Source organism: Sporosarcina sp. ACRSL, from assembly GCF_022346605.1.
GTDB lineage: Bacteria > Bacillota > Bacilli > Bacillales_A > Planococcaceae > Sporosarcina.
Genome location: NZ_JAKRNT010000009.1, coordinates 171,673 through 227,452 on the forward strand (window position 1 = coordinate 171,673; position 55,780 = coordinate 227,452).

Here is a 55,780-nt window from a genome sequence, read left to right on the forward strand (position 1 = left end):
CCGTAGCTTCGGAGCAGTAATCCGGATCGGTTCGCCCGGCTTCATAGGCGCGCCGTACTTGGCCGTCAAATAGTCCGCCACGTCTTCGGTTGTCTCGCCGCGCAGTTCCGCCAGTAGCGCGAGTAAGCCGCCCTTCTGTCCGCTTCCTGAATCGCCCCACGTTCCGGCGTGTTCGCCCGCAAGGTGGACGTAGAATGACGGCGTCTTGTCGTCGCGGAAAGGTGAGCGCGCGATTAGCTTGTCCGCCGACCATCGCGCGCCATAACCGAAGTCATATTCGGCCAGTTCCTCGGTAATGTCGATATTGAGCGTTTGTCCGCGTACCTTTACGAGTGCCATTCGCGCGCCTCCTATCTAGTATTCTACGACTAATCGCCGTGAGCGTTAACGCCTTGTATATAATATTCCCTAAGGCGCGTAGTTCTGAAACACTAAGTTGCTAACTAATTTCTGTACCGCAGTTTGGTCGTACTGTTGATTAAACATCACCGACAACTAGCGTGTAATCGAACCATTCATCATCACAATTACACTCAACTACATTGGTTTCTCCTCTTGGCAACATGTCGCAATTACACTTCGACATTTCTTCAACAATGTCTATTTCATTGCTTTCTAAGAGTTGACGAGCTGTATATGAGCTTTTGATAACTCTCCCCGTTACATTGCTTGTCAATGTTAATTGAATCATCTGTTTGTCCCTCCATTACTCAACATTATTTGTCTATTGCGTTAGAAATCGAAATCCGCTACCGCCGCTTCTCCCGTTTCCATTTCGCGCACGACGCCAAACTGTGGCATGTACAGCACTTCCGACGTATTCCCTTCGCCACCATCGCGCCCTTTAAATACTCCGACTAACGCGCGTCCTTGTTTATATGCGCTATCTACGCCGATCAATAGCGCAGCGTCCTCTAGCAATGCCTTCGTTTTTTTAACGTCCTTACGTTCCGGCAAGGAGAGTTCGCGCTCGCCCTCGTCGTCTTCGTTTTCCGTCGTTTCTTCCGCTTGCGTAATCGCAATAGTCACTACAGACTTGCGCCCGGTCAGCCGGCGCAGTTTAATAGAAGTATTCTCCGCGTCGCCACCAGTCTTTTTAGACGTGTTCGCTTCGTAGTCTAAATAATAAAAAGGATCGATTACGACGAAATCCGCCTCTGTAGCGACAATGTCCGCTTCCAATGCGCGCAAGGAACGGTCATCAAAGCCCTCGTCGTCTACCGCGCGCACTACGATATTACCTTCCAGCCGCTCATTTAGCGTATCTACAAAGAATCGGAACGCCGTTTCAAATTCGTGCGATAACTTACCGAGTCTTACGTCGCGGGAATCGAAGCCTGCCGACATATCGATACCGTTAAATTGCGCAGTCGTAACGCCCATTTCTCCGCTCATAGATACGTAGATACGGACTAGTACCTCGTACCATCCCATTTCGAGGCAGTACAGCAAGACCTTCGCCCCTTGACGCGCCGCATATATCGCATCCTCTAGGACAATAACGGACTTACCGCGCCCTGACTTGCCGAACACCGTATATAAGTTACCGCTGACATATTCGCCGATTGCGGAGTATTTCGATTTCCATATGCGGAAGGATTCGCCTGCCTTGCGACGCTCATATTCCGCAAGGAACTTCTCGCTATCCGCCTTAATATCCGTTCCCACTGTTTCCCGAACGCTTGTTCTAAGTTTAACCGATTCTACCGTCGGAAGCAACCACTCGGAAATAAACTTTTCCCCGCCCAATTCGTTCAGCTTGCGTTCGAATTCGCCCTTGCGGAACCAATCGACGACCTCCTGCTGCGCCGTATACGCCTTCAAGTGGCGCGCGAGGTACGTGTACGTATCGCTGACCCCCGGAACAAATTCGTATCCTGCGACCTCTGCCGCGACTAATGCGTATGACGGCGCCTTACCTCCGCTCTGTTCAGCGTAGTCCATAACGAAGCGATAGGTCGCGCGATCAACTTCCGAGTGCATATCGGCGAGCGTTACGTTATGGCGCGTTAGTCCGTTAATGTTGCCGTCCTCTATCGCTTTATTGAGCAGTAGCTTTGCGTATTCCACCGACTACCTCCTCCCTTCTTCCGAATGGCGCTTCCAATACCCCTCGCGATATCCGATGCTATGTCCGTCTTGCTTCCCTACCTCGTATGCAAACCGCAATAGGACGAGATATACGCCAGTGCCGATGATTAATCCCCAAATCATTCCGCAGTCAACTCCTTTATTTGCGCATCTATTTCGTCATATCTGCGTTGCTTATACGCTTCCATATCCGCAACTGTTACGAATTCATCGGAAGAACCCACCGTATTCCTCTCGTCGAGTAGTGCGTCGATCTTCTGCTGCTTCGTCGGCTCCTTCGGTTTCACAACCGGCTTTACTGGCGCCTTATTGTACTGACTGAACGGATTCATACCGAACATATCGTCATCCCCTTCCGTATATATTGATTGTCCGAAAATTAGCGTCGTGAATGCGGGCATTTCGTAGTTGCGTAAGTAAGCCTCGGCGTTAGGCGCCTTGCATACGACTTCGATATCGTCCTGCCCGCCGATCATGTATTCCGCCGTGATTACGCAATGGCAGTCGTAGAATATGTCCTCCTCGGCGTAGTCGCGTCCGTATACGACTTCGTGCGTAAAGCCGTCAACGCGGAATACGCGGTCGCCGTAGCCTTCGATCGTTACTAGGTCGTCAATTTGCGCGATTGGTTCGAGCATGTGCGCCCTCCTTTCGTTGCATATGCGCCCGATACTCCGCCTCCAATTCTTCCGTTGTCTGTCCGAGTTTGTCCGCCAAGAATTCGAAGAACGCCGTTTTATCTATTACAGTTCCGTCGCATTTATCGCAGTAGTTAGGCGAGTATTCGCCGTACCAACTGGCTTTTTCGTGGTCCTCTCCGAGTTCACCGTTTTTGGCGCGCATACTATCGTAGCAATCTCCGCACAGCATCGATTCGCAATTTCCGCAATTACCGTAATGTCCATGGTCATTAAATATTTCATCGCATATTTCACAGTTATAATAATCGACTCCCATTTTACCCGTCCCCTTTTTCGATGTATTATCGTCGTCCGCGTTTAGACGCGCCCTTGAAAAGCATAACTCCGCAATTGTGCCTGATTCGATCGTACAGCCTCGCGTCAAATACTTTTACCAGTTCCTCGATAGGCAAGTTGGAAGTGTAGACGGAGGGCAATCCGTTCGTAACGCGGTAATTAACGACGCTGTGCAAGTCCTGCCTAAAGCCATCCGTAACGTCACGCACACCTAAATCGTCAAATACCGTAAATGGCGCAGTCCTTGCGTATTCCATCTGCTTGTAATAAAGTCGGCTATTCTTCTCCGCAGTAGCTTCCGGTATTCCGCGCCGAGTAAATCCGGTATACAACTCCTGCCACGAATTTACTTCGAGGAAGTATGCGAGTATTTGCGCAGGCTGTTCGCCCTTCTTTAACGCCGCAATATACTGACGGACTATCCACTCGTTAGCGAGCGCCGCCGCCGTCGTCGTCTTGCCGGTGCCGGGCGATTCCGACCAAAGATACGCAGACTTGTCGGTGCCTGTCGCGAATGATTCCGCGTAGCGTTCCAGCGCTGCGTAATTGTCCGCTTGATCCTTGCGCGCTGGCGAGTTGGCAAGCGTTAGATTGCGGTAGTTTGCGGGCAGATTCGCCGCTGCGATTCTTCCGCCACTTCCGTTCACCCCTTCGAGCATTACGCGGTGTTGACAGTGTTGAGCGCAAGAACCACATCCGCCGCGTTTAAAGCCGTCTAATATGCATGTTTGTTTCGCTTGCGTCAATTACACCGCCTCCGTTCCGTCATAGTTGCGTACGCTTACTATCTTTATCTTCGCGTGACAGCAAAGAGTAACGCGAAATGGAAACACGGTTAGTAAACGCCTTCCGCGCTCTATACTTTGCCTTCCGCAATTACTGCACGAATATAAAACGTGCGGACCTACGATATTAGTTTCCGTAGAACTTACGCCGTGCCGCTTTAACTCCGCTTCGAAATGTGGATGCCCATCATCGTTAGGCTCGCCTAAAACATTTAGCGCGTAATGTACGCATTCGTGTAGTAGAGTATCGATTACAGTCGTTCGCGCGCCGTACTTAATTACGAAACTAGCTATTTCAATGCGGATAGGCTTATCCTCCCACGTTGATATATACCGCCCTTGTGTGGTTCTTAATCGACTGTTTCGTACGATCGGTATTGCGAGTTCCATTCCGTAGTTCATACGCAGAAAGTCGTCCGCTATCTGCGTTAGTTCTTCGATTGTAATTTCCGCCATTTCCCGCCCTCCTTTATTCCGCGAACCAATTCGCAAGCTCGTCCGTCGATGGCGTGTTATCCACGCTTTCTTTGCGTCGTTGTTGCGCAAGTTCTTCCGCCTGCAGCCGTTGCCAGTCCGTCTTTCGATAGCTCCACATAAAGCCGAAGCTCGTCCCCGGCCATTGCGCAGTCGGCGTATATGACGCAAAGGTTTCGTCGATGAAGCGTTTGACAAGCGCATTACTTACCGTCCGCGGCCTCGGCGCCGTCCGCGACTGTGTGCCGATCAATCCGCCGAGTATGCCTTGCTCCGTCCGCCAGCCGCGCATAGGTACGTAGTCGATTCCGAACATTTCGCGGTGCTTGTCCGTTAGATAAGCCGTGAAAGTTGCGACATTCCACGTATCGAGCGGACGGTTGCGCCAGTCTTTCTCAGGTGCGAGTTTAGTCATTCGAACGTATCTCCTTTCATTTCGCGTTTGAAGCGCCACATCTCGTAATTGTACGACTGAATCTTTCGGGTGTGTCCGCATTTAACGCAACCGTACTCGTCTTTGTGGGCGAATAAATAGCGCTTTATCGTTTTCCATTCGTGCTTGCAGAATAACCGTTTAATCATATCCGTCCAACCTTCCGTCCTAAATTACGCTCGATTGCGTCATACGCGAAGTCTTTATGTTCCTCGAAGCGCAAACGTCGTGTAGACCATAGCGCAATCGACGTCATATCTTCGTAAGCCGCCTGCAACCGTTCAACCTCCGCCAGTAGCGCCGGAATATCTTCGCGTGCGTGGGCGATGAATTCTCCGTCTGCTTCTCGACTGATTTCTTTCGCGATACTACGTCCGTCTATATCTCCGCTTTTGACGATACTATGCGAGTAGAGTCGAGGATTAAAGTATTCCCATTCGCCGACAGTAGCCGCCTCCGCCCGTTTGCGGATTGCTTCGAGTTGTTCCGTTGTTAATCGTTCAGTCATTCCGATTCCTCCTTTTCGTTTACTACGTAGCCGACCGCCAACGCCCTTGTCGCGCCAGCTTCGTAAAGTCCTGCGTCGTTCAGCGCGACAATTGCGAGCAAATAAGCGTTAAAATCGTTGCCTGCGCTTGCATTGCGATATTGTTCGATTGCTGCGGCTTGTGGGCGAGTTACGTGTAGCTTCGATACTAGCGTCATAATTGCGTCATCCCTTCGTCTGTTTTAAGCGTGCTACCGCCGTGTAGAATCGTTTCTGCGTCCGTTGCCTAGTGTTCGCACCCTGACGCGTTAGAAGCGCTGTTAGGACGGCGCAAACTACGTTAGTTGTTGAACCTCCGGTGAAATGCGATGCGGCCGCCTACCTTTCTTTTATTTTAATTTTCTTTGGTAGTCTTTTAAAAGACTTGGCGCGCCCTTCTATCTATTAAATAGATTAATATCGCGCAAAAGGATACATAGCGAGAAAACTTGTTTTCGAGCAACGGTCTTGAACTTCTCTTTTATCTTTCAATTTCTTGCGCGGTATGTTTAGTTTAGTTAACTGTAAGTATAGATAACTATAAGTATAGTTCGTCTATCCTTTCTGACACCCCGAGGCTGTCAAATACGACAGTGCCGGACTGTCAATTACGACAGGGCTACGTCTAGTAAGATGTACTGATTGGACGTTTGGAACCCGCGCGCATCCGCCCTTTTGCGAATATCGATATAGCCCGCATCCTTCAACGCTTGCAACGATCTTCGCGCAACCCTTTCGCTACATCTCGCCTTCTGTGCAATTGTCTCTACGCTCGGATACGATGTTTTTGCGTCATTATCCGCGAACATGCAAAGCACCGCGTACACCGCAATATCTACCGGCTTTTCGAGCTTCGTATCCTTGTCGACAATATCGCGCGTCATTAAGAAGAATGGACGCTTACGAAAGTCGATGACGGTTTGTTGCGTGTTATCTTCGCTCATTCCTCGCCCACACTACGCCACATCGCGCAAACCAACGGCACTAATATTACGATCATGTACGCAATCCATAACGCCTTACCGAACTCTGTCATGCGGTTTTCGCCTCCCCTCTTACTAGCAATATCGTTTGCGCGGAGAGAGTGCGGAGTGATTCGTAATAAATAATGCGAAAGTCCTACGTAGTAAACGCAAAAAAAGACCCCACGCAATTAAGCGCAGAGCCTTCGTATAATACCGCTATTATCGTTTTATCTTATATCCGCCGAGCAACTTGCCGGACGCAACCACGTCGTCATTTTGCGCCGACCGGAAATCGACAAGCGTCGTGTCGGGTAAACTCTTTTGCATCGCGATCCCTATCGTAGTCACAAACGATTGTTTCTCGCTTTCGGTGGACGCCGCCCAAGTCGCTTCATCTACGTAGACGTCTACGCGATAATGATTTATGTTATATTCAATAGTTGCGTCGGTAATGACTCCGCCCGAATCTTCGATTAAAACTAATTTAGCTTCGTTGAAACGGTTGATAGTGTCGTCAATTAGCGCCTGTTCCTCGGCTCTTGCGTCAGCTTTAGCCTGCTTCTTCGCTTCTCTATCGGCTTTCTCCCGCTCCACCGCTTCCGCTTTCGCCGCATTTTCCGCAAGTCTTTCTTCTTTGGCTTCGTCCGATTCGAATACCGTCGCTAAGAATCCTATAACTAAAAACGCCATTACAGCGATAAACCATGCTCGCTTATAAAACGGCTTCTTCGTTTTGACTTCGCTCATTATATACACGCTCCAATTTCGTAATATATTCGTATTATTTTAATTATATCAACCGGTAAAATTTACCGCAAGCCTACCTACGATTAAAAAGCCGTCGCACAGGCGAATATTTATTGTGCTGTTGGCGCACATGCTCGTCGTCCATCTGTACGTATTTGCGCGTCGTATCGATGTCCGCATGGTCTACGATCTTTTGCAGCGTAAATAGGTCGCCGCCATTCAGCAGGTAATTCCGGCAGAACGTATGACGGAACATGTGCGGACTAAGGCGCGGGAATCCTAGTCGCTTCTTGCGCCGATTCAGTCGCGTTCGGAAAGCACCCGCCGTAAACGGTTCGCCATACGCGTTATGGAAGATATACGGTGACTCTCCGAAATAGCCGCAGGATTCTTCGTGTAGTGCCCGCAATAACTTCGCAACCTCGCGACTCATCGGCACCTCACGCATCCGACGATTCTTCGCCACCTGCGACGGGACATATACGGTATTCAATCGGTAATCTACGTTGTCTACCGTTAAACTAACCGCTTCCGTAATGCGCAGCCCCGTATCGAGCAGGAGCATGACGAGTATTTTGTCGCGCCATTCTGCGAAGTTGTTAACGTCATAGCTTGCGAGCAGACTATCGATCCCGTCGTCGGAAATGCCCGGCACTTCCTCGACTGTATCGCCCACTACGTTCTTGACCGTTTCCATTGCGTTCGTTTCCGTAATACCTTCCTTCGCCCAAAACCGGCACATCGTCCGTAGCGTCCGTAGGCGTATATTAATCGTATTCACCGATAATCCTATCCGATTGTCCTTGCGACCTTCCGCGCCTTCGTAACGCGGTTTCTCCGTGCGCAAGTATTGAATGTAACTGCGAATAACATCCGAAGTTAGGTCGTTCGCATAGACGACTTCGTAACCGAGTTTAGTTCGCAGATAATCGGATAAATAACGAATATGCTCCCGGTAGTTGTCGATTGTGCGCGGTCTTACGCCTTCCGCTTGCTTTGCGTGGATAAATGCGTCCAATGCTTCGTTTAATGTTGCGTCTGTTAACGCAGTAGATTGCGACTGTTCGCCGTTACTGCCCGCGTTACGTCGTCCGATAAAAGTACGTTTATTGCTAGTTTCCAACGCGTTTACACCTCCGTTAATGTCACACGGATTCCGCCGAAAAGTGTCACACGGCTTATACGCGAAGACGCGGCTCACTGGCGTCAAGTCAACGAGTGACGTAACGTCAATAAACCGCGTCAGTATCGGGTTTGTAACGAGTTTACGTCCCAGGCAGGAATCGAACCTGCGACCCACAGCTTAGGAGGCTGTTGCTCTATCCCCTGAGCTACTGAGACAAAAAGAAGTACGTTATCTATTATAAAGACTATGTACGTTTACGGCAATATATTTATTTCAATTCCAATCAACTGTATGACAACATGATTTGAACACATAGTAAAGGGAAGTAAATGGATTTGAGGAGGTTTTACAAAATGGAAAGAAGTTCTTCCACGGAAAGATTTCAACCATTGACATCCGGAACGAGTGGTCAAGGAATAGAAGTTGCCCCTGATTTATACTGCTTCACGGTTCAAATCGTCAATGTCATTTTTTATGGCTTACCTGGCGAAGGAAATAAGTGGGTGCTTATTGACGCTGGAATGCCAAAGTCGGCTGAAAGGATTAAAGAAGAAGCCGAAAAAAGATTTGGACAAGGTAATCCACCGCAAGCGATCATTCTGACCCATGCTCATTTCGATCATATCGGTGCATTGATCGACTTATTGGAAGTTTGGGATGTGCCGGTCTATGCACAAGAGTTGGAGTTGCCTTATCTGACAGGTCAAAAAAATTACCCTGAACCTGACACTTCCGTCGAAGGAGGGATGGTCGCAAAGTTATCATTCCTATTTCCTCATGAAAGCATTGACATTGGGACAAAGGTACATCCGCTTTCGATCGACCATACCGTACCGTTCATGCCGGATTGGAAATGGATTCATACACCTGGACATACGGAAGGTCATATTTCATTGTTCCGAAATGAGGATCACGCCATGATTGTCGGCGATGCATTTGTGACAGTCAAACAAGATTCTCTTTATAAGGTATTCACTCAAGAAAAAGAAATCGGAGGACCTCCCCGCTATTTGACGCCTGATTGGGGAATGGCGGAAGAGTCTGTCCAAATTTTAGCAGCGCTTCATCCTCATATTGCCATAACAGGTCACGGCGTCCCAGTGGATGGACAATGGCTGCATGAAAATTTGGATAGATTGGCGTCAGATTTCCAATCGATTGCTGTGCCGGATCATGGCAAGTTCGTTGACGGTTCCGAGTAACGTATAAACCATTGCCCCCTTCTCCAACTTTCTTAGTTCATTGTCATATTTACAACTATAACAGGCAAGCTAAGTAAAAGATTGGTGGAGGAGGTCAGGGTTTTGGACCGAGTTGAACGCCGAATTACAAAACGGAATGAAATTGAGCAGCAAAAACGAAAGTATGCAGAGAGATTTCATGAATTTGCAAGTCTGGGCGAGTACAAAAAAGCTATGGTCGAGACTTATCGGAAGACGATTCATGAACAGACGGAAAAAGATGAACGTACGAATCGACAATAAAAGAAGGACGTCTCTAGTCGCTTAGACTTGGAGACGTCCATTTTTCGTTTATTAAAACAATGATGTCGTTACTGCGACAATAAAAAGAACAATGACAACTAGTATGATGATCGGTAAAAAGACGACCAAGGCGGCCATCCATGCTGGAAATCGATGAACTTCTGCGAAAGTGGCAATGAGGGCTACCAATGACCAAATTCCTACAACAGAATTGACAAGTAAAGAAATGATCATCCACATGTACTGTCCAACCGAGAAATCATAGTCACTAACAAAATTGCCTTGACCTAAAATGAGCAGATCCGGTATCCAAATAAGCCCACCAATGACAATAATGATATTTGAAACTGTAAATGCCTTTCGAGATTCCTCAAATGTTCCCGAGCCGCGAAACATAAGGGAAAAAGCATGGTAGATTCCCGATATGAGATAAAGTGCAATCACGCCTATGATCGGTCCCGCAATTAAGGAAACTAATAAAATAGCTACGATATTCCATGTCTCACCTAAGTCCTTGCTTGCTGCTTGATCTAGGAAGTGGATAATTCCCGTAATCGCCGCAACGAAAAGAACAAAGCTTCCTGTTTTATAATTCATGACAAATTGGACTGTTTTTCTCGGGTGAAGCCATACGGAAGTCCATGGGTTGATTCGAGCTTCATGCACTTCGATCTCACTGTTTTGCAAAGAAACCTCACTCCCTATTATTCTTTTTCTATCACTAGTCATACATACGTATGAGATATGAATTCGTTTCAAGAATAATTGGGAGTTGTGGTTTACTTATCAAGCCCTTTTCCCATACCTTTCAGGAAATCCATGCCGTATTTCACTGCACGATTTATATTCGGGTCGTTCAATGCTGTCATCAATTGGATAATGGACACTTTATCTCCATTCCCTTTATACAGTTCGGCCTCTTCGACTCCCTTCGTTATACTATCCTTCAAATTCGCCGTAACTTCCGGGTTTAATGAAGTCAAAAGGCCGGCCCCATTCAGTAAATTATTGATAAGATTCGTCATCGGTTCCCGTGAAGCTTGTGTCACAGCGATTCCTGCAAGTTCATCTTTCGCCTTAACCATTGCCGTCAATGCATCTAACACCCCTGCATTGTCCAACTCCGATGTGATTTCAATGATTTTATTCAAAGATTGTTGCTGCTCGGCGATCAGGGTTTGCAATTCTTTCATTTTCTGTTGCTGTTGCTCTTCAGGTGTAGGTTCAATTCTCTTAATTGAAGTAATTGGCGCTGCCATCCGACTCACCCTTTCTCCACATGGTCTGTTAGATGCTCATAGCCAGGTCTTGCCCATTTGCGTTCAACTTCCACCCCGTTTTGTGGATGCCGTTTTTTATTCCGGTGGTTGTGTACCGGCAAAGGGTTCTCCCCTTCTGTTCTTAAAACTTCCATCCGAACTTTCGCTTGTTTGAACGCAGGTGTATTCGTCCGTTGATCTACCGCTGTTCCTGTTAAGAAGTTGATGGCCGATTCTTTTTCAACCGAGTTCATCGGCAGGAACAATTCGTTCCCTTTCACTCGGTCGGTGACGAGAGCTGGCAAGCGAAGAGCTCCGTGTGGTGAAACGAGTCTGACTAAAGATCCGCTTAGCACCCCTCGCTCCTTTGCAAGTTCCGGGGAAACTTCAACGAAAATTTCAGGAACTTTTGATTGGATGCCTTCGGATTTATTTGTCAAGTTCCCTTCATGGAAATGTTCGAGCATTCTTCCGTTATTTATATGCAAGTCGAATTCGTCGTCATATTTAACCGGTTCTACCCAATCAGATAAGGCGAATCTCGCTTTTCCATCAGGGAAATTGAATCCATCAACATATAGCAACGGAGTACTTTCCCCGTCCAGACTCCCCCACAAAAAGCTGTCCCAGTTTTCCATATTGCTGTAATCAGCCTTGCTAAATATTGGCGATAAGCTTGCCATTTCAGAGAAAATTTCACTTGGATGTGTAAACTTCCAATCTGCTCCTAGTCTTGTAGCGATTTCCTGAACGATCCACCAATCAGCCTTTGCATCTCCTAATTCGGGTAGTGCTTTATACAATCGCTGAACTCTTCGTTCAGTGTTCGTAAATGTCCCATCCTTTTCTAATGAAGGGACAGCCGGCAGAATCACATCTGCATATCTCGCAGTCCTCGAGAAGAAAATATCTTGGACTACTAAAAAGTCAAGCTTGGATAAGACGTCATGTACATGATTCGCATTAGAATCGACGAGTGCCATGTCTTCACCGACGATATACATCGCTTTCATAATACCTTGATCGACCGCATGCAACATTTGGATATTATCCATCCCAGGTCGATCCCCTATTTCAACGCCATAAGCAAGTTCGAACTTTTTCCGTGCTGCATCATCTGTCACATGCTGATAACCTGGCAGCCACCCCGGGAGTGTTCCCATATCACAAGCACCTTGGACATTGTTATGGCCACGAAGCGGGTACGCGCCTGCGCCTGGTCTACGATAATTACCAGTTGCAAGAAGTAAATTGGAAATTGCAGCGGAAGTGTCCGATCCACCAGTATTTTGAGTTACTCCCATCCCCCATAAAATACAAGTTCCATCTGCGTCACGGATCATTTCAGCTGTCTTGATCAGCATTTCTTTCGGTACACCTGTCACATGCTCAGCAAAATCAAGCGTATATTTTTTCAATACATTTTTGAAATCTTCAAAATGATGGACATTTTCACGAATGAAAGCCTCATCATGCCAGCCTTTGTCAATCATATATTTTGTCACTGCCATAAGCCATACTTGGTCAGTTCCCTGCTTCGGACTGATGAAAATATCTGATCGCTCCGCCATTTCATGTTTGCGTAAATCAGCAACAATTAATTTCTGACCATGTAGTTTATGTGCACGCTTTACACGTGTCGCAAGAACGGGATGTCCTTCAGCAGGGTTCGCTCCCACGATGATCACTAGGCCCGCCTTTGAAATGTCCTTGATCGTTCCTGCATCGCCACCCATTCCAACCGTCCTGAATAATCCGTCGGTCGCCGGCGATTGACAGTAACGTGAACAATTGTCGACATTATTCGTTTTAAACACTTGCCTTGCAAGCTTTTGAATTAGATAGTTCTCCTCGTTGGTGATTTTTGAGGATGATATGACACCAACACTATTTTCTCCATGTTCTTTATGAATGGATCCTAACCGTTCCGCAACTAAATCCAATGCTTCCTTCCAAGTAGCTTCAACAAAAGAATCGCCTTTTCGGATGAGCGGAGTTGTCAACCTTTCTTCACTGTTGACAAAATCCCAGCCGAACTTCCCTTTTACGCAAGTCGATATGGCATTGACAGGTGCATCGGAAACCGGTTGAATTTTAAGGATTTTACGGTCTTTCGTCCATACTTCAAATGAACATCCGACTCCACAAAACGTACAAACTGTCTTTGTTTTCTTCGTCCTCGTTTCGCGCATTGCTGCTTCCGCGTCTGAAATGGCCATGATGCTACTATATCCGGGTTCAACATCTTTTACTAAATCGATCATTGGTGTTAATAATTCTTCCTTCATGTCTGTCATGAAACCGGCTTCACCAAGCATCGACTTCTCCATTAATGCATTGCAAGGACAAACCGTCACACAATGACCACAACCAACACAGGACGACTCATTGATTTTAGCCCCGCCATCCCAAAGGACAATTGGACGATCCCGTTCCCAATCAATGCTCAAAGTTTCATTTACTTGCAGATTTTGACATGCTTCTACGCACTGACCGCAAGCGATACATTGATTCGGATCGTACCGATAAAACGGATGTGTGAAATCAACACTGTCTTTGGAGCATTTCGGTTCATATGGATATTTTTGTTCTTCGATTCCCATCATATCGACAGTGTTATGTATTTTGCAGTTGCCATTGTTGTTATCACACACTGTGCAATATAATAAGTGGTTTTCGAGGATTCGATCCATCGCTTCTGTTTGTGCCTCTTTGGCCCGATGAGAAGATAATTGTACATCCATACCTTTTACAGCTTTTGTTGAACATGATCGAACAAGACTTCCATTCACTTCGACAATACATGTATCACATGTTTCTATCGGATCCACTTCAGGCAAATAACAGATTTGAGGATGTTCAATCTGCTGTTCATTGATCACCTGTAATATAGTCATGCCTTCTACGAACGGATATGCCTTTCCATTAATCTTGATTGACATGAAATGCCTCCTTTGTAAATTAAAAAACCACCATAGACAAATACACCTGCTAGTAGGTGTACATGTCTATGGTGGAATAGTCTAGTAGCAGGGCTTGCTAAATAACCAATCCAACTGTAAAATAATGGAATGATAACACCGGTGCAGTTTCATACCCCGATGTCATACTTATTAGTATTATAGTGTAGAAGAATTTATTATACAATAGGTGTAATGAAATATTGAATGATAATTCATATAGTTTTAAAAGGAGTTTGTGCGAATGTCTAAAAAAATACATGACTTCAATGCGATTATCCGTAAGTTAAGAAAAGACCTATTTGGCAAAGGGCCTGAAAGAATTACGACAATTTTTGTCGACAATATGGCGATCTCCACACTCTACGGTAACTTGACGCCAACAGAAAAATTCATCGCAGGTACACGTGAAGGTAAAGAAATGGTTCATTCTGCCAGAACTAAAATGATTCAAGAAGTGTATAAGGAATCCCCTCCAGATGGCCTTGAAGAAGTGGTAGGTGCAAAATTTATCCATCTTTTTTCAGACATCAAAGTAGAGGATGATATTGCGGTTTCTGTTTTCTTGTTTGATAGAATCATTGAACAATGAAAGGGGAAGAATTATGAACCGGATTCAAAAACGGTCCATTTTGCGATTTGCTAATGGGAAGTTCGAACAAAAGCTGGATGAAATCGCAACCGAATACCCAATTACGGTTAAATTGAATGGAAAAGAATTATTGACGATCGTGTGTACACCCGAGTACATAGAGGATATGGTTGTCGGATTTCTTGCATCCGAGCGGATTATTGTAGACTACCAAGACATCGAGGAAATCCGGTTGGAGGAAGATTCGGGCTTTGTCCATGTACAAACAAGAAGGACATTTCCATTTTACGAACAACTACAAAACAAAAGGTATATTACCTCATGTTGCGGAATGAGCAGACAAGGATTTGTATTCGCTAATGATGCACTGACAGCCAAAAGGATGTCTGAAAAGAATATTCTGCTAGCACCCGACGACTGTTTTTCATTAATGGAGAAATTGAACAAGAAAGCTGACCTTTTTCAACAAACAGGCGGGGTCCATATTGCTGCACTTTGCGATCCGCAAAATTTCATGCTGACTAGAATGGATATAGGACGTCATAATGCATTAGATAAAATTTATGGATATTGTTTAAAAAACGATATTACAGTCAATGACAAGGTAATTGTCTTTAGCGGAAGAATATCCTCCGAGATATTATTAAAAGTTGCAAAAATCGGTTGTGAAGTCGTCTTATCGAAATCGGCACCAACCGAACTGGCATTAAATCTCGCCGATGAGTTAGGAATAACAGCTGTCGGATTCATAAGAGGCCAATCTTTTAATGTGTATACACATCCTGAAAGAATAAGAGTGTGACTCTTCCCCCTTTTTAGACAAAAAATAATATTTAGTGACAAGCCCAAATGATGGTGGTAATATGGCAGAAATGTGACAAAAATATGTCTCTTAATTTTTCAGTAGAATGAAAGGGTTTTCATTTTACAGAATTACTTATTTAACGAGAGAAAATTTCTTTGTCATATTACTTTATTATCAAGGGAGATGAAAAACGTGAAATCGAAGAAAACAAAGAACAGGTGGTTAATTGCGGCCTCCGCTGTTGGGATTCACATCTCAATTGGCTCCGTGTACGCATGGAGCAATTTTACAAACCCGCTCATCGACCAATTTGGATGGTCGACAAGCCAAGTTCAGCTGACGTTTAGTATTGCAATCTTATTTCTTGGCCTCTCTGCTGCTTTTCTTGGCCACTTCGTCGAAAAGCATGGCCCACGTAAAGCAGGGATGCTTGCAGCAATCTGTTTTGGTGTCGGTGTTATGGGTGCCGGTTTTGCTGTAAGCATGTCCTCACTTACGCTATTGTACATTTTCTATGGTGTACTAGGCGGAATTGGATTAGGTGTAGGGTACATCGCTCCAGTGTCTACACTTGTAAAATGGTTCCCCGATCGTCGTGGCCTTGCAACAGGAATGGCAATCATGGGGTTCGGCTTTGCTGCTGCCATCAGCAGTCCAATCATGGAAGCACTCATCACCTCAGTAGGTCTTCAAAACACATTTTATATCTTGGGAGCATCATATTTAATAATAATGCTCGCCTCTTCACTTTATCTTGAGAAACCTGAAGAAGGCTGGGCCCCTGCAAGTTATATTAAAAAATTAGAATCAGGTAAAGTAGAAGCGAAGGTAGATTTAGCACAATTGACAGCGAACGAAGCGGTCAAGACAAAACGATTCTATTATCTATGGATGATGCTATTCATCAACGTCACTTGCGGAATCGCAATCTTATCGGCTGCTAAACCTCTTGCAATTGAAAGTATTGGCATGACGACCGTACAGGCTGCTGCACTTGTCGGCGTTCTGGGTCTCTTTAACGGATTCGGACGACTAGGTTGGGCATCCATTTCAGACTATATCGGCAGACGTCATACGTACACAGCATTCTTTGTAATCCAAGTAGTATTGTTTGCCCTTCTGCCCTTCACAACAAATGCAATTCTCTTTCAAGTAATGCTCGCAATAATTTACACTTGCTACGGCGGCGGGTTTTCATGCATACCTGCTTATATTGGTGATATCTTCGGAACAAAACAACTTGGGGCAATACACGGATATATATTAACTGCCTGGGCGGCGGCTGGAATTGCCGGACCGATGTTTGCTGCGTGGATGAAAGACACGACGGGAAGTTATGAAAGTAGTTTGCTCTTTTTTGCCGGGCTATTTGCAGTGGCATTAGTTATTTCAATCTTAATCCAATTTGATATCAAAAAAGTAAGAGCGGAACAGCAAGGGCTGCAAAAGACGAACGTAGTGCAACCTGCTAAGAGCGTCTAATTATTTTATTATTGTATAGCAATAAACCCCGAGCCTTTTAGGTTCAGGGTTTCATTTTTACTTATGTATAAAAACCGCCATTGACAACGTTGTATCTGATGTCAATGGCGGTTTGATTATCATCATTGGACTTGCGCCTTCATTTCTTTGAATTCTTTTTCAGAGCATAGTACAAAATGACCTGGTGTCACTTCGCGGAATTCGATTTTCTCATTTTCTCCGTAATGATGTTTTTTCGGATCATAGGGCTGTCTTACTCTGGAACGTTCATATATTGGATCCGGAAGTGGAATTGCGGATAGCAATGATTTCGTATACGGATGAAGCGGATTTTTGTATAACTCATCAGCAGGAGCCAATTCAACAAGCTTTCCGAAATACATGACGCCGATCCGGTCAGAGATGTATTTTACCATCGATAAATCATGCGCAATGAATAAATACGTCAATCCTTTTTCTTTTTGCAAGTCCCTCAACAAGTTGACGACTTGTGCTTGAATGGATACGTCAAGAGCAGAAATAGGCTCATCGGCAATGATGAATTCAGGGTTAACTGCGAGTGCCCTTGCAATCCCAATCCGTTGGCGCTGGCCTCCGGAGAATTCATGTGGATAACGGTCAGCATGTTCTTTGTTCAATCCGACGGTTTCCAGCAATTCGACTACCTTTTGCTTCCGCTCTTTAGCATTTTTAACGAGCCCGTGAATATCGAGGCCTTCAGCAATAATATCAAGAACTTTCATCCGAGGATTCAATGATGCATAAGGGTCTTGGAAGATCATTTGCATCTTCTGGTTCAATTCCTTGACTTCGGATTTGGATTTATTGGCATGAACACTCACACCATCATAAAGAACCTCTCCGTCTGTCGCGTCATAAAGTCGAATGATCGTTCTTCCAGTTGTCGACTTCCCACAGCCCGATTCACCAACTAAACCGAATGTCTCCCCACGATAAATATCAAAACTGATCCCGTCAATCGCACGGACTTCAGATGATTTTCCTTCATTGAAATATTGTTTCAAGTTTTTTACTTCAAGCAATTTTTCTGCCATTACGAATCACCTCCAGTAGCTTCTTCATAGTATCTGCTCCCTCGGAATGTCTTCATGCGCTCAATGATTGTCTGAGGTGGATCGACTTTTGGAGCATTTGGATGCAGAAGCCATGTAGCCGCATAATGTGTTTCGCTCACTTTGAAAAATGGAGGGGCTTGTTCCAAATCAATTTTCAATGCATATTCACTTCTAGGCGCAAATGCATCCCCGGTAGGAGGATTTAATAGATCAGGCGGTGTACCCGGAATCGCATAAAGCTTTTCCTCCATTAAATCCATGGATGGCATTGAGCTGAGAAGTCCCCATGTATATGGATGTTGTGGGTTGTAGAAGATCTCATCGACTGTTCCCACTTCGACAATGCGCCCGCCATACATGACCGCTACTCGATCAGCAACGTTTGCGACAACACCAAGGTCATGCGTGATAAAGATGATGGACGTATCAACTTTTTTCTGAATATCTTTCATCAATTCGAGAATTTGTGCTTGAATCGTAACATCCAGTGCAGTTGTCGGTTCGTCGGCAATCAATACTTTCGGATTACATGCAAGTGCAATCGCAATGACAATCCGCTGTCTTTGTCCGCCTGAAAATTGGTGAGGATACATTTTAAAACGGTTTTCAGCATTCGGTATCCCTACCATTTTCAACAATTCGATAGCGACTTCTTTCGCTTTTGGTTTACTTACTTTTTGGTGCTTTAAGATCGGCTCCATCACTTGCTTGCCGATCGTCATCGTCGGATTCAATGATGTCATCGGATCCTGGAAAATCATCGAAATCTCTTTCCCTCTGATCTTCTGCATTTCCTTGTCGGGAAGTTTCGTCAAGTCTTTACCATTAAAAAGAATTTCACCGTTTTTAAATTCAGAGCTCGACTCTGGCAATAATCGCATAATCGATTTCGTCGTCACCGATTTCCCGGATCCCGACTCACCGACTATCGCCAACGTCTCTCCTTTGTTCAAATCAAAGCTAACTCCTCGGATTGCTTTCACTTCACCGGCAAACGTGTGGAAGGAAAGTTCCAAGTCTTTTACTTGCAATATTTTTTCCATCTTGGCTTTCCTCCAATCAATCTTTCATTTTTGGATCTAGTGCATCGCGCAGTCCGTCACCGATCAAGTTAAATGCAATCATCAAGACACTGATAACGATAGCTGGGAATGCCAGGAAATATGGCTGGTGTTCCATCACTTTGTATCCATCATTGATCAACGTACCTAAAGAAGCATCAGGCGGTTGAAGCCCAAGCCCGATAAAGCTTAAGAACGCCTCAAAGAAAATAGCAGTTGGAATCGTGAACATTGTATTAATAATGATGATCCCCATAATATTCGGCAGTAAATGTTTGCCGATGATTCGCTTGTCGCTCGCTCCCAATGTCCGCGAAGCCAATACGAATTCTTGTCCCCTATATTTCAAAATCTGAGCGCGTACGATACGCGACATACCAATCCATCCTGTGAGGGAAATAGCAATGATAATGGCGGTTAGGCCCGGCTCCATAATCAATAGCATCAAGATAACAATAATGAGTGTCGGAATACCGATTAAAATTTCGACAATCCGTTGCATTATATCATCGACACGGCCGCCAAAATAACCCGATATACCTCCGTAAAGGACACCGATGATCACATCGATTACCGCAGCAACGAATGCAATCAACAAGGAAATTTGCGTTCCTTCCCAAAGACGAGTGAACAAGTCTCTGCCTAGTCCATCAGTACCAAACCAATAATACTCATCCACTTTTTTAATTTCATAAAGATTTACTTTCTCGCCACCTAATTGACCATACCCATCAAAAATTCCTAATTGCTCGATTCCAGGAATTTTTGGAGGCAAGTTAGCGTGTCGTAAATTTTGTGCGTCGGCATCACGTCCATTTAGATGCGGCCCTATTAAAGCCATAATGATTAGTAAAACGAGAACGAACACGCTGACGATTGCCGCTTTATTTTTACGCAGTCTCAACCATGCATCTTGCCAAAAATTTAAACTCGGTTTAGAAATACGTTCAGCACTACTACTATCAATTGTAATACGCTCGAATTTTCCCGGCGGCAATTGTTGAAGTTCTTCTTTTCGCATTAACCTTTACCTCCAGACAAACGGATTCGTGGATCAATGATTCCGTATAAAAGGTCTACAATGAAGATGACGAAAATCAACAATGCAGAGAAGAATAGTGTCGTACCCATGATCGTTGCAAAATCATTCGTCATGATAGAAGACACGAACTGCTCACCAATTCCCGGAATCGCAAAGATCTGTTCCACAACGAGGGAACCGGTTACTATGCCGGCAGCTACCGGTCCTAACACTGTAACGAGAGGAATTAGCGCGTTTCGGAATGCATGTTTGAATGCTATTTCAAAACCGCTCGCGCCTTTCGCTTTTGCTAATGTAATGTAATCGGAGCTTAGCACTTCGATCATTTCGGTACGGATGAAACGTGCGGACAGTGCGAGTGGCCCCATCGCCAAAGCGATTGAAGGGAGAATACTTGATTTCCATCCATCATTCCAAAGACCAACTGGCAATAAATGCCATTGTGAAGCAACCCAATATTGTAATAATGAAGCGAATACGAAAGAAGGGATGGAAACCCCTAATATGGCTATAAATGTACTTCCATAATCCCATATCGTGTTCTGCTTTAAGGCGGCAAGCATTCCTAACAGAATCCCTATGATCGTACCGAATACCATCGCCTGCGCACCTAATATGAATGAAGGTTTCATCCTCGAAGCTAATAGGTCATTAACACTTTTACCTTTGAATACGAAAGATGTTCCCAAATCCCCTTTAGCTAAGTTTTTCATGTAAATAGCGTACTGCACTGGTTTCGGTTTATCGATTCCATATTTCTTTTCTACAATAGCTCGTTGAGTTTCGTTCAATTTGTTGTATGAAGCGATCGGTGAACCTGGCAACGTTTGCATTAAGAAAAACGTTGCAGTCGCAATCAGGAACATCGTTAGGAACATGTAAACGAGCCGTTTTCCAATATACTTAACCACGTTGCACCTCCAAAGTTGTGAATTGATTTATGTCAAATTGAGTAATCAATTTTTTTTCAAATTGAAAACACTTACAAACTTTCACTTTATTACCTTTAAGTAGAAAGAGAGTATATGGATATTCCACCATATACTCTCAATTTAATTAAATTGTCAATGCTTACTTACTCTTTACCAGAGATATAAGCCCACTTGTAGCTATAGTCAGCTCCAAAAGGATGAACTCCAAGATTTTTGAAGTACGGTTTTTCAAGTTGGATCAAACCACGTTGATAGATCGGTGCGATTGCTGCTTCATCTTCAAGAAGAATTTTCTCAGCTTTAGCGAACGCTTCGAAACGTGCTGCAGGATCAAGTGCAAGTTCGCCTTTTGTAGCTTCAATCAACTCATCGTATTCTTTGTTAGAGAAGGACATCAAGTTGTTCGTGCTATCAGTGACGAAGAGATCCATAAATGAAATCGGGTCTTGGAAGTCAGGCCCCCAACCAGAAACTTGGATATCGTAGTCTTGGTTTGTATCAAGTTCCAAACGAACTGAGAATGGAACCTCTTTCAACTTGATTGTCAAACCTTCAAGGTTTCCTTCAAGTTGCGCCTTGAAATACTCGTTCATTTTCTTGGAAAGATCAGTGTCTCCGCCTAGGATTTCAAGTTCCAATTCAGATACACCTAACTCTTCCAAGCCTTTTGCCCAGTATTCTTTAGCTTCTTCCGCATCATATACGAGGTGATCTCCACTAATGTCACGGAAGTCAGTTCCGTTTTCATCATAAGCGAATTCTTTTGGCACAATGTAGTTTGCAGGTACAGAACCATTTGCAAGAACTACATCAGCCAAGTCTTCTTTTTGGAAAGACTTAGCAATTGCTTTACGGATATTAACGTTTGCAAGTGGTGTTTTTTCACCATTGCGTTCTTGGTTAAATTTGAAATAGAAAACAGATGTTTCTGCTTCATGAACTGCTTCTTCATGTGAACCATATTGAAGAGCCAAGTCTCCAGATACGTTAGCACGGTCTTTCTTGCCGTCGTTGTAAAGTTTAACTGCAGTAGCAGAATCTTTAACAACGTCTACGTTGATTGTTTCAAGTTTCACATTTTCTGCATCCCAATAATGTTCGTTCTTTTTGTAGACCCAGCTATCTCCAGTTCCATCCCATTCAGTAAGAATGAAAGGACCGTTGTAAAGCAGGTTGTCCGAGTTCGTTGCATATGCATCGCCTTTAGCTGTGACGAATTCCTCTTTTTGAGGGTAGAATGTTCCGAACGACATGAGTGATAGGAAGTATGGTACTGGGCGTTCCAATGTTACGACCAATGTTTTGTCGTCTTCGGCAACAACGCCAAGTTCAGACACATCCATTTTCTCTTCACTAATTTCTGTTGCGTTTTTGATAACTCCAGACATCATGAATGGACCATAAGGTGATCCAGTTGCAGGATCGATTGCACGTTGCCATGCGAATACGAAATCATGCGCTGTTACAGGTGTTCCATCAGACCATTTTGCATCACGAAGTTTGAATGTGTAAGTAAGTCCATCTTCACTTACTTCCGCTTCCTCTGCTGCCATTGCTGGTTCAGCAACGTTTTCCAAGTTCAAGCGGTACAATCCTTCGTTAACGTTGTTCAATACATTAAATCCTACTGCGTCTTCCACGATTGCGGAGTCAACAGATGGGATTGCTGCAGATTCGATCAAGTTCAAAACTTGTTCTGCATCCGGTTCACCGGATTCTTCTGTTTGTGTCGCTTTGTCGCCTTCATTGCCTGTTGAAGCGTTTTTGTCTTCGTCCTTGTCCTTGCTACCACAAGCTGCAAGAACTACGCTTAGCACTAATGAAAGAGCGAGAAGCAATAGCCATTTGTTTGTCTTCAAAGCATTGACCTCCTTTTGTAATTGTCTGAAGAATTATCACTTTTTATTATACCCTCAAAACATCTTAAGTCAAAGTCTTTTTTAATGATTTTTTCTGAAACAACATAATTATAAAAGAAACAAAAGTCTAACAATTTCAATTGAATTACCACTAAACCTTATATTTACTGGCTTTATTACGAATTGCATTCTTGTCTCAAATGTTATAATATACATGAATAATCAATTATATAAATAATAAAAAAAGAGGTTAGAATATGAAGAATCTTGTAAAAAACATTATTGTAAACCAATTATTAATTTTGGTAGTTGTTTTAATTTTCTATAGAAAGTTGACTATTCTTGACTATATTAACGTTTCTTTCTATATAGGAGCTTCTTACCTTTTCTTCGGAATCCTCATTTTAATATTCCAATCTGGCTTCTTTGATTTCTTTTCGACGAGTATTAAAAAGGTTTTCTATCGTAAATATGCGCAAAGTGAAATCACTAATATGCGCGCGCCTTCTGAAGTTGTAACGTTGAAATCGTCTTTCTTTTTCCGTTCCGGACTACCGATCATTTTACTCATGTTTGTCGCATTATTCTTCTACTCAATTTAGTATTAGATGAAGTCTTTACACTGGAATATATTTTCATTGATACTTTCCGGAAATATGTGTACTATATATATAAGCTGCATTGTTCGTATACACATTAAGTTTTAACCTTTAAGCTGTAAAAGGGAGTTTTATATCGGGACAGGAATGGTAAGCCTGGTTCAGTATTAATCAGGACGGACAGGATCGTCTCTGCGAACACCCACTTTGAGGAGTGGTGGTTTAAAACTTTCATGATTAACGATACGGCAAAGGCGGCTTTTTATTATGATCATTAACAAACATCAGCGTTTTTGGCTGGTGTTTTTTTTCATTTACAGAAATACGGATATTTTTTTTGACTGGGGACATCATACATCATGTAAGTGATAGCATTTCACTTAACAAAAAATTAAAGGAGATGTCTCACACATGAATAATCGACAAGACGATCGAAACAACCGAAACAACCGCAACAACGAGAGAAACAACAACGACAACAACAGAAACAGAAACACAGAGTTTGCTGATGATTTCTTCGGACAAAACAACAACGACAATAACAACAGGAACAGAAACGACAGAAACGAGAGAAACAACAACGATAACGATCGAAACAACCGCAATAACCGTAACAACAACCGCTAACAAAAAAAACACCCGCATCGCTTCCTATAGCGATGCGGGTCAATTTATTTAACGACTTTATAGTTTCGACTTACGATTCACACCATTTTTAACAACGCCTCTTCCCCAATCATTCCAATTTTGATGCCTAGTGCCTCAGCTTCAATTGTTACCGATTCAAGTGGTGCCTTTAATAGCTGCTCGATCGTCTTCACTCCAACAGCCCTGCCGGCTATGATTTTACGATCCGCCAATACATTGTTCAATAGGCCGACATCCAAAGCACCGCACATAATATAGCCCTTTTCATTTGAAACTGTTAATAACGTCGTTTTCGGCAATCGAACAGTTACCGCCGTAAACGGATGCCCTTCGATAAGTATAGGAGTTAATGTGACCAAACCGCTCCCCCCTTTCCCCTCTATACATATGGACTTTACTTCAGAATTGTGCCCCTATATGCCTTCCGTATTTCACTGCTATAATAGGAGTACCTAACGAAAGCATAGAGGAAGTGATGCAGGATGATAGATGAAAAGAAGGAAGAACAAATACATACAGATGACAAACATTTTGAGGATTTAAGCGAAGAAGAAATAAATGAACTAGTGCTACAAGCACAGCGGGAAGCTCTATTGGAAAAACAAGAAGAATCTGCAACAGAAAAGAAAATTCCGAAATGGTTCATCTGGCTCTTATCTATAACGCTATTCCTTAGCACATTCGCTGGGCTCTTCCAAGTTTTCTCGATACCAGCCATCGATTTTCTAAGGACGTCAGCATCATTATCTAAAGAGGAACATATTTCAGCCTATAAGAAAGCGGTTGTCGTTGTCGTTACAGAAGACGGAAAAGGAACAGGTTTTTCTGTTTCAAGCGATGGAACTATAATGACCAACTATCATGTTATCGAAGACAATACATCCATTTCGATTGTCTTTCCCGATGATGGCCGTTATGAGGCAACCGTGAAAGAAACGTTCCCGACGATTGACTTGGCAGTTCTTGAGATAGATGGGGACGGTCTTCCTGCACTTGACATCGATACTTCCGCAAAATTAGAAACGGATGATCCGATTACTTTTATTGGGAATCCTCTCAGCTTTAAAGGGATTGCAAATGTTGGCTCCATTGTGGCACCGATCAAGCTTTCCGGTTGGACAGAAGAAGTAATGATGATCAAAGCCCCTGTCTACCGTGGAAATAGCGGCAGCCCTGTTCTGAATGAAGATGGAAAAGTAATTGGAATTATTTTCGCCACGCTGGACCATCAGGAACATGGCAAAGTCGGTTTATTTATCCCTGCAGCATTGCTGAATGACTTTGAATTGGAGTAAAAAGATTCGAGCATCATTCGTACTTTTTGTGGAACGATACAAGTACGGAGGTGAGAGGATGACTCAGCGAATATTATGCGAAGTTAACAACTGTACGTACTGGGGAGACGGCAATAAGTGTCATGCGGAAGTCATTTACGTTGTCAGCCAAACCGGAGATCAAGCGGGCGACAGTGAAGACACCGATTGTAAAACGTTTAAACCTGAGGAGTAAGTAACAAGGAAGAATGCAGGTCATAAGAGACCTGCATTCTTCCTTTAATTTTTTTTGCAAAGCAAACTATTATTTATTTACATTAAATTATTTTATACTATAGTAATATAGATATTAATTTAGCATACAAACGGAGGTTAACGGATTTGAAAAAAGTACTATCAGCTTTGATTGTTTTGACTATAGTCATGTCACCAATCGGCGGTTTTATACTGAACGACCAGGCAACTACTGTTGAAGCGAAAAGATACAAATCAGGGAAGAAAAGCTTTAACATGGATCAAAACAACTTCAATAAACCGAAAGTGGATAAGAAACAGGATGATAAACAGGATGAGAACACTTCATTCAGTAAATCTTCGAAAGCAGATTCCTCTAAAGGAGGTTTCTCCTCTGGCGGCCTTATGCGTGGTTTAATGGTCGGAGGGATTGCAGGACTTCTTTTCGGAAGCTTATTTGCTAATATGGGAGTGCTTGGTTCAGTGTTAGGGTTTTTAATTAATATGTTGGCGATCATTTTTATCATTATGATGATTCGAAAGATCTTTATTGTGCTTAAAACAAAGAGAGAAAAGGCTAATCCATGGCAAAATTAATGCTGTCTGAGCAAGATATTGTTAATGCGATCTGTATGGATCAAGCCAGGCAACTTAATGTTCTTCCCGAAGACATTGAGGTGGAGCTTGAATATGATGATTATGAATTTACTGCAGAAGTAGAATTCCGATATCAAAAACGAGTTCTTGGTTCATTCGACATGATTCAGGCGATTCGTTTCTATATTAAGGAAGTGTTACAGGAAGATCCTTATGCTGCAGGCATAAAATTACTTTTGGATAGAGATGAAGGGATTATTGCCTCAATTCAATGATATTAGCGATAGATCAAAGCCGTGCGGTGTTTACCGCCCGGCTTTTTTATTATCAATTATTTGCTGTTAACTAACTGCCTTTCAAACACTTCATATTTCACTTCAGAATTATTTTTCATTACAAGTTCTTCATGCACAAAATCTCCTGTCCTTTTGTTGACAATTCGCCTCCATATTTCGTTCTGCCTAAAAGTCTTTCCGCCTTTCTTATAAAATTGATGGTCTCTTTCTTCTATATGATAACTATGGGCAACTTCTTCGTTTGAATAAATAGCACCTTTTAAATGACGGTCTGTCACCCATACACGGATTTGAAAAGCATACTCCGTTGTATTCTTAAATTGTAAATCAACATAATTATAGAAAACGCTTGCGCCGCTTCCGAATGGAAGTACTCTGCCCTCATCCGGAAATGGATCAAAACTGTGATGATGTCTTTCAATAACAGTCATTGGAGTATGTAGCACCATCCAGTATAATAGGTTGGCCAACTGACAAATGCCGCCACCTATTCCTGTTTTCACTTCTCCCCTTGAAAGCTGCATTCCTTCGATATAACCTTTTCTTTTTGTCGCTCTTCCCACTAATTCCCAAAACGAAAATATTTCACCTGGCTGTATAATGATGCCGTCAATACGACTTGCTGCTATAGACAAATTTACTATTTTATTTTCCTGTAATATCGGATCACTATTCCCTAGCCTTCTACGTAATAGCGATTGATGTTTTTTGCATGTGAAAAGGAAGCTGGATTCAGCCTTTTGTTTTGCAAATTTCTTTCGATCTCTCCAATTCTTTAAATAACGGAAAAATCTCTTTTGCTCGATTCGAGCATAATAAAAAAACGGATGAATCTCTGACAATCGCATTTCTATTCTCCCCTTGTTACTAACATGCACACTCCTCTACTTTATTCACCTTTCATACATTTCTTTCCTTCTTATAAGAGAAAATTATTTTAGCTTTTACATATTTTAAATGTTCCGAATGATACAATAAGATAAATGTGAAAAAGGGCGGTAATGTTAAATGAAAAAAAGGAAGACTAAAAAGCGATTACCATTTATAGCGTGGCTCGGAGCATCGTTTATTATATTTGTTGCTGTAGTCAACACAATACCGAGTCTCGTTACGAGCACTACAAATATCCCGGTTGTTGGCAAGATCGTAAAAGCAGTTAATTTCGATGATTTTATGATGAATAAAAATGAAGATTTGCAAGAAGAAGTAAATATAGAAAGCGTAAACTTCACGCAGTATGGAAATCCGGTTCAAGAACTATCTTTTAATGAAGGTATAGCAACTGGAGGAGAAATTACTGATAACATTAACGTAAATTCCATTTCCATTTTGAATGAAAACAATGCGGAACATATCGTAATAGGCTTTGCTCTAAGGGATGAAAACAAGCCCTTACTAGCTGCCCCTTATTTTGAGATTGAATATGACGAGAATCCTTATACGATGACTTTTTCCATTTATGGCGCTAGAGCTTTCGATGCCAACGATTTTAAAAACTTGAAAAAAAGCGATTTTATAATGGATGCCTATGAGCTCTTCACGCCTGATGATTCATTAATCCGCTTTGTCATCGTTTTTAAAGGACCTGTTTTCATCGAAGGTAAAGAATATGCAGACCCAGCAAACATTATCGTCACCGTTTTTGAAGATATGCATGTAAAGGATGTGAAGCAATATGCTATCCGAACAGCTCCGTATCTATTTGGCGGAGAAATTGCCATCCTAGAGGAATACTTGCATGAAGAAGAAGGCATTCGAATTTTACGGGAAAGCGGAATCTTATTTTCAACTTGGGAAAGTGAATTTTATATCGAAGCAGGGATGTTTAACAAGCGGGAGGAGGCGGAGAAAAAAGCTAGTGAAATAAATGAAAAATTCGGGTCTGACATTCAAGTATACGTAGAGGAAAGGTGAATAAACCCCTTCGGATATCATCGCGAGAATGGAAAACGATTTGTCGTTTTTCATTCTCGTATTTTTCATCTTCGAAGCCATGAATTTCCTTTACATATCTTCTGGATCTGGCACCTGAATATGCCTTCATCGCTTTATTGCCCAATTCGTACTAAGTCGTTCATATATTCCACTGACACGATTTCCTTTTCAAAATACAAATATATGTCATCTAGCTGTACGTTTATTTCTTCCAAATCAAGTGCTTCGTTGAACAGATATTCATAATAGACCGATTCATAATCCGTTTTGATAAGGATCCGTAATACTTGGAGCGGTTGTCGACCGGCGGTATCTTCGTCCGATAATATCGGCTCCTCCAAACTATAATTTGCCTGGTTGACGTATATTTTTCCTTTAACACGTTTATCCATCATCGCCATTGCAAAATCCTTTAGTTCTTTCAAATCCGTAATTTGTTTCAAGATCATACCTCCTTTATTTCCACGCTTCTTACTCCATTCCCTATCCTTAACGTTCTATTCATGGATTATATTGGCCAAGCCTCTCAATTAGCCTTCTTTTTCGATAAAGCATATTGCCTGCTTCAGCTATATCGTTTACAGCCGAGCGATTTATGAAAGCCCCAAACACGAGACCCGCTATCGGAATCATTTGAAATAACTTTTTCCATCCGAATTGATCCCGATAAGAAAAAACAACTTCTCGCCAGCCTTGCAATTCAGACAGCACTTCACGTTTTGAAGCGGCATTAGGACCATCAAATTGAGACAATTGAGCAAGAATCGCTTGTTTACCTACAATATCGGAGGAAACGAATTGTAAGCACTTCACGACAAATAGACGCTCCTCTTTGCTATTCGGATCATAACCATAACAAATCGCAATGTCCTGCAAAGTTTTCAGTTGCAAACTGAGCAATAGCGGGATATCGACTGTTAATGTGAATACTCCCCCAATGCCGGTACTAGCTCCTTGTACTGTTGCGAGCTTTTTTCTATTGTTTGCTATTTTTTCGACAGCGGCATCCATTGTTGAAACGGGAAGCTCTTTTACCTGATCCAACGTTTGCACATCCAAAAGAGGATAATAATTTGGGATGTTGGAAACGGAACTTAAATAACGGCCTCCCGTCTGAATGTATTGGCCGAGCTCGTCCAAGAGGGTGCCTATTTTCTTTTGGATAAAATCAGGTGTCCATTTATCTAACAGTTTAAATGGCAAACGCCCAAGCTTTTCCCAAAACCATAAATCACTTTGACTCTTCTCCCAATCCTCTACTGCCTTAAGTTCTTTCAACAACCATTCTTTTGATTCATTCATTCCATTTTCCCCGCTTTCTTTACTGATAATTGTCATCTTAGAGTATAGGATGGGATCCATCCTTTTTTATAAAGCCATGCAATTCCATTTAACAAGGCGGCCGGGATTTTCTTCGGAAAGAAGCGTTTGCAATAAAATTGACGATAAGCCTTTTTCAAGTTATTCCATTGACGACAGTCTTTCTTTTGTCTAAACCGCGCAACATCAATTATCTTAATTTTACCATACGTCGTAATGATAATATTCTTTAAGTGAATATCGGAAGGATTGAGACCCCGTGCAGATGCCAATGAAAGAGCACGATCAATTTCTGTTATATGGACAGGTGTTATGAGTTTCCCTTTGTTGATACATTCAAAAAGTGTAGAGCCTTCGATGTAATCCATTACAATAAAATTAGCTCCTGAGGCAAAGATTGAAGGAAAATATTCGATATCCTTAAGTTCTTCGTAGATTTCTGCTTCCTCCTTTGCAATATACGTTAATTTAGGGAAAAACACTTTCATCGCTTTCCTTGTAGACTTTATCTGAAACACAAACGCACTCCTACCCGTCCCAATGTGTAGTAATGAATCATCATAATCCACTAAGCGGTTTTTACTATTTATCTTAACAGTCCTTGCAAGCTCTTCATAAGTATCCAAAATTCGCCCTCCAATATGAATAAAAAAAACGATATAACCAATTATTGGTCATATCGTCTCAAAAAAGACCTCACCAAATAATCGGTAAGGTCTCGCAACAACAGATGTTGTCAACAAAGCCGAGAGTGTGGACACTCCGTGATGACGACTTTGTTGTCTAGCTACTCCCCTTAATGGAAGTTAATTATAATATTGTAGACCCAGTATAAATACAATTGGTCTTAGAGTCAATTCATGCGGCTTTCTCCGGTAAAATATATTATGACTTTAGGAATATAAGCAGCCTAGCAAGGGTACTAGATGCATAAGTAGAAATTGGAAGTTTTTATTTCATCTAAAATCAAAACTTTTTACAAGATGGTACGTCTATATGTAGTGGAAGTTGTCCTTGCCCATGAAGCAATTCGGTGTTATGATACGCGTGCTAAACAATCTTGTAATAGATTTCTAAGAGTAGGTGGTGATTCAAATGAGTAGAATCGAAATTCGAAAGAAGAAAAAGAAGAAAAAGCTCGGTATTTTTATCGGTATTGCCTTAGTCTTACTAGGACTAGGCGTGTATTACTGGTTTGATCAATATAATCAAGGCTTATCACTTGCTGAAGAAGGCACATTGAAAGAGCAGAATGTGGATTTTGGGATTTTTGACGGTCCCGAACCCCAATTCGGCGAAATCAATATAATGTTGCTTGGTTCCGATGCTCGAAAAGATGAAGATGGTCGTTCGGATACATTGATGATTGCAAATTACAATCAAAAAACCGAAAAAGTGAAACTAATATCGATCATGCGTGATACGTATGTTGAAATTCCCGGATACGGAATGCATAAAATGAACTCTGCATATACTCTTGGAGGACCAGAACTCGTACGCAAGACCATCAAAGAAAACTTCAATTTGGATGTTCATTATTATGCAATGGTCGATTTCAATGGGTTTCCTAAAATTGTAGATTTAATTGCTCCGGATGGTATTGAAGTCGACATCCCCTATACGATGTCGCACGGAATTTATATGACACTTCATCCAGGAGTTCAAAGACTGCACGGAGATCAGCTTTTAGGTTATGTACGATTCCGCCACGATAGCCAGAACGACTTCGGTCGGGTGGCACGGCAACAAGAAGTGCTCTCAAAATTGAAGGACGAAGCTGTCGGTGTACACAGTATCATGAATTTGCCAAAATTGTTAGGAGCAGCTGATGCTTATATTGATACGAATCTTGACAAAATGACGATGCTTTCTATCGGTAAAGGGATTTTAGACAATAAATCCGAAAAAATCGATACCCTTCGAATTCCTGTAAACAACTCTTTCAGAGATAAAAGCACCAAAGTTGGTGATGTCCTTGAAATTGACTTCGAAAAAAATATCGAGGAATTGAACAAATTTCTAGAGGGTACAACTGAAACTGTCAATGCAATGGAAAACGAGAAACAATAAAAAAAGGTATCCCAATTTAGAAGGGATACCTTTTTTATGATGATTGTCGTTCTAGCGATTCGCCTTCCCTTCTGAAGAAACCGAAAATCCCGACAGTCTGGACGACATTTGTGAATGCTTGAGGATCAACTTCTTTAATGATTTTTTCCAGGTCATATAATTCATATCTCGTGATCACCAAATAGAGCATGTTTTTCTCTTCCTTCGAATAGGCGCCTCTCGCTGGCACAATTGTAATGCCTCGCACCATTTTCTGATGGATTGCTTGTTGCAACTCATCAGCCTTATGGGTGATGATCATTGCTGTTACTTTTTCATGGCGGGTATGGATCATATCGATGACAGCTGTCGTAACATATAGTGCAGCCATCGTATAAAGGGCATTCTCAGGCTCATATAATATTCCTGCAAAGACAATAATGATTCCATTTAATAATAAGAAATAAGTTCCAATAGGCTTGTCTTGTAGTCGTGACAATACCATAGCAACAATATCCATCCCACCTGTCGAAGCACCGAGTTTCAACGATAGACCGACCCCGATACCTCCAATCACTCCACCAAATACTGCGTTCAGAATAATATCATCGGAAATGGAGAGAACCGGCAAAATCTCCAGAAAAATTGTTGCAAAAACGACTGAGACGATGCTGTAAATGGTAAATCCTCTGCCAACTTTGAACCAACCTAATATGATTACAGGAATATTGAATATGAACAGAAGAACCCCTGTACTGATTTCAATACCCAATTGATCATGTAAGAAGCTTGAAACGAGCTGTGCCGCTCCAGCGAATCCGCTTGCATAGACATTTGCGTTGATCAGGAAAAAGTTCAATGATATCGCCAATAGGAAAGAACCGAAAATGACGACAATAATACGTTTTGCTTCAATAAAAAACATAAGTACCTCCTCAATATCACAATAGCCTTTTGATTATACTCTATTCGTAAAATAATTTCCCTGTTTGACCACTAAAAAAACACCAGTACAGTACTGGCGTTTGGTTGATCGTCTGTTTTGTGAACCACCCACCACTTAACACCCTTTCGGGTTGTTTGAAATGGGGGCTTCTCGACTTATCGTTGCTTTTACAAGCCAACAAAAACTGACCGAGCTAACCCTCTTGTTCCAAGAGTTTTTGTTTTGACTTCATGGTAATGCCAACATCAATTTCCCTTCATTTTTGATGTTGATTGCAGCGTTCCAATCCCTGTCGCGCACGAAGCCGCATTCACAGGAGTAGAGTCGTTCTGAAAGGGCAACATTTTTTACATGTCCGCAATTTGAGCAGGTTTTGGTTGAAGGGAACCACTTGTTGATTTTGACGAGGTGCTTTCCTTGTTCCAAGAGCTTATAGTGCAGGAACGTGGTGAACATTCCCCATCCATTATCCGCAACACTTTTACCAAAGTGAAGGGATTGCGACATCCCTTTCATATTAAGGTCTTCGATGACAACACAGTCGTAACGGCTTGCCAACTGACATGATTTTTTGTGTAGGAAGTCCCTTCGTTGATTCGCCACCCGTTCATGCAATGCAGCGACTTTGATTCGCTGTTTTTCGTAGCGGGCGGAGCCTTTCGTCCTGCGTGAAAGGACTTTCTGTTCCTTTGCAAGTTTTTTTTGTGTCTGCCGAAAGAAGCGAGGGTGATTGGCTTTCTCACCCTGCTCGCTTTCAACATACAGGCTGTCCATCGCAAAGTCGAGTCCAACAATGGCTTTGATTTCTTTCGGAATTGGTTTGTGTTCATATTCTGTCAGAATGGAGATATGATATTTGTCATCTTTGAATTGCTCGTAGGTTTCCTTGCGTTCAGCAAGCATCTTATTATAGACGAAACGGACACAACCAAAGGTCTTCCTTATAAGTTGCTCCTGGTCTTTTGTTGGATAGATCCGAAATTTGTATGCTTTATTTGCCACTCCAATCACCTCAATTCAGAGTTATAGGAATACCTGTTCCTATTATACCAATCAAAAGAGGTGTTGGCTATCGCCAACCGAAATTCATCTCCCTCTTACCGTGGGGCTTTGCCCTTCACACGTTTGAAGAGGGAGACTTCTTTCGGGAATCTGTTAAATTCAACATAAAATAATGATGTAATTCCAAATAAAAGAATAAGTGAAGTGAGTCCGATCAATGCCCCTTCCATGTCAAATCCTTTAAAAAAGGATATTGCTGAGATGCTTACGACAGAACCTACTAACAGTGCCAACATCATAATTCGAAGCATAGTCTTCATCCTCCCTAACTTTCCAATGAATGAGAAACGTTCTCAAATACAGTTTACATCAATTGAGAACAACTATCAATGAAAAACAATAGGCCCTTATCATATGCAAATAATATACGATATATGATTTTTTTGGCTATCAAACAGAAAAGAGTCTTGTATTTCGAGAAACGAAGTATATAATTCAGATTATGAGCTTATACAAATGAATAGAAATGTGGAGAGACTATGCGTACATACAATGAGAAAATCAGCATTTACCACGGGATGGCATCGACCATCGCATTAAATTTTTCAAACAACTTTTTTCCAATCTTTGCAATCACCATTTTAGGTGCGACGAATTACCAAGTCGGTTTGATCAGTTCACTCCCGCCTTTGATGGCATTAATTATGACGATTCCTGCAGCGATTTTATTAAATCGGGCACAAAAACAGAAGAAACTAGTTGCGATGTCCGTTCTACTGGCCCGCCTTATGTTTCTCCTCATCATCGGAATCATATACATGCCTTCCCCTTCGACGCATGCATGGCTCTTTTTAGGAATCATTGCATTCATGAGCTTACCAAATACAGTTGCTAATATTGGATGGCAGACATTAATTAGCGGACTTGTCGAGGAATCTAGACGTGGGGCATTTTTCAGCGATCGGAATAGATTGTTGACAATTGTAGGTTTGATTTCAACACTTATTATCGGAGTGTTAATGAAAGATGCTTCGGCGAGTGTAACTGCCTACCAATTTCTGTTTGGAATCGCTTTTTGTTTTGGGATGCTTGAAGTTTTCTTATTGATGAAGCACGAAGAAGAGCCTTCAAAGACGGATGGTTCACTATTGAAAAAGAAAACGATGGACTGGTCAATCTTCAAGTACAAGAACTACGTCTCATTCCTAATTGCTGCGCTATTCTTCAATTTCGCCTGGCAGATGGCTTGGGGCATATTTAATATTTATCATGTCCGATTCGTCGGGGTGACAATTTTCTGGGTAAGTATGTTCTCTGTCGGTAGCATGTTAGCACAATTCCTGTCCTTTCCTCTTTGGAAGAAATGGGCGGAAAAAAGATCGAATACATTAGTTTTTGTGTGGGCAGCAGTTGGAATGGCAACAACTCCGTTTCTGACAGTCCTCTCGACAAATGTGTATTACATCGCTTTGGTTCAGACGTCTTCAGGGTTTTTCCTGGCGGGTGTCGTATTATTATTGTTCAACTTGTTATTGGAACAATCCCCTGATCATGTCCGGACGTATTGCATAACGACATACAATGTATTGTTATCGATAGTTGCTTTCATAGCTCCTCAAATCGGCATCTGGTTACTGGAGCAGTTAGGTGTTGAAGTTGCTATGTATATCAATTCCACGCTACGATTTTTGAGTGCAGGATTGTTTTTTATTGTTTATGTGAAATTTACAAGGAAGAAAAAAGTAGAGTCCATTTCCTAACATGGGCTCTACTTTTTTGTACTTCATTAACTTGTTGGATGTTCCGGTGATTGGCAGCCATAGGTGTAGGCAAGGCATCGAAATCCGTGTTTTTCTAATATTGGTCTGCTCATTTGACTTGCGTCAACAGTAAGGAATTGATAGCCCTTTTCGATTGCTTTAGCAGCCCTGATAGCTAAAAGTGATGTATAAAACCCTTTGCCGCGATAATCAGGTAACGTTGACCCACCCCACAGACTTGCGAATGAAGAATTCTTTTCTAAGTAGACCCATGCAGCACTGACTAATTGGTCTTTATCATAAACCCCATATAGATAGAGAGAATCCGGGTCATTTTGTTTATCTCTCCACAACCGGTCTCCTAACTCATTATGCGATTCTTCCCAAATGTTATCTAGTAAAGCGATGATTTCCCGAATCCCCTTCTCATCAACAATTTCCTGTACGTCTGTTTCTTCTTGTTGGGGAAATGGATGCATATCGGTAATTTCCATAACCATTAGAGATTCTCGAGGTTCAATCGTAAAGCCCCGCTGTTCAAGGATGTCTTTCAAATGAGCTGGTTTGTCATAGCTATACACTTTCCATTCAAACCCCACACCGAGTCGATTGAAATAACTCAACTCTTCCTGAATGATTTCGTCTGCATTCTCTTCATTTAAATTGGAATGTATGACAAATCCTCTTTCTCCATGCATCGATACATGTCGGACTACATGTTCAGTTTCCTCACGCCGATAGCCTGGTGAATGGAGGTTTTGCCTTAATTCCTTGTCAAATAATAATCGTAACTCTTCCTTTTCCATAATCCCATCTCCCTACAAATGGTATATCCATGCAGTGCATGGGTAATTATAATGGTATATCGGTAACATCATCATTTCATTTAGATATTATCTACTTTTTTAAAATTAAAAGGCACTTTCATTCCTCTATGAAAAAAACCCTCCAAGCGGTGATAGGAGGGTTAACTATTATTCATTCTAGATTACCTCTTCTGCATCCATCCAATTACTTCCTTCTATATGCCTCGTTACAATCATTCCAGCGACAGTGTCCCCTGTGGAATTTAACATTGTGGCAGGTGGATCGACGACTACACCGATTGCAGAAATGATCGGTAACGCCACTAATGGCAAACCGTACATCGTAACAATCACCATTTCACCAATAAACCCTCCACCTGGGATTCCACTCATTACTACACCCGACAATAATGAAATGCCAATAGCAGTTAGAAATGTGCCGATTCCTGTGAAGTCCATGTTAAATACGCCAAATACAAAAGCAATTTTCAACATGGCTGATAAACAAGAGCCGTCCATATGAATGGTCGCACCTAATGGTAAAACCATCTCACGTATATCTTTAGGAATACCAATATTCTTTGCAGCTTGCAAATTCACAGGCAATGTCGCAAAGCTGCTCCCTGTTCCAAGAGCTGTTGCAGCGGGTGTTAAAATGTTTTTCCAGAACCGACTAACTCCTTTTCGACCGCCCGCTATAAAGGCATATAAGGTAAATCCAACTGCAAAGTATGCAAAAGCGACAGGGTAATATAGGATAAATGCTTGTGCATAATCACCGATCAATTCTGTTCCAAAAGAACCTATTAATGCAGCAAAATAAGCTCCTAAGCCGATTGGTGCATAATACATGATTAATTGTATAATCTTCATGAACACTTCTGAGCCACTAGTAAGGAATTTGGCGAAAGGTCTTCCCGTTTCCCCTAATAGACTTGTAGCGACTCCGACGAGAATTGCAAAAACGATAAGGGCCATCATATTTTTCCGACTAAATAATTCAACAAAATCTGGAACAGTAAACGTGCTGATTAGTTGTTGGGAAAGTGTTAACTTCTCAACATTTTCTGGTTCGACAAGGGAGATGGACGTTGCGGAGCCGACTGGAAAAATAAGTACAGCTACGAGCATCACAAATGAGGCAATAATTCCAGTCACAACAAAAACCGTCAACATGGAGCTCATAATTTTCCCTAGTCTACGCATGCTCTCCATATTGGCCACCGCAGATGAAATAGAGAAAAAAACAAGCGGGACGACAACCATGAACAATAAATTTAGAAAAACATCTCCAAAAGGCTTTAATAAGTTTGCATTTTCACCAAAGATGATTCCAATAATTGATCCGATAATAATTGATGCTAGCAAAATGAGTGGAAATCGATAAGCTTTTAATTTGTTCAATATTTCTCCCCCTTTTCCTTATCAATTAATGCCCCAAAAATAAATACCTTCAACTGTTGCTTCTGCAAGTCCTGTCATCCAGACATGTCCATTTTCGGCCCATCGGATCGTTAAGTCACCCCCGCTTAAATGAACGAGAATATCTTTGTTTCTTTCCACATGTCCATTTAGAATGGAAGCTACGACCGCTGCACATGCACCCGATCCACAAGCTTCTGTAATACCTGACCCCCTCTCCCACACTCTGAAATTCAACTCGGTTTCCGTAACAATTTCAACGAATTCCACGTTAACCCTGTCTGGAAATCTATGATCATTTGAAATCAATGAACCTAATTCATCCAATGGTGCTTTTTCAATACTATCTACGAAAAACACAGCATTCGGATTTCCTAAAAAAAGAGCTGTCACTTCCAATGTATGTTCATGTAGAGGAAACGATTCTGCGACGACGACATCATCCATTCTCCCTAGCATCGGAATTTGACTTCGCCTTAATAACGGCTTGCCCATATCCACTTTAATGCTATTGATACACCTATCATTTCCTAACACCTCTGCATGAACAATTCCCGCTTTTGTTTCTATAGAAATATTTTTTGATGAAACAATTCCCTTCATGTATACGTAATGTGCAACACAACGTAAGCCATTTCCACAGCTCTGTCCTTCAGAACCGTCCTTATTGAAAATTCTCATGCCAACGTCCGCACGATGACTTGGATGAATTAAGATAAGCCCGTCAGATCCTATGCCTGTGTTGACGTTAGATATGTCGATAGCAAGTTGGGAAAAAATTTCTTCGTCGTAGCTCATCTCAAATAAATTAAGATAAATATAGCTATTGCCGATACCATGCATCTTTGTAAATGGGATTTCCTTGTGAAACGTCATTCATTCTTCCCCCCTGTTTTAGTTTTTAATTCGACAATAAACTCGACAATTCCTTTCTCTCTTCTCCCAACATATGTCACACAATCGACTTACATCCTTTAGACTTTTATGAAAAGATGTCGGGTCTGGTATAATGAACCAAGAAGAAAGGGGTTATGTAGATGGCAGAACATCATTTTTATCTCAAAGCAAACTGGCCTGGATTACGTAACGATGTCGGGACAATTGAAACGTTGAACTTAAAGACGGAAGTATCCATCCCAACCGAAATGGATGGACCTGGCATCGGGACGAATCCGGATGAAATGCTGCTCGGTGCAGCTGCAACTTGCTATATCATCACTCTTGCAGCCATGATGGAAAGGAGCGGAGTAGAAAAGGAAAGTCTGTCGATGGAATCAATCGGAGTAGTGGACTACTCAAACGGCGTCGTTACGTATAAAAAAATTATACATAAGCCTAATATCGTTTTAGCTCCTGGTATGGATGGGAAGCGGTCCATTGTTGAGCGATTGACGATGAAAGCGGAAACATCATGTATGATTAGCAGAGCATTACAAGGTAATGTTGAAGTCACAGTGGAACCAATCATAAAAAAACAATAAAATAAAAAATCTCTTGGTCGAAAATTGACCAAGAGACTTTTTTATGAATGTTATGCGTTTTGCCATTTCTGAATGAAAAAAGAAGCTGTGCTTTGCAGTTTTGGATAATGTTTATACTTTTTCAAAGCAAAATATAACGTTTTCATGAATTGCATAATGTTCGTACGGGCTTGGTAAAATGATTGAGATTGGCTGGATGCATTCTTATCTAATTTGTCAAAGACTTGTTCGACCCACTCAATGAGAACTTCTTCGGGATAATCCTTCCTCGCCAACGAAATGAAGATAGCGGTTAAACGTTCATCCTCGTCATCGGTATAGACGCCACCTTTCCAAAAGCATGATGCTACTCCTTCAAGAATAGTTGGAATTAGCCTTTTTTCTGCTGCTGGATGGCTTGCAATCATTGACATAAGATCCGCACCGTGAGCAATGCTATGCGCCCATCCTTTTCCGTCTACAAATCCACGTATATCTTGTTCTTGTACTAGATAAGTTGCACTTTTCTCCATCACTTCGCTTCGTAGTTCACTGCTCATGAATGGATGTTCTTTATCCAACCACAATAGCACTGTAAGCCAAAGTGTCGCGAAAGAACGGATAAACACACTATCCGAATCCCTTTCACCAATTGCTGCAAATAAATACTGAGCTGTCGCTATTTCGTTCGTTGCATGTAGCAATTGATCTGTTTTCAAGTGTTGGCCGGAAATCAATTTCACAACTAATCTGTATATTAATTCATCGCGCAGTTCGCCATCCGGAGATCCGAGATTTGCAAGCATCATCGAAAAAAGTTCTTCTCCATGCAATTCCATGTAGTTCTTGCACTGCAAATCATCTAATTCAAGAACCATTTTCATTTGTTGTTTCATCACAGGCCTCTTTTCCGCAGCTTCAGTCATTAAATTCAGATTCAAGCCGCTTCTTGAATTCTTCAGCGGCGCTATAGCCTTGCTGCTGTAAGTACCAGTTGTTTGCGGCTGCCTCAATCAAGCCTGCTACATCTCTTCCCGGCTGCAACTGGATTTGGATGTGCGGCACAGGTACGTCCATATACGTCTTGAATTTCGTGTCCAGTTCAAGTTCATTGTTTAATGCATTGTCTTTCCACTCCGTCAATTCAATATCAAGGGCAATCCGGCTCTCTTCCTGAAAGGCCGCCCGTCCGTAAAGTCTAACAACATTGAGAAGACCGATGCTTCGCAATGCTAGGAATTCCTTGTTCTTTTCATCATGGGTTCCTAGGAGTGTTTGCGGACTTAACTTTTTCAGTACAACAATATCATCTGCTATCAATCGATGCCCTCTGCCGATCAATGTATGTGCTGTTTCACTCTTCCCAACTCCTGACTTGCCACGGAGCAGGATTCCGATACCTGCTACATTGACGCAAACCCCGTGGACAGCAATTTCGGGCGCCATCTCTTTTGTTACGTAAGCATCCAGCTTTGCACTCATTTCGCTCGTTGAATCAGGTGTCCGCAGGACAGGTATATGTTCTTCGGTGCAATATTGCCGCAGCCCAAGGGGCTCTTCCTGATTAGAAGTGATGATGATGCACGGCGGATCGTATTGGACGATGTTTGCAATTCGCAGTTTGCATTCTTCATCAGAGAGCGTATGTAAGTAATTGATTTCATTTTTCCCAAGGATTTGGACATGCTCAGTCGCAATAAAATCAAATTTATCCATGAATTCCAAGCCGGGTCTTCTGACTTTCGTCTTTTTTAAAACTTTGTCCAGCATATGATGTCCGACAAGGACTTCCAATGAAAATCGCTTTACAATATTTTCGATTGTAACGGTTTTCATATCCACACTCACCTTCTGTCATGTATTAATTTTAATCAATTAGTTTATTTCGCTTTAGTATAACATGTTGGACAGCTTATGCATTCACGAAGTGGTGGATGTAAGATATTCTTTCATTAATTTATCTTTTCGGGAAAGACTATGCAAGAAAGGAGTTGAGTATATGGGACGCAATCGTCGAATTTTAGTTCCTGAAGCACGCAAGCAATTGGATAAGCTAAAAGTAGACGTCATGAGGGCTAAAGGATATTCGGTTGACGAGGAACGGCCGGATTCAGTCAAGTTTGAAATTGCAAAGGAATTAGGCATCCCTTTATCGGAAGAGTACAATGGCAAACTAACATCAGAACAAGCCGGTAAAATTGGCGGGCCTATCGGTGGCAATATGGTAAAAGAAATGGTCCGATTAGCTCAAGAACAATTGACGAAAGAAAAACAGTAAATTTTTTTAAAAAAATGTTTAGCTGATAGTAGAGAAGGGTATTTGTAGAGTACAAGGCAGAACGAAAGTGGATGACAGTGAATACAAGTCTATTCCACGGAGATTTGCACAGCCTTGGCGGAAAATTTGCTTTACTGGCAAGTGGAACTCTCGTCCGGGTACGTTGTAATTGTTCCGGCCACTTTAAGTACGGTAAGAGGTAGGTTTTTTGTGGAAGTGCAACTTGAGCTGACACCCATTACGGTCCCTCACGAAAAGGACCAAACTTTCTAAAGTTAGGGGTCAGGACAATCAAACTGCACTGACGGGCGTTTAAGTTTGTCAGGAAGGACGGTTTGAGCAAGTGAACAAACAATCAAATTTTCCGGTGCGGAAAGAAGAGCATGGTCCTGAATGGGGAGCATGCTCTTTCAATTTGTACTTCGATATAACATCTATCATTCAAGAATAACTCCCGCAAAGTTGCCATTCAAAACTTGTTTCCCATTCTGGTTCGTGCAAACGAAAGATGCCTTAATGGATGTCCGATTATTTTCTTGTTTTTCAAAAACATCGATTGTCACTTCGCAAGTAATTGTATCTCCTGTAAACACTGGTCGCAAAAACTCGAAATTCATAGTACGAGCGAGAACATTTTGATCTCCACCTATCTTCGTCGGCAATGTGGCGGTCAACAGACCTTGGATGATAAGTCTCCCCTGTTCGTCAGGTGTCACATGGTGGGTACCTGTATCACCTGAAACCTTCGTGAACAATTCAACATCTTCTACTGTAAAAGTCCGTTCGAATCTAATTACTTCCCCTATTTTCAATGACAACTTTCCCCCTCCTCTAATCATCATTATTGCAGGAGCAACGCATTCCAGTCTTTTGGTTTTACGTCCATATGCAACCACTTCTTTTCTGATGCGTTATATGGAGCTGAAGCTATCAAATAGCCATTTTGCCAAGTTGCCGCCCCGGAACGAATCATTTCGTCGAGCAGGATTTGAATAAATTCTTCAGGAGTAACTCGGAATGAATATCTAGCAAAATCATGAAACCAACCACATGAGATTAGGTAGTCACCGATTTCATCTTTAGCTATTCCGTCTTTCATTATTAGTGTAAATGAAAAAATCCTCTTACATGCATGCCATGCAATTTTTTCCGGCGAACGGAGCCACTTCTCAAGCCGTTTCCTTGCTGCATCAATGGAAGCGTGCGGATTCTCAATTTGTGGTCCGTGTCCTGAATAAGCCTTTTGAATCGGCAGCAAAGATAGTCGGTCCAGACTTTCCATAGATCGTTGGATGGAAGAAACCCCTTCTCGAAAAATATTCAACCATCCAATGTCATTGCCATGAAAGAGATCGCCGGAAATCAGAACTTGCTCCTCTGGGTCGTATAAAGAAATATGTCCCAATGTATGCCCAGGTGTGTGCAAGACAAGTAATGTTCTGTTCCCCGTTTGAATCTCTTCATTATCTACAAGTTTTCGATCGACCCGATAAGGCTCGACTGGCTGATCCAACCATTCCGCACTACAAGCTTCAGGATCACAGGAATTTATTAAAGTGGCATCCCATGTATGCGCAGCAATCGAAACGCCATAATTTTTCTGAAAATGATAATTCCCACCTACATGATCGCTATGATAATGTGTATTTACAATAAGATGCAATTCCTCTGGAAGAACACCTGCTTGTGTAATTATTCGTTCAGTCTCTTTCGCATCACTCCCAAATCCGGAATCTATTAGAATTGGCAGCTCGTCTTTAATGAGAATCGTATTAGCACTTGGAAATTTTCTTTCAAAGAAAATAATATTGGAGTGATTCATTTGCAATTTATCCTCCTTCAAAATTACTTCTTCATGAAATACTTTCGTCCAACTTTTTCGACTACTCCAGGGGCTATCGCATACAGTTTACTCGTGAATCCCATAACGCCTGGCAGATTGATTTCCCGGACCGGCTTTTGGATTGTTTGGACGACCGCATCTGCAACAGTACCGACTTGGAGCAAATGTCTTCCAACCGATAAACGATAGTTCCCTGTTTTATCCGCCCCATCAATGAAAGGCGTATCGATCGGGCCGGGATGAATGGCAGAAACATGAATCCCGTGTGGAGCGATTTCCATTCGGAGTGCATTCGTATATCCGATCAACGCATGCTTCGTCGCTGCGTAGACTGAGGCTTTTGGTGTCGCGACTTTTCCAGCCTGGGAACCTATATAAATGAGATGCCCTTCCCGTTGTTCGATCATTTGCGGCAAAACACGTTTCGTCAGTTCGATAGGAGCTATGACATTTGTGTTCAACATCGATTTTATTTCTTCATCAGCCAAAAGATGGGCAGCCTCGAAATGGCCCACTCCAGCCGAAAAGATGACGATATCAATAGGTCCAATCTGTCTCAAAAGGTTTTCCATATCCTCCGTATTCGTCATATCTGCAGGAATGGCAGTTGCACCTTCATTTTGCAATTCCCAAAGTTTGTCTTGCGCCCTTCCTGTTGCGTAGACGGTGTATTGGTCGGTATTGGACAATAGCCGCATAGCTGTTGCATAGCCAACACCGCTCGTCGCCCCAGTTACTAAAACTGACTTACGTTTGTTCATAATACAAAATACCGCCTTCGGAGACGTTTTCTCTTACAAGTCCTTTTGATACTAAATAATCTGTTTGTCCAATCGTTTCAGATAAAGTGAGGCCAAGTTCTTTTTCATAAACAGTCGGGAATAATTGTTGTGTCAACTCATAGATCGTCTTGCTTCCGCTAGTAAGCATGGCGTGGACTTTCATTGCTCGCTCATGCTGTTTCTGAAGTCGCGATTCGATTAGCGGACGGACATTTCGAACCTCATTTCCATGACCAGCATACACAACGTCGACTGGCAAATCTAAAAGTCGTGTCAATGAAGCGTTGTATTGCAATAATGATTTCGGACGATCCGCTTCTCGGTTTGCAGGAGGCTCAATCAATGGGTTAGATGAAACCTTTTCAAGGACAAGGTCTCCGCCAATCATCTCGCCCGTTTTTTCGTTGAAAAGCGCAATATGGCTTTGGGCATGTCCGAGTGTTTCCAAGACGATCCAACCTGGATGACCCGTCCACTCGTCTCCTTCTCCGATTGTCCTGTCTAGTGTCCGGTTCCCCATCAAACTTATCGGCCGTTTCATCTTTTCTACCCAATTAAAATAGATTTCCGGTACGCCTTCTTCCTTTAAGCAATGCAAATAAAAACAGTCATGGTATTCCATGAATGCCTGATCTCTTTTCAACCAAAGGTCGTTATACGGATGACCGATCACTTCCGCTTTATCGAAAGCATCCATCCAACCTGCATGATCAGGGTGATGATGGGTTAATACAACTTGTTCGATATCACCAAATGAATATCCAATCTCTTTAAGTCCATGTTTTAGCGCCTCGTAGGCTTCTGGTGTTTTAGGTCCTGCATCGACGAGTGATAAAGCATCCCCTTTTACAACAAATGCATTCACATCCCCTACTGCGAACGGGGTTGGAATTTCAATTTTATGTATCATATAAGTAACTCCCTTAAAAAATAAATTTATTATAATGAATGGTTATTCAGTCTATTGTACCTCTTTTCCCTCGTTACGTCATCCTTGAAAAACCTACATTCTTGAAACCTTTCATAGGTGAATCCGTAGTATACTATAATTAACAATTATTTTTTTGAGGGGGATGGCTGTGGGGATCTTCAATTTTTTTAAAAGTCAATTCATCGAAGTCATAGAATGGACGGACCAAAATTCCAATACAATGGTTTACCGATTTCCGGTGCAAAACAATGAAATAAAGATGGGCGCCAGTTTGATCGTCCGCGAATCGCAAGTCGCCGTATTTGTAAATGAAGGACAAATTGCGGACGTATTTATGCCAGGCCATCATGTTTTATATACACAAAACATGCCCGTACTGACGAAGCTGAAATCTTGGAAAACCGGATTCAATTCCCCTTTTAAAGCTGAAGTTTATTTTGTGAATACGAAGCAGTTCATTAATCAAAAATGGGGAACTTCCAATCCAATCATGATGCGTGATCCTGATTTCGGTATGATTCGCTTGCGTGGCTATGGCATTTATTCTTACAAAGTAAATGATGCAGCCGTTTTCTTGAGGGAACTCTTTGGAACCAATAGTTCTTATGATACGAGCAGCATCGAAAACCATCTGAAGAAGATGATTCTTTCAGGATTGACTGACCTGTTTGCCGAATCACAAATACCAGCTCTTGACTTAGCGATGCATTACGACGAACTGAGCACGCAAGGAAGAGAGAAGATGAAAGAACGTTTCGCCGAATTCGGATTTGACATCACTTCCCTTTATATTGAAAACTTGTCGCTTCCGAAAGAAGTAGAACAAGCGATGGACAAGCGGACGACGATGGGTGTCCTCGGGAATATGAACACGTACACTCAATACCAGACAGCAGAAGCAATCAGGGATGCAGCCAAGAATGAAGGTGGTGGCATGGCCGCAACGGGTGCCGGCATCGGAGTCGGCGCTGCAATCGGCAATGCAATGGCTGGAGCTTTCACTCCAAACCAGCAGCAAGTAGCTCCTGCAGCTGAACCTGCAAAAATGGCTTGTCCGCATTGCCAAACGCAAATTAAGGCAACGGCAAAATTCTGCCCGGAATGCGGAAATTCTGTTCAGGAACAGAATGTCCCTTGTGTGAATTGCAAAGTTGAAATAAAAGCAGGGTCAAACTTCTGCGGTGAATGCGGAGCGAAACAAGTGACGGAGAAAAAATGTGCAGGGTGTGGGGCAACTAATAGCCCGACTGCTAAGTTCTGCGGAGATTGTGGAGAGGCCCTTGACGGCTGAACGTAATGGGGTGACGGGATGACGAATGTAGATAAAGAGTATATGGATGATGGGACGATTGAAGAAACTGAAGTAAACCAATGCAGTTCCTGTGGCGGAAATACAGTATATGATCCTGTTACACGTGGTTTAAAATGCCCTTTCTGTGGGACTGAACTGGAGATTGAAGCAACACGTGAAAATACGACAGAACATGATTATTTGGATGCATTGGATCATGCAGACCATAGTTGGAGCAATGAAAAACGAGTATTCAATTGTGATAATTGCGGCGCGGAAACCCTTTTGGACAATGATAAGGTAGCCGATTTCTGTACCTTCTGCGGTTCCTCTCATATCGCAGTTTCAGAGCATGATGCGGGTATCAAACCTGCTTTGGTCATTCCCTTTCAAATATCGAAAGAACAAGCCGTCGAGAAATTTAAAACTTGGATTTCTAAAAGATTCTTTGCCCCTTCCAAGCTGAAAAAGGATTATGAGCTGCAAAAGATAGGTGGTGCTTATATCCCTTATTGGACGTTTGATTCGGAGACGAAATCTGCATATACAGTCAAAATTGGGACGTATTATTATGTAACTGTAACGAGGACTGTTCATCGCGACGGAAAAGCGGAGCAAGTGACGGAGCAAGTGAGAAAAATTCGATGGCGTACTCAATACGGCACGTATAATAAGTTTTTCGATGACGTGCTCGTCAAGGCATCCCGTAATGTCGCCTCTGGTTTGATTGACAAAGTTGAGCCTTTTCAACTTGGCGGTTTGCTGGACTACAGAACGGAATATTTATCCGGTTTCCTTGCGGAGCGTTATTCGATTCCACTGAAGGAAGGCTGGTATTCAGCTCGAGATATTATCGATCAGCGGATTAGAAATGGAATACTCCGAAAGGAAACGGGTGATGAAGTAAGAATTGTGAAAGTCGATACGTCCTATAACGATATTACGTTCAAGCATATTTTATTGCCTCTTTGGATTTCTTCATTTACATTCAATAGCAAAGTGTATCGTTTTCTTGTAAATGGACAGACTGGAAAAGTGAGCGGCCAAGCACCAATCAGTATTTGGAAGGTAACCTTTGCTGTTCTTTTCACGGCTCTTGTCATCGGCGTCGTGTATTTGTTCCAAGACATATTGTAATCATTGACTTTTATCTGACAACGTGCAATAATCGCTGTAATTAAACAATTGAGCGTTGACGAAGACGAGTAGCGGTAGTGATGGAAATCAGGAAGTGCAGTCATCGACTGAAAGCTGTACATCCCTCTCCTACCTCGAACCTGCTTCTGAGCTGCCATGGAAACATGGCCGTTTCTTTCACGTTACGAAAGCTTGTAAGTTGTGTCGGAATAATTCCGGCAAATTTAGGTGGTACCGCGGAAACATGCGTTTTCGTCCTGATATTTCGGGACGAGAGCGCTTTTTTATTTAGAAAGGACGGATAAAGATGGGAACAATCGTTTTCGTAGGAGCCGGTTCCATGGCAGAGGCCATTATTGCTGGTATACTGAGTAATGAAGTCATGGATGCAAAAAATGTATATGTTATGAATAAATCGGATGATGAGAGGCTTTCTTTTTTGCAAGAAACATACGGGATTTCTGTCGTTTGTCAGGAGCGAAATGCTTTGCGCGAAGCAGAACTCATCGTCTTGGCAACGAAGCCGAAAGATCTCCAACAAGCGATGCGTGATATCGCCGATTTTCTGAATGAAAATACTGCTGTATTATCCGTCATTGCAGGCGTTTCGATTGAAACAATTGAGAAAGGTCTTGGCAAGCGTCCCATCGCACGCTCCATGCCTAATACATCTGCGACGATCGGAATGTCTGCAAGTGGAGTTTCAATGAATTCTTTAGTGGATTCAAATATGAGAAAACGTATTTTGGATTTGCTGTCATCAATCGGTGTTGTGAAAGAAGTTGAAGAGGATGAGTTACATACAGTGACGGCTTTATCCGGCAGCGGACCTGCATATGTCTATTATATGGTAGAGGCATTGGAGGAAGCTGCAATTGCAAAAGGCCTCTCCAATGAAGTGGCGCGGGAACTGATCATCCAGACGTTCGAAGGTGCAGCAGCGATGTTAAGGCAAACTCGTGTAGAGCCTGAAGTATTAAGAAGAAATGTGACGAGTCCAGGAGGAACGACTGAAGCCGGGTTAAAAGCTCTTGAAAGCCGATACTTCAAAGAGACAATTCAAGAGTGCATCAATAGTGCGGAAAGACGTTCCCGGGAACTAGGTGCAATGTCTTGAATGATTAGTATGCTTAGGAGGTCATTGGAATGGCAAAGTTATTTACACCTTATACTATTCGAGGAGTGGAGTTTAAAAATAGGATTGTTATGGCACCGATGTGCATGTATTCGAGCCATCATTTGGATGGAATGGTCGAAGATTGGCATAAGATCCACTACGCGACCCGGGCTGTCGGACAAGTCGGGTTAATTATTGTTGAAGCGACAGCTGTACAGCCTGAAGGCAGGATTTCGGATCGGGATCTTGGAATTTGGAGCGATGATCATGTGGAAGGACTATCCGAGATTGTACGTCTTATGAAGCAACATGGTGCAAAAACAGGCATCCAGCTCGCCCATGCAGGAAGAAAAGCAACGGTGGATGAAGATATATATGCGCCTAGCGCCGTTCGCTTCAACGAACAATATAAAACACCTGTTGAAATGTCCCTTACAGATATTCGGGAAACGGTTGAGGCGTTCAAGGACGCAGCTGTTCGCGCTAAAAAAGCGGGCTTCGACGTAATTGAAATACATGCTGCCCACGGCTATCTAATCAATCAATTCCTTTCGCCGCTTGCAAATAAAAGAAAGGACGCTTATGGTGGTCCATCCGAAAATCGATATCGCATTTTGCGTGAAGTTATCGATTCGGTCCGTTCGGTCTGGAATGGTCCATTATTCGTCCGAATATCTGCTGAAGATTATCAGGATGGTGGTATGACAACTACTCACTATATCGAAATGGTGAATTGGATGAAAACACAAGGCGTTGATCTGATTGATGTCAGTTCAGGCGCTGTCGTACCCGCTAAAATTGATGCGTATCCAGGTTACCAAGTGCCGTTTGCAGACCAAATCAGAAAAGAAAGCGGAATTGCTACAGGTGCAGTCGGATTGATTACAACGGGGTTGCAAGCCGAAGAAATATTGAAGAATGAACGCGCGGATGTCGTACTGCTAGCTCGGGAATTGTTGCGAAATCCTTATTGGGCTTATACTGCAGCAAAAGAATTAGGTGTCGCAATTGAGCCGCCGAAGCAATATGATCGAGGATGGGTTTTTTAAATATATACTAACTAGGAAGCTGCCGGTGTCTGTTTTGACGACGGCAGCTCATTTTTTTCGTAATTGTTCATCTTTCCATTCGAAATGACTGAAGTCTTCTGCGATGTGGACATTCGGGAATATAGTGCTTCCTTGCTTTTGTAAATTCTCAATATCCGCTTGCATGAAACGAGCACTGATATGATTCGCGATAAGCGCATTTACATTCGCCTCTTTCGCTGTCCGTGCCGCGTCACCTATCGTGGAATGGCCATACTCTTTTGCAAGGTTACCGGTCTCATTATCGAAGGTTGCTTCATGGACGAGTATATCAGCTCCCGTTGCCAACTCAACAGCAGCGGAACAATATTTTGTATCTCCAAGAATCGCAAGAGAAAAACCTTTTTGCGGAGCACCTGTAACGTCCTTACTATAAATGATGCGTCCATCGTCCAACTCCACGTCGAGACCATCCTTCAGTTTTTTCAACAAAGGCCCTTTCGGCACACCTGCTTCAACTGCTTTCTCAACAAGCAGTTTCCCTGGTAATGGCTTTTGCTCGATTCTAAATCCGAAGCATTCGATGACATGTTGAAGTTCTAGCGTTGACACTTTAAATTGTTCATCTTCAAAGAGTAGTCCTTCATTAATTTCCTCGATTTTCAGCGGATAGGTTAAATGGGTTTTCGTTAAACGAAGCGATGACATGATCCATTCCTTGATTCCAGTCGGACCATAGATGACCAATTCATCGTCCCCACCTAAAAACGAGCGGGATCCGAGGAAACCCGGCAATCCGAAAATATGATCGCCATGCAGATGTGTAATGAAAATCTTATTTATTTTCCGTGGTTTAATCGATGTTCTTAATAGTTGATGCTGCGTTGCTTCGCCGCAATCGAACATCCAGTAGCCTTTGTTCTCCGCAGATAGGTTGAGGATTAAGGAAGACGTGTTCCGTTGCTTAGAAGGCATGCCGGCGCCGGTGCCTAAGAAAAATAACTCCATGATGATGCCTACCTTTCTCCGAGTCCCCGTTTAACGGAATTTGGTCCGAATTTTTTCTCTAGCTCCGTGACGAGCTCTTCCATTTTTGCTTCTTTTGCGTACTTCTCGAAGCTGTCGAATGATAATTGTTCATTCAATTCGTTCAGTGGAATGACGTTAGAAACCGTAATTCCTAATAGCCTGATCGGGTTCCCATCCCAATGCCTTTTGAAAAGATCTGCCGCTTCTTTGTACAAATCGGCTGCTTTATAAATTGGATTGATAACAGTTCGGCTTCTTGTCTGGTTTCGCCACTCAGAAGTCCGGATTTGGATCATCACAACAGTACCTGCTAGCTGTCTCCTGTCCAATCGCTGGGCGACTTTTATGGACAATTGCTTGAAAACTTCAAGGCATGCCGATAGCTCAGTTTCGTCAATCGGCAATGTTGTTGAGCTTCCGACGCTTTTCCTCTCCTCCGCTGTATCCGGATCTACAGGCCTGTTGTCGACCCCGTTCGCCCGGTTTCGAAGTCTAATTCCATTTTTGCCTAGTGTTTTTTTGATCAAAGCTTCATCGGCTTTCGCTAATTCGCCGATTGTGGATATCCCGATTTCATTCAATCGTTTTTCTGTACTTTTTCCAATTCCGTGCATTTCTATGACGGGCAATGGCCATAAAATATCCGGCACTTGTCTTTTTCTTAATATGGTTATTCCCATCGGTTTTTTCATATCCGAAGCGGTTTTTGCCAAAAACTTGTTCGGCGCAATTCCAATTGAGCACGGAAGATCCAATTCATTAAATATCCGCCGTTGCATATGTTCTGCTATTTGCAAAGCATTTGTCAATCCGCCTATAGCTGTAATATCGATATACGCCTCATCGATTGAGACGGGCTCGACTAGTTCTGTATAAGAACGTAAAATCGAAAAAACAGCATCTGAAGCAATCCTGTACTTTTCATGGTCAGGCGGTACGATTACGAGATCGGGACAGATCCTTTTCGCCTCTCCGACAGGCATCGTCGTGTAAATTCCAAGTGCCCTTGCCTCATAGGAACACGTTACAAGGATGCCTCGCCGCTCTTTAGGGTTTCCAGCAACAGCTAACGGGATGCCTTTCAATTGTGGATCATAGGCTTGTTCAACAGATGCAAAAAAACTGTTCATATCAAGATGAAGGATGACTCTCGGCTGTGATTCAGGCACATTTGTCAATTTCCTCACCTCCATCGCTTCATAAAACAACCGGATGGATATGACCATCCGGTCGCAGGTCATCTTTCCTGTGTTTTTTGTGATTCGACGTATTCCCCGATTTCATCAATACCCGTAAGCGTCTTTGAAAGAATTTCAGCATCGACAACAGTGATCATCCGATTATCCAGATTAGCAACAGTCTTAAAATACGGAGTTCTAGAATATGCCATTAATCCGGACGAAGTCAAGTTGCTTTCAGGAATATCCAAAATTTCTTTTGCATCCAAAACAAGCAACCCAATATAAAGAGTTTCCGTTTGAACAACAACGACACGTGCATTCGGGTCATCTTTTGCCGAATTGCCGTAGAGAATTTGCTGAAAGTCCAAAATTGGAACCAATTCCCCCCTAATCTTCATCAAACCGAGCATATACCCGGGTAGATGCGGAATAGGATTGACATGTTCGAGTTTTTCAATCGATACTACTGTATCGACTGGCAGTGCATATTCCTCTTGTCCGCATTGAATGATTACCGCTTTTAAATCGCCCATCGATTAAGCCCCCTTAGTCGCTGCAGTACGTACAATTTCAATTAATAACTCAGTGAGTTTATTTAATTCTTCTACAGGCATCCGTTCATTTTTCGTATGGATTTCCTCGTAACCTACCGACAATGTCACTGTAGGAACACCGGCACCATTGAAAACGTTGCCATCGCTTCCACCACCGCTAGTCATCAATTTAGGTTCCCTTCCAATTGTACGAATTGCTTTCATAGCAGTTTGAACGACTTCTGTGTCTTCGCCGAAACGGAATCCCGGATACATAAGCTTTACTTCCGTTTCCGCCCTGCCTCCCATCGCCGCCGCTGTCTTTTCAAACGTCTTTACCATATGTGTCGTTTGTTTTTCAAGCTTCTCAGAATCGATGGAGCGGGCTTCCGCTACGATCTTTACTTCATCACAGACAATATTTGTAGCTTGTCCGCCTGCGAAACTTCCGATATTTGCAGTCGTCTCTGAATCGATTCGTCCGAGCGTCATAGCAGCAATCGATTTTGCCGCAATATTGATAGCCGAAACGCCTTTTTCAGGTGCAACTCCCGCATGAGCCGTCTTGCCATGTATTGTCGTCCAAAGTTTTGCTTGGTAAGGAGCTGCAGTGACAATACCGCCCACTTTCCCATCACTATCGACAGCATAGCCATATTTCGCTTTCAACAATGAAGGATCCATCGCCTTCGCCCCGACAAGACCACTTTCCTCTCCTGCTGTTATAATGAATTGGATATCCCCATGAGGTATGCCTTCTTCTTTCAATACTCTCGCCATTTCAAACAGGGCGGCTATTCCAGCTTTATCGTCTGCACCTAAAATCGTCGTGCCATCCGAATAAATATACCCATCCTCACGCAATTCAGGCTTGATCCCTTTTCCGGGAACGACTGTATCCATATGGCATGTAAAGTAAATGGAATCCGCATCTTCAATATTGCCTTTTAAAGTTGCTATCAAGTTTCCGGCACCGTGCCCAGTCACCTTTTTGGAGTCGTCCTCAATTACTGTGAAGCCGAAACTTTCCATCTTTTCTTTGAGCACGTTGACGATTCCCTGTTCATGTTTCGTTTCAGAATCAATTTGTACTAGCTCTAAAAATTCATCCAATAATCGTTGTGCATTCACATTGCATCGCTCCTTCTATTCCATCCATTATAATGGGATATTGCCATGTTTTTTTCTAGGTCTCGTCTCTTGCTTATTTCTCATCATTTCTAGAGCTTGTAAAAGTTTGATGCGCGTTTCTCGAGGATCGATAACGTCATCGACCATCCCATGTGAAGCAGCGACATACGGATTTGCAAACTTTGTACGATATTCTTCGATCTTTTCATTTCTTGTTGTATCAGGATCTTCACTGTTTGCAATTTCTTTTGCAAAAATGATATTAGCTGCGCCTTCAGCACCCATGACCGCAATTTCCGCGTTTGGCCATGCGTAGACAACATCTGCGCCGATTGCTTTGGAATTCAAGGCAACATAGGCGCCTCCGAATGCTTTACGTAAAATGACCGTAATTTTAGGTACAGTCGCTTCCGAATAGGCGTAAAGTATTTTTGCACCGTGTCGGATAATGCCTCCGTGCTCCTGCTTTACGCCAGGAAAGAATCCGGTGACGTCTTCAAACGTAATAAGCGGAATATTGAAAGAGTCACATGTACGAATAAATCGCGCAATCTTGTCCGAAGAATTGATATCCAACGCTCCAGCCATCACTTTGGGCTGGTTGCAAATTAATCCGACCGATTCGCCATTCATCCTGGCGAAACCGACGACCGCATTCTTCGCAAATTCAGATTGCACTTCGAGGAATGAATCCTCATCGACGACTTGCTCAATTACTTTGCGTACATCATACGGACGAATCGTTTCAAACGGGACAACATCCGCCAGATCGTTCCGATAATCGTCTTGTGACTCGGCTTCCAGCATAGGAGCCTTTTCATTGTTGTTTTGTGGAAGATAGGAGAGGAGATTCCGCACCTGTTCCAATACAGCCTTCTCATCTTTTCCTCGGAAGTGAGCATTGCCACTAATTGAGTTATGTACTTTCGAACCGCCTAAGTCTTCAGAGGAGATTTTTTCACCTGTAACCGTTTCAATTACTTTCGGTCCTGTGATGAACATCTGACTCGTTTCGTCCGTCATGAATACAAAATCAGTGATGGCTGGAGAATACACAGCTCCACCGGCACATGGCCCTAAAATGACAGAGATCTGCGGGATGACCCCAGAATAAATCGCATTTCGATAGAAGATTTCTCCGTATCCGTCCAATGAAACGACGCCTTCTTGAATACGTGCACCTCCTGAATCGTTCAAACCGATAAATGGTGCACCATTTTTCGCAGCCAAATCCATGACATTTGCAATTTTCATGGCATGCATTTCTCCAAGCGCGCCACCGAAAACGGTGAAATCTTGCGAAAAGAGATAAACAGGTCTTCCGTCAATTTTTCCATATCCGGTAACGACGCCATCGCCAGGCCCCATTTGCTTATCCATACCGAAATCACGTGACCTATGTATAACGAATGGATTCAACTCAACAAATGTACCTTCATCAAGCAATAGATTAATCCGTTCCCGTGCTGTTAATTTCCCTTTTTCATGTTGCTTCGCAATCCGTTCGTCGCCACCGCCTAGTTCAATTTGCCGTTTGCGATCATATAATTCATTGATTTTATCATAAATGTCCATGTTAATTTCCCCCTTTGTCACATAGTTCGTATAACACTCCGAAAGAAGACTTTGGATGCAAAAAGGCTACTTCTGCGCCGCCTGCTCCGGGCCTAGGTTGACTATCTAGCAATTGAACGCCATGTTCCTTCAATTCTTCCATCCGTGTCCGTATATCAGTGACACCGAAAGCGATATGATGGATCCCTTCCCCGCGTTTTTCAAGAAATTTTGAAATAGCCCCATCTTCTCCGATCGGCTCCAAAAGCTCAAGTTTGCAATTTCCTGCATCGATAAATGCTACTTTCACTTTTTGACTTTCAACCTCTTCCATTCCAAGCAGTTGTAATCCTAAAGTTTCTATGTAATATGGCAGCGCTTCGTATATATTTTTCACAGCAATTCCGATATGATCCACTTTTTTCATGTATACTCCCCCCCTTCTATCCATTGTAACGTTTTCTAATTGAAACCGCTACATCTTGAGAAATTCATAGAATCTGTTAAAATAGATGTATCTATAACGTGAGGAGATTTGCCAAATGAGCAATAAAAAAGTACAGAAATTTGTCGTCTTACTAATGGTTGCGGCTATGGTCGCTTCGAGCATTCTTTTTGGATTAAGTATGTTTTTATAAAAAGCAAAAAAACAGTCGTGGTTGGACTGTTACGGACTGTAGACAAACTCCAGTAATTATGGTGTTTGCCTATAGTCTTTTTTTATGGTTCTGAAACTAAAATGTTAGGATCAATATGCCTTCTATACTCTAAGCACTATTTTATTCAACACAAAAAACCATCCCCCCACAGGAGATGGTCTTTGCCCGGCGACGTCCTACTCTCACAGGGGGAAGCCCCCTACTACCATCGGCGCTGAAGAGCTTAACTTCCGTGTTCGGGATGGGAACGGGTGTGACCTCT

66 protein-coding genes, 1 tRNA gene and 1 rRNA gene (1 of these 68 cut by a window edge) are annotated in these 55,780 nt (G+C 42.6%); 20 read left to right on the forward strand and 48 right to left on the reverse strand.

Translation table 11 applies throughout. From position 1 onward, the window contains the following. The 15 genes from MHZ92_RS14655 to MHZ92_RS14720 form a co-directional block, all read right to left on the reverse strand. A protein-coding gene (locus MHZ92_RS14655) for a toprim domain-containing protein (RefSeq protein ID WP_239432459.1) crosses the window boundary here: on the reverse strand, nucleotides 1-81 show its 5' end (the start). The gene continues 639 nt to the left of window position 1, outside the view; the window shows 81 of its 720 coding nt (coding positions 1-81); it begins with the start codon at nucleotides 79-81; its stop codon lies off the left edge, out of view. A gap of 397 nt (nucleotides 82-478) precedes the next feature. Beyond that, nucleotides 479-691, reverse strand: coding sequence for an acetyltransferase (locus MHZ92_RS14660; RefSeq protein WP_239432460.1), 213 nt, complete (start codon nucleotides 689-691; stop codon nucleotides 479-481). A 41-nt stretch (nucleotides 692-732) separates the two neighbouring features. Then, complete coding sequence (locus MHZ92_RS14665) at nucleotides 733-2,070, reverse strand: DNA helicase (RefSeq protein ID WP_239432461.1); 1,338 nt, start codon at nucleotides 2,068-2,070, stop codon at nucleotides 733-735. Nucleotides 2,071-2,073: 3 nt separating this feature from the next. Further along, nucleotides 2,074-2,214: a hypothetical protein gene (locus tag MHZ92_RS14670; RefSeq protein WP_239432462.1), complete on the reverse strand. Its 141-nt coding sequence runs from the start codon at nucleotides 2,212-2,214 to the stop codon at nucleotides 2,074-2,076. Beyond that, entirely contained in the window at nucleotides 2,211-2,729 is a 519-nt protein-coding gene (locus MHZ92_RS14675) for a hypothetical protein (RefSeq protein WP_239432463.1), read from the reverse strand. Before MHZ92_RS14675 ends, MHZ92_RS14670 begins: the two co-directional genes overlap by 4 nt. After that, complete coding sequence (locus MHZ92_RS14680; RefSeq protein ID WP_239432464.1) at nucleotides 2,704-3,048, reverse strand: hypothetical protein; 345 nt, start codon at nucleotides 3,046-3,048, stop codon at nucleotides 2,704-2,706. Before MHZ92_RS14680 ends, MHZ92_RS14675 begins: the two co-directional genes overlap by 26 nt. A gap of 25 nt (nucleotides 3,049-3,073) precedes the next feature. Beyond that, nucleotides 3,074-3,814, reverse strand: coding sequence for a DNA replication protein (locus tag MHZ92_RS14685; RefSeq protein ID WP_239432465.1), 741 nt, complete (start codon nucleotides 3,812-3,814; stop codon nucleotides 3,074-3,076). Next, on the reverse strand, nucleotides 3,815-4,309 hold the full coding sequence (locus MHZ92_RS21640) for a SprT-like domain-containing protein (protein WP_370644753.1): 495 nt from the start codon (nucleotides 4,307-4,309) through the stop codon (nucleotides 3,815-3,817). Nucleotides 4,310-4,322: 13 nt separating this feature from the next. Further along, complete coding sequence (locus MHZ92_RS14690) at nucleotides 4,323-4,781, reverse strand: hypothetical protein (protein WP_239432466.1); 459 nt, start codon at nucleotides 4,779-4,781, stop codon at nucleotides 4,323-4,325. Nucleotides 4,782-4,905: 124 nt separating this feature from the next. Continuing rightward, nucleotides 4,906-5,268 (reverse strand): hypothetical protein, encoded by a 363-nt coding sequence (locus tag MHZ92_RS14695; RefSeq protein WP_239432467.1) that lies wholly within the window; start codon nucleotides 5,266-5,268, stop codon nucleotides 4,906-4,908. Continuing rightward, nucleotides 5,265-5,465, reverse strand: coding sequence for a hypothetical protein (locus MHZ92_RS14700; protein ID WP_239432468.1), 201 nt, complete (start codon nucleotides 5,463-5,465; stop codon nucleotides 5,265-5,267). Before MHZ92_RS14700 ends, MHZ92_RS14695 begins: the two co-directional genes overlap by 4 nt. Nucleotides 5,466-5,894: 429 nt before the next feature. Beyond that, on the reverse strand, nucleotides 5,895-6,230 hold the full coding sequence (locus MHZ92_RS14705; RefSeq protein WP_239432469.1) for a helix-turn-helix domain-containing protein: 336 nt from the start codon (nucleotides 6,228-6,230) through the stop codon (nucleotides 5,895-5,897). Between the two features lie 240 nt (nucleotides 6,231-6,470). Beyond that, on the reverse strand, nucleotides 6,471-6,998 hold the full coding sequence (locus tag MHZ92_RS14710; protein WP_239432470.1) for a cell envelope integrity protein TolA: 528 nt from the start codon (nucleotides 6,996-6,998) through the stop codon (nucleotides 6,471-6,473). A 73-nt stretch (nucleotides 6,999-7,071) separates the two neighbouring features. Continuing rightward, entirely contained in the window at nucleotides 7,072-8,121 is a 1,050-nt protein-coding gene (locus MHZ92_RS14715) for a tyrosine-type recombinase/integrase (RefSeq protein ID WP_239432471.1), read from the reverse strand. A gap of 145 nt (nucleotides 8,122-8,266) precedes the next feature. After that, nucleotides 8,267-8,339: transfer RNA gene (locus MHZ92_RS14720), tRNA-Arg, on the reverse strand. A 138-nt stretch (nucleotides 8,340-8,477) separates the two neighbouring features. Between MHZ92_RS14720 and MHZ92_RS14725 the strand changes: the two genes are divergently transcribed. Next, nucleotides 8,478-9,326 (forward strand): MBL fold metallo-hydrolase, encoded by an 849-nt coding sequence (locus MHZ92_RS14725; RefSeq protein ID WP_239432472.1) that lies wholly within the window; start codon nucleotides 8,478-8,480, stop codon nucleotides 9,324-9,326. Between the two features lie 102 nt (nucleotides 9,327-9,428). Then, nucleotides 9,429-9,608, forward strand: a complete 180-nt coding sequence (locus MHZ92_RS14730) for a hypothetical protein (RefSeq protein WP_239432473.1) — start codon at nucleotides 9,429-9,431, stop codon at nucleotides 9,606-9,608. Nucleotides 9,609-9,659: 51 nt separating this feature from the next. Here the strand turns inward: MHZ92_RS14730 and MHZ92_RS14735 are convergent, their stop codons facing one another. The 3 genes from MHZ92_RS14735 to fdhF form a co-directional block, all read right to left on the reverse strand. Then, nucleotides 9,660-10,295 (reverse strand): YIP1 family protein, encoded by a 636-nt coding sequence (locus MHZ92_RS14735; RefSeq protein ID WP_239432474.1) that lies wholly within the window; start codon nucleotides 10,293-10,295, stop codon nucleotides 9,660-9,662. A gap of 92 nt (nucleotides 10,296-10,387) precedes the next feature. Next, complete coding sequence (locus tag MHZ92_RS14740) at nucleotides 10,388-10,867, reverse strand: DUF1641 domain-containing protein (protein WP_239432475.1); 480 nt, start codon at nucleotides 10,865-10,867, stop codon at nucleotides 10,388-10,390. Nucleotides 10,868-10,872: 5 nt separating this feature from the next. Then, nucleotides 10,873-13,809: a formate dehydrogenase subunit alpha gene (gene fdhF, locus MHZ92_RS14745; protein ID WP_239432476.1), complete on the reverse strand. Its 2,937-nt coding sequence runs from the start codon at nucleotides 13,807-13,809 to the stop codon at nucleotides 10,873-10,875. A gap of 262 nt (nucleotides 13,810-14,071) precedes the next feature. Here fdhF and MHZ92_RS14750 point away from each other — a divergent pair, with 262 nt between their 5' ends. The 3 genes from MHZ92_RS14750 to MHZ92_RS14760 all read left to right on the forward strand — a co-directional run bounded on the left by MHZ92_RS14750 (nucleotide 14,072) and on the right by MHZ92_RS14760 (nucleotide 16,706). Next, nucleotides 14,072-14,419 (forward strand): DUF2294 domain-containing protein, encoded by a 348-nt coding sequence (locus tag MHZ92_RS14750; protein WP_239432477.1) that lies wholly within the window; start codon nucleotides 14,072-14,074, stop codon nucleotides 14,417-14,419. Nucleotides 14,420-14,432: 13 nt separating this feature from the next. Further along, entirely contained in the window at nucleotides 14,433-15,221 is a 789-nt protein-coding gene (gene fdhD, locus MHZ92_RS14755; RefSeq protein ID WP_239432478.1) for a formate dehydrogenase accessory sulfurtransferase FdhD, read from the forward strand. Nucleotides 15,222-15,416: 195 nt separating this feature from the next. Then, nucleotides 15,417-16,706, forward strand: a complete 1,290-nt coding sequence (locus MHZ92_RS14760; protein ID WP_239432479.1) for an L-lactate MFS transporter — start codon at nucleotides 15,417-15,419, stop codon at nucleotides 16,704-16,706. 122 nt (nucleotides 16,707-16,828) lie between these two features. Here MHZ92_RS14760 and MHZ92_RS14765 read toward each other — a convergent pair whose 3' ends face one another. The 5 genes from MHZ92_RS14765 to MHZ92_RS14785 all read right to left on the reverse strand — a co-directional run bounded on the left by MHZ92_RS14765 (nucleotide 16,829) and on the right by MHZ92_RS14785 (nucleotide 22,676). Beyond that, complete coding sequence (locus MHZ92_RS14765; RefSeq protein WP_239432480.1) at nucleotides 16,829-17,761, reverse strand: ABC transporter ATP-binding protein; 933 nt, start codon at nucleotides 17,759-17,761, stop codon at nucleotides 16,829-16,831. Further along, entirely contained in the window at nucleotides 17,761-18,825 is a 1,065-nt protein-coding gene (locus MHZ92_RS14770; RefSeq protein WP_239432481.1) for an ABC transporter ATP-binding protein, read from the reverse strand. Before MHZ92_RS14770 ends, MHZ92_RS14765 begins: the two co-directional genes overlap by 1 nt. A 16-nt stretch (nucleotides 18,826-18,841) precedes the next feature. Beyond that, nucleotides 18,842-19,864 (reverse strand): oligopeptide ABC transporter permease, encoded by a 1,023-nt coding sequence (opp3C, locus tag MHZ92_RS14775; RefSeq protein WP_239432482.1) that lies wholly within the window; start codon nucleotides 19,862-19,864, stop codon nucleotides 18,842-18,844. Continuing rightward, nucleotides 19,864-20,796, reverse strand: a complete 933-nt coding sequence (opp3b, locus tag MHZ92_RS14780) for an oligopeptide ABC transporter permease (RefSeq protein WP_370644754.1) — start codon at nucleotides 20,794-20,796, stop codon at nucleotides 19,864-19,866. The genes opp3C and opp3b overlap by 1 nt, the downstream gene beginning before the upstream one ends. Nucleotides 20,797-20,960: 164 nt before the next feature. Further along, nucleotides 20,961-22,676, reverse strand: a complete 1,716-nt coding sequence (locus MHZ92_RS14785; protein ID WP_239432483.1) for a peptide ABC transporter substrate-binding protein — start codon at nucleotides 22,674-22,676, stop codon at nucleotides 20,961-20,963. A 257-nt stretch (nucleotides 22,677-22,933) separates the two neighbouring features. On the opposite strand from MHZ92_RS14785, the gene MHZ92_RS14790 reads away from it, so the two are divergent. Continuing rightward, nucleotides 22,934-23,278: a DUF3899 domain-containing protein gene (locus MHZ92_RS14790; RefSeq protein WP_239432484.1), complete on the forward strand. Its 345-nt coding sequence runs from the start codon at nucleotides 22,934-22,936 to the stop codon at nucleotides 23,276-23,278. 402 nt (nucleotides 23,279-23,680) lie between these two features. On the opposite strand, the gene MHZ92_RS14800 is transcribed toward MHZ92_RS14790, so the two are convergent. After that, on the reverse strand, nucleotides 23,681-23,914 hold the full coding sequence (locus MHZ92_RS14800) for a hypothetical protein (protein WP_239432485.1): 234 nt from the start codon (nucleotides 23,912-23,914) through the stop codon (nucleotides 23,681-23,683). Nucleotides 23,915-23,979: 65 nt separating this feature from the next. Next, nucleotides 23,980-24,282, reverse strand: a complete 303-nt coding sequence (locus MHZ92_RS14805; RefSeq protein WP_239432486.1) for a YunC family protein — start codon at nucleotides 24,280-24,282, stop codon at nucleotides 23,980-23,982. A gap of 123 nt (nucleotides 24,283-24,405) precedes the next feature. Between MHZ92_RS14805 and MHZ92_RS14810 the strand changes: the two genes are divergently transcribed. From MHZ92_RS14810 to MHZ92_RS14825, 4 genes are all read left to right on the forward strand, one after another. Next, nucleotides 24,406-25,218, forward strand: coding sequence for a S1C family serine protease (locus tag MHZ92_RS14810; protein ID WP_239432487.1), 813 nt, complete (start codon nucleotides 24,406-24,408; stop codon nucleotides 25,216-25,218). Between the two features lie 58 nt (nucleotides 25,219-25,276). Then, the gene (locus tag MHZ92_RS14815) at nucleotides 25,277-25,432 is read left to right on the forward strand and encodes a DUF1540 domain-containing protein (RefSeq protein ID WP_239432488.1); all 156 of its coding nucleotides are present in this window, start codon (nucleotides 25,277-25,279) and stop codon (nucleotides 25,430-25,432) included. A 146-nt stretch (nucleotides 25,433-25,578) separates the two neighbouring features. After that, nucleotides 25,579-26,028 carry a hypothetical protein gene (locus tag MHZ92_RS14820; protein ID WP_239432489.1) on the forward strand — a complete coding sequence of 150 codons (450 nt, stop codon included), beginning with the start codon at nucleotides 25,579-25,581 and terminating at the stop codon, nucleotides 26,026-26,028. After that, on the forward strand, nucleotides 26,016-26,303 hold the full coding sequence (locus MHZ92_RS14825; protein WP_239432490.1) for a DUF2653 family protein: 288 nt from the start codon (nucleotides 26,016-26,018) through the stop codon (nucleotides 26,301-26,303). The genes MHZ92_RS14820 and MHZ92_RS14825 overlap by 13 nt, the downstream gene beginning before the upstream one ends. 56 nt (nucleotides 26,304-26,359) lie before the next feature. Here the strand turns inward: MHZ92_RS14825 and MHZ92_RS14830 are convergent, their stop codons facing one another. After that, on the reverse strand, nucleotides 26,360-27,172 hold the full coding sequence (locus MHZ92_RS14830; RefSeq protein WP_239432491.1) for a VanW family protein: 813 nt from the start codon (nucleotides 27,170-27,172) through the stop codon (nucleotides 26,360-26,362). A gap of 160 nt (nucleotides 27,173-27,332) precedes the next feature. Between MHZ92_RS14830 and MHZ92_RS14835 the strand changes: the two genes are divergently transcribed. Continuing rightward, nucleotides 27,333-28,238 carry a hypothetical protein gene (locus MHZ92_RS14835; RefSeq protein WP_239432492.1) on the forward strand — a complete coding sequence of 302 codons (906 nt, stop codon included), beginning with the start codon at nucleotides 27,333-27,335 and terminating at the stop codon, nucleotides 28,236-28,238. A 134-nt stretch (nucleotides 28,239-28,372) separates the two neighbouring features. Here MHZ92_RS14835 and MHZ92_RS14840 read toward each other — a convergent pair whose 3' ends face one another. From MHZ92_RS14840 to MHZ92_RS14850, 3 genes are read right to left on the reverse strand one after another with little or no spacing between them, the layout of a single operon-like run. After that, on the reverse strand, nucleotides 28,373-28,702 hold the full coding sequence (locus MHZ92_RS14840) for a hypothetical protein (protein ID WP_239432493.1): 330 nt from the start codon (nucleotides 28,700-28,702) through the stop codon (nucleotides 28,373-28,375). Nucleotides 28,703-28,760: 58 nt separating this feature from the next. Beyond that, nucleotides 28,761-29,561 carry an EcsC family protein gene (locus MHZ92_RS14845; RefSeq protein ID WP_239432531.1) on the reverse strand — a complete coding sequence of 267 codons (801 nt, stop codon included), beginning with the start codon at nucleotides 29,559-29,561 and terminating at the stop codon, nucleotides 28,761-28,763. Nucleotides 29,562-29,593: 32 nt separating this feature from the next. After that, entirely contained in the window at nucleotides 29,594-30,205 is a 612-nt protein-coding gene (locus tag MHZ92_RS14850) for a protein kinase family protein (RefSeq protein ID WP_239432494.1), read from the reverse strand. A gap of 469 nt (nucleotides 30,206-30,674) precedes the next feature. On the opposite strand from MHZ92_RS14850, the gene MHZ92_RS14855 reads away from it, so the two are divergent. Next, nucleotides 30,675-31,649 (forward strand): LCP family protein, encoded by a 975-nt coding sequence (locus tag MHZ92_RS14855; protein WP_239432495.1) that lies wholly within the window; start codon nucleotides 30,675-30,677, stop codon nucleotides 31,647-31,649. Nucleotides 31,650-31,683: 34 nt separating this feature from the next. Here MHZ92_RS14855 and MHZ92_RS14860 read toward each other — a convergent pair whose 3' ends face one another. From MHZ92_RS14860 to MHZ92_RS14870, 3 genes are all read right to left on the reverse strand, one after another. Continuing rightward, nucleotides 31,684-32,553, reverse strand: a complete 870-nt coding sequence (locus tag MHZ92_RS14860; RefSeq protein WP_239432496.1) for a YitT family protein — start codon at nucleotides 32,551-32,553, stop codon at nucleotides 31,684-31,686. Nucleotides 32,554-32,802: 249 nt separating this feature from the next. Beyond that, on the reverse strand, nucleotides 32,803-33,582 hold the full coding sequence (locus tag MHZ92_RS14865; RefSeq protein WP_239432532.1) for a transposase: 780 nt from the start codon (nucleotides 33,580-33,582) through the stop codon (nucleotides 32,803-32,805). An 89-nt stretch (nucleotides 33,583-33,671) separates the two neighbouring features. Further along, a complete protein-coding gene (locus tag MHZ92_RS14870; RefSeq protein ID WP_239432497.1) occupies nucleotides 33,672-33,887 on the reverse strand; it encodes a hypothetical protein in 216 nt (71 codons plus the stop codon). Nucleotides 33,888-34,115: 228 nt separating this feature from the next. Here MHZ92_RS14870 and MHZ92_RS14875 point away from each other — a divergent pair, with 228 nt between their 5' ends. Further along, nucleotides 34,116-35,336 (forward strand): MFS transporter, encoded by a 1,221-nt coding sequence (locus tag MHZ92_RS14875; RefSeq protein WP_239432498.1) that lies wholly within the window; start codon nucleotides 34,116-34,118, stop codon nucleotides 35,334-35,336. Between the two features lie 26 nt (nucleotides 35,337-35,362). On the opposite strand, the gene MHZ92_RS14880 is transcribed toward MHZ92_RS14875, so the two are convergent. The 3 genes from MHZ92_RS14880 to dapF form a co-directional block, all read right to left on the reverse strand. Next, nucleotides 35,363-36,142: a GNAT family N-acetyltransferase gene (locus MHZ92_RS14880; protein ID WP_239432499.1), complete on the reverse strand. Its 780-nt coding sequence runs from the start codon at nucleotides 36,140-36,142 to the stop codon at nucleotides 35,363-35,365. A 177-nt stretch (nucleotides 36,143-36,319) separates the two neighbouring features. After that, nucleotides 36,320-37,549, reverse strand: a complete 1,230-nt coding sequence (locus MHZ92_RS14885) for a dicarboxylate/amino acid:cation symporter (RefSeq protein ID WP_239432533.1) — start codon at nucleotides 37,547-37,549, stop codon at nucleotides 36,320-36,322. Nucleotides 37,550-37,567: 18 nt separating this feature from the next. After that, complete coding sequence (gene dapF, locus MHZ92_RS14890) at nucleotides 37,568-38,440, reverse strand: diaminopimelate epimerase (protein ID WP_239432500.1); 873 nt, start codon at nucleotides 38,438-38,440, stop codon at nucleotides 37,568-37,570. Between the two features lie 161 nt (nucleotides 38,441-38,601). Here dapF and MHZ92_RS14895 point away from each other — a divergent pair, with 161 nt between their 5' ends. Further along, complete coding sequence (locus MHZ92_RS14895; RefSeq protein ID WP_239432501.1) at nucleotides 38,602-39,045, forward strand: OsmC family protein; 444 nt, start codon at nucleotides 38,602-38,604, stop codon at nucleotides 39,043-39,045. Between the two features lie 50 nt (nucleotides 39,046-39,095). Here the strand turns inward: MHZ92_RS14895 and MHZ92_RS14900 are convergent, their stop codons facing one another. Beyond that, on the reverse strand, nucleotides 39,096-39,920 hold the full coding sequence (locus MHZ92_RS14900) for a DUF2785 domain-containing protein (RefSeq protein ID WP_239432502.1): 825 nt from the start codon (nucleotides 39,918-39,920) through the stop codon (nucleotides 39,096-39,098). 22 nt (nucleotides 39,921-39,942) lie between these two features. Beyond that, nucleotides 39,943-40,860, reverse strand: coding sequence for an HPr(Ser) kinase/phosphatase (hprK, locus tag MHZ92_RS14905; protein ID WP_239432503.1), 918 nt, complete (start codon nucleotides 40,858-40,860; stop codon nucleotides 39,943-39,945). Between the two features lie 163 nt (nucleotides 40,861-41,023). Between hprK and MHZ92_RS14910 the strand changes: the two genes are divergently transcribed. Then, nucleotides 41,024-41,302, forward strand: a complete 279-nt coding sequence (locus MHZ92_RS14910; RefSeq protein WP_239432504.1) for an alpha/beta-type small acid-soluble spore protein — start codon at nucleotides 41,024-41,026, stop codon at nucleotides 41,300-41,302. Between the two features lie 437 nt (nucleotides 41,303-41,739). Here the strand turns inward: MHZ92_RS14910 and MHZ92_RS14915 are convergent, their stop codons facing one another. Genes MHZ92_RS14915 through MHZ92_RS14930 form a run of 4 tightly spaced genes read right to left on the reverse strand, consistent with a single transcriptional unit; the run spans nucleotide 41,740 to nucleotide 44,837 of the window. After that, nucleotides 41,740-42,120: an FAS1-like dehydratase domain-containing protein gene (locus MHZ92_RS14915; protein WP_239432505.1), complete on the reverse strand. Its 381-nt coding sequence runs from the start codon at nucleotides 42,118-42,120 to the stop codon at nucleotides 41,740-41,742. 23 nt (nucleotides 42,121-42,143) lie between these two features. After that, entirely contained in the window at nucleotides 42,144-43,124 is a 981-nt protein-coding gene (locus MHZ92_RS14920; protein ID WP_239432506.1) for an MBL fold metallo-hydrolase, read from the reverse strand. Nucleotides 43,125-43,147: 23 nt separating this feature from the next. Continuing rightward, the gene (locus tag MHZ92_RS14925; RefSeq protein ID WP_239432507.1) at nucleotides 43,148-43,906 is read right to left on the reverse strand and encodes an SDR family NAD(P)-dependent oxidoreductase; all 759 of its coding nucleotides are present in this window, start codon (nucleotides 43,904-43,906) and stop codon (nucleotides 43,148-43,150) included. Beyond that, nucleotides 43,893-44,837: an MBL fold metallo-hydrolase gene (locus tag MHZ92_RS14930; RefSeq protein WP_239432508.1), complete on the reverse strand. Its 945-nt coding sequence runs from the start codon at nucleotides 44,835-44,837 to the stop codon at nucleotides 43,893-43,895. The genes MHZ92_RS14925 and MHZ92_RS14930 overlap by 14 nt, the downstream gene beginning before the upstream one ends. A gap of 169 nt (nucleotides 44,838-45,006) precedes the next feature. Between MHZ92_RS14930 and MHZ92_RS14935 the strand changes: the two genes are divergently transcribed. From MHZ92_RS14935 to namA, 4 genes are all read left to right on the forward strand, one after another. Continuing rightward, on the forward strand, nucleotides 45,007-46,149 hold the full coding sequence (locus MHZ92_RS14935) for an SPFH domain-containing protein (RefSeq protein ID WP_239432509.1): 1,143 nt from the start codon (nucleotides 45,007-45,009) through the stop codon (nucleotides 46,147-46,149). Between the two features lie 18 nt (nucleotides 46,150-46,167). Beyond that, entirely contained in the window at nucleotides 46,168-47,286 is a 1,119-nt protein-coding gene (locus MHZ92_RS14940) for a hypothetical protein (protein WP_239432510.1), read from the forward strand. A 307-nt stretch (nucleotides 47,287-47,593) separates the two neighbouring features. Then, nucleotides 47,594-48,403 (forward strand): pyrroline-5-carboxylate reductase, encoded by an 810-nt coding sequence (gene proC, locus MHZ92_RS14945; protein WP_239432511.1) that lies wholly within the window; start codon nucleotides 47,594-47,596, stop codon nucleotides 48,401-48,403. A 29-nt stretch (nucleotides 48,404-48,432) separates the two neighbouring features. Continuing rightward, on the forward strand, nucleotides 48,433-49,452 hold the full coding sequence (namA, locus tag MHZ92_RS14950) for an NADPH dehydrogenase NamA (protein WP_239432512.1): 1,020 nt from the start codon (nucleotides 48,433-48,435) through the stop codon (nucleotides 49,450-49,452). A 48-nt stretch (nucleotides 49,453-49,500) separates the two neighbouring features. On the opposite strand, the gene rnz is transcribed toward namA, so the two are convergent. From rnz to mce, 6 genes are all read right to left on the reverse strand, one after another. Further along, the gene (gene rnz / locus MHZ92_RS14955; RefSeq protein WP_239432513.1) at nucleotides 49,501-50,439 is read right to left on the reverse strand and encodes a ribonuclease Z; all 939 of its coding nucleotides are present in this window, start codon (nucleotides 50,437-50,439) and stop codon (nucleotides 49,501-49,503) included. A gap of 8 nt (nucleotides 50,440-50,447) precedes the next feature. Continuing rightward, on the reverse strand, nucleotides 50,448-51,629 hold the full coding sequence (locus MHZ92_RS14960) for a DNA polymerase IV (protein ID WP_370644756.1): 1,182 nt from the start codon (nucleotides 51,627-51,629) through the stop codon (nucleotides 50,448-50,450). A gap of 68 nt (nucleotides 51,630-51,697) precedes the next feature. Further along, nucleotides 51,698-52,174 (reverse strand): chemotaxis protein CheW, encoded by a 477-nt coding sequence (locus MHZ92_RS14965; RefSeq protein WP_239432514.1) that lies wholly within the window; start codon nucleotides 52,172-52,174, stop codon nucleotides 51,698-51,700. 3 nt (nucleotides 52,175-52,177) lie between these two features. Further along, the gene (locus MHZ92_RS14970) at nucleotides 52,178-53,305 is read right to left on the reverse strand and encodes a M20/M25/M40 family metallo-hydrolase (RefSeq protein WP_239432515.1); all 1,128 of its coding nucleotides are present in this window, start codon (nucleotides 53,303-53,305) and stop codon (nucleotides 52,178-52,180) included. 27 nt (nucleotides 53,306-53,332) lie between these two features. After that, nucleotides 53,333-54,880, reverse strand: a complete 1,548-nt coding sequence (locus MHZ92_RS14975; RefSeq protein ID WP_239432516.1) for an acyl-CoA carboxylase subunit beta — start codon at nucleotides 54,878-54,880, stop codon at nucleotides 53,333-53,335. A 1-nt stretch (nucleotide 54,881) separates the two neighbouring features. Further along, nucleotides 54,882-55,286, reverse strand: a complete 405-nt coding sequence (gene mce / locus MHZ92_RS14980) for a methylmalonyl-CoA epimerase (protein ID WP_239432517.1) — start codon at nucleotides 55,284-55,286, stop codon at nucleotides 54,882-54,884. 115 nt (nucleotides 55,287-55,401) lie between these two features. Between mce and prli42 the strand changes: the two genes are divergently transcribed. After that, on the forward strand, nucleotides 55,402-55,497 hold the full coding sequence (gene prli42, locus MHZ92_RS14985) for a stressosome-associated protein Prli42 (protein WP_239432518.1): 96 nt from the start codon (nucleotides 55,402-55,404) through the stop codon (nucleotides 55,495-55,497). A 184-nt stretch (nucleotides 55,498-55,681) separates the two neighbouring features. Here the strand turns inward: prli42 and rrf are convergent. Further along, nucleotides 55,682-55,780, reverse strand: a 5S ribosomal RNA gene (gene rrf / locus MHZ92_RS14990); the annotation flags it as partial.

Bases quoted from the DNA above. Each gene is read 5' to 3' on its own strand.
- MHZ92_RS14965 (WP_239432514.1), bottom strand. From the start codon at position 52,174: ATGGGCGATTTAAAAGCGGTAATCATTCAATGCGGACAAGAGGAATAT.
- MHZ92_RS14855 (WP_239432495.1), top strand. From the start codon at position 30,675: ATGAGTAGAATCGAAATTCGAAAGAAGAAAAAGAAGAAAAAGCTCGGT.
- MHZ92_RS14680 (WP_239432464.1), bottom strand. From the start codon at position 3,048: ATGGGAGTCGATTATTATAACTGTGAAATATGCGATGAAATATTTAAT.
- hprK (WP_239432503.1), bottom strand. From the start codon at position 40,860: ATGAAAACCGTTACAATCGAAAATATTGTAAAGCGATTTTCATTGGAA.
- MHZ92_RS14770 (WP_239432481.1), bottom strand. From the start codon at position 18,825: ATGGAAAAAATATTGCAAGTAAAAGACTTGGAACTTTCCTTCCACACG.
- MHZ92_RS14670 (WP_239432462.1), bottom strand. From the start codon at position 2,214: ATGATTTGGGGATTAATCATCGGCACTGGCGTATATCTCGTCCTATTG.
- fdhF (WP_239432476.1), bottom strand. From the start codon at position 13,809: ATGTCAATCAAGATTAATGGAAAGGCATATCCGTTCGTAGAAGGCATG.
- MHZ92_RS14940 (WP_239432510.1), top strand. From the start codon at position 46,168: ATGACGAATGTAGATAAAGAGTATATGGATGATGGGACGATTGAAGAA.
- dapF (WP_239432500.1), bottom strand. From the start codon at position 38,440: ATGACGTTTCACAAGGAAATCCCATTTACAAAGATGCATGGTATCGGC.
- fdhD (WP_239432478.1), top strand. From the start codon at position 14,433: ATGAACCGGATTCAAAAACGGTCCATTTTGCGATTTGCTAATGGGAAG.
- MHZ92_RS14930 (WP_239432508.1), bottom strand. From the start codon at position 44,837: ATGATACATAAAATTGAAATTCCAACCCCGTTCGCAGTAGGGGATGTG.
- MHZ92_RS21640 (WP_370644753.1), bottom strand. From the start codon at position 4,309: ATGGCGGAAATTACAATCGAAGAACTAACGCAGATAGCGGACGACTTT.
- MHZ92_RS14845 (WP_239432531.1), bottom strand. From the start codon at position 29,561: ATGAATGAATCAAAAGAATGGTTGTTGAAAGAACTTAAGGCAGTAGAG.
- MHZ92_RS14790 (WP_239432484.1), top strand. From the start codon at position 22,934: ATGAAGAATCTTGTAAAAAACATTATTGTAAACCAATTATTAATTTTG.
- namA (WP_239432512.1), top strand. From the start codon at position 48,433: ATGGCAAAGTTATTTACACCTTATACTATTCGAGGAGTGGAGTTTAAA.
- MHZ92_RS14835 (WP_239432492.1), top strand. From the start codon at position 27,333: ATGAAAAAAAGGAAGACTAAAAAGCGATTACCATTTATAGCGTGGCTC.
- rnz (WP_239432513.1), bottom strand. From the start codon at position 50,439: ATGGAGTTATTTTTCTTAGGCACCGGCGCCGGCATGCCTTCTAAGCAA.
- MHZ92_RS14740 (WP_239432475.1), bottom strand. From the start codon at position 10,867: ATGGCAGCGCCAATTACTTCAATTAAGAGAATTGAACCTACACCTGAA.
- MHZ92_RS14750 (WP_239432477.1), top strand. From the start codon at position 14,072: ATGTCTAAAAAAATACATGACTTCAATGCGATTATCCGTAAGTTAAGA.
- MHZ92_RS14900 (WP_239432502.1), bottom strand. From the start codon at position 39,920: ATGAAACAACAAATGAAAATGGTTCTTGAATTAGATGATTTGCAGTGC.
- MHZ92_RS14920 (WP_239432506.1), bottom strand. From the start codon at position 43,124: ATGAATCACTCCAATATTATTTTCTTTGAAAGAAAATTTCCAAGTGCT.
- MHZ92_RS14875 (WP_239432498.1), top strand. From the start codon at position 34,116: ATGCGTACATACAATGAGAAAATCAGCATTTACCACGGGATGGCATCG.
- proC (WP_239432511.1), top strand. From the start codon at position 47,594: ATGGGAACAATCGTTTTCGTAGGAGCCGGTTCCATGGCAGAGGCCATT.
- MHZ92_RS14925 (WP_239432507.1), bottom strand. From the start codon at position 43,906: ATGAACAAACGTAAGTCAGTTTTAGTAACTGGGGCGACGAGCGGTGTT.
- MHZ92_RS14910 (WP_239432504.1), top strand. From the start codon at position 41,024: ATGGGACGCAATCGTCGAATTTTAGTTCCTGAAGCACGCAAGCAATTG.
- MHZ92_RS14860 (WP_239432496.1), bottom strand. From the start codon at position 32,553: ATGTTTTTTATTGAAGCAAAACGTATTATTGTCGTCATTTTCGGTTCT.
- MHZ92_RS14765 (WP_239432480.1), bottom strand. From the start codon at position 17,761: ATGGCAGAAAAATTGCTTGAAGTAAAAAACTTGAAACAATATTTCAAT.
- MHZ92_RS14710 (WP_239432470.1), bottom strand. From the start codon at position 6,998: ATGAGCGAAGTCAAAACGAAGAAGCCGTTTTATAAGCGAGCATGGTTT.
- mce (WP_239432517.1), bottom strand. From the start codon at position 55,286: ATGAAAAAAGTGGATCATATCGGAATTGCTGTGAAAAATATATACGAA.
- MHZ92_RS14675 (WP_239432463.1), bottom strand. From the start codon at position 2,729: ATGCTCGAACCAATCGCGCAAATTGACGACCTAGTAACGATCGAAGGC.
- MHZ92_RS14815 (WP_239432488.1), top strand. From the start codon at position 25,277: ATGACTCAGCGAATATTATGCGAAGTTAACAACTGTACGTACTGGGGA.
- MHZ92_RS14700 (WP_239432468.1), bottom strand. From the start codon at position 5,465: ATGACGCTAGTATCGAAGCTACACGTAACTCGCCCACAAGCCGCAGCA.
- prli42 (WP_239432518.1), top strand. From the start codon at position 55,402: ATGAGCAATAAAAAAGTACAGAAATTTGTCGTCTTACTAATGGTTGCG.
- MHZ92_RS14825 (WP_239432490.1), top strand. From the start codon at position 26,016: ATGGCAAAATTAATGCTGTCTGAGCAAGATATTGTTAATGCGATCTGT.
- opp3C (WP_239432482.1), bottom strand. From the start codon at position 19,864: ATGCGAAAAGAAGAACTTCAACAATTGCCGCCGGGAAAATTCGAGCGT.
- MHZ92_RS14725 (WP_239432472.1), top strand. From the start codon at position 8,478: ATGGAAAGAAGTTCTTCCACGGAAAGATTTCAACCATTGACATCCGGA.
- MHZ92_RS14830 (WP_239432491.1), bottom strand. From the start codon at position 27,172: ATGCGATTGTCAGAGATTCATCCGTTTTTTTATTATGCTCGAATCGAG.
- MHZ92_RS14705 (WP_239432469.1), bottom strand. From the start codon at position 6,230: ATGAGCGAAGATAACACGCAACAAACCGTCATCGACTTTCGTAAGCGT.
- MHZ92_RS14660 (WP_239432460.1), bottom strand. From the start codon at position 691: ATGATTCAATTAACATTGACAAGCAATGTAACGGGGAGAGTTATCAAA.
- MHZ92_RS14810 (WP_239432487.1), top strand. From the start codon at position 24,406: ATGATAGATGAAAAGAAGGAAGAACAAATACATACAGATGACAAACAT.
- MHZ92_RS14880 (WP_239432499.1), bottom strand. From the start codon at position 36,142: ATGGAAAAGGAAGAGTTACGATTATTATTTGACAAGGAATTAAGGCAA.
- MHZ92_RS14695 (WP_239432467.1), bottom strand. From the start codon at position 5,268: ATGACTGAACGATTAACAACGGAACAACTCGAAGCAATCCGCAAACGG.
- MHZ92_RS14975 (WP_239432516.1), bottom strand. From the start codon at position 54,880: ATGGACATTTATGATAAAATCAATGAATTATATGATCGCAAACGGCAA.
- MHZ92_RS14895 (WP_239432501.1), top strand. From the start codon at position 38,602: ATGGCAGAACATCATTTTTATCTCAAAGCAAACTGGCCTGGATTACGT.
- MHZ92_RS14870 (WP_239432497.1), bottom strand. From the start codon at position 33,887: ATGCTTCGAATTATGATGTTGGCACTGTTAGTAGGTTCTGTCGTAAGC.